Raw genomic sequence first — 57671 nt, 5'->3', positions numbered from 1 at the left:
GCCTGGCCGTGGATCGCGGCGCCCTGGCGAGCTGGCTGGCCGGCGACGGGCTGTACGCGTACCGGGCGGCCGGCAGCCAGCTGGGCACCGCCCTGCCCCCGCCGGCCGCGCTGCTGGTCGCGCCCGCAGCCGTCCTGCCACTCGCCGTCGCGGGCTGGGCACTGGCGTTGGCCGGCGTGGCGGCGCTCTCCCTGGCGCTCATCGTCCTGGCCGGCCCGGTCGCCCGCCGGTACGGCCGCCGCCGCTGGCCGGTCGTGCTCGCCGCGGGCGCCCTGGCCCTGACGGTCGAGCCGGTCCGCGCCGCGCTCGGCCTGGGCACGCTCGACCTGCTCGCCTTCGGGCTGGTCACCGCCGACATCGTGGGGCTGCGCCGGGGTGCCTGGGCGCTCCGGCGGGCCCGCTGGTGGCCGCGCCGCCAGGCGGCCGCCGCGCCGCCACCCCGGCTGCGGCGCATCTGGGCAGAGGGGCGCTGGGCGGGGGCCGGCATCGGCCTGGCGACGGCGCTCACGGTCAGTCCGGTGTTCTTCATCGCGTACCTGGCGGTGACCAAGCAGTGGCGGGCGGCGCTGACGGCCATCGGCACGACGCTCACGGTCGCGGCCGGTGCGCTCCTCCTCGCCCCGCACGAGACGGCGGCCTGGGTCGGCGAGGTGCTGTGGCGCATCGACCGCAGCGGGCCGATCGACGCCCCGGCCAACCAGTCGCTGGCCGGAGTTCTGGCGCGGCTGTACGACTCGGCCAGCACGCCCCTGCTCCTGTGGCTGTCCTTCGCGATGCTGCTCGTCGCGGTGGGCCTGATCCGGGCGCGATCCGCACACGCGGACGGCGACGAGGTCACGGCGTTCACCCTGGTGGGGTTGACCGCTGCCATCGTCGGCCCGGTGACCGGCACGCAGGAGCTGATGTGGATGCTCCCGGTGGTGCTGATCCTCGTCGACGCGGCAGCCCGGCGGCAGGCCTCGGCACGCCGTCCGCTGCCGGGACGCCCGCGGCACCCCGGAGCGGGTCTGGCTGCCGCCGCGGTGCTGACCTACCTGCTGGTGGTTCTCGCCCCGATGGGCAACCTCACCGACCCGCTGTCCGGCAATTCGTACGCGCTGGCCCTGATTGTGCTGGTCAACACCCTGCCCTGGCGGCCGGGCGCGGCGCCGGCCGTGCCGTCGGACCCGTGGGTCACCCGGCGCCCGGCGGCCATCCCGCCGCCCCGCGAACCCCTCGTCAGGGGCAGTTGACCCACTCCTCGGTGCCGTCGGTGAAGACCTGCCGCTTCCAGATCGGCAGCCGGGCCTTCGCCTCGTCGACCAGCCGGGCGCAGGCCGCGAACGCCGCCGCACGGTGCGCGGTGCTGACCGCGGCCACCAGCGCCACGTCCCCGATCTCCAGGGTGCCGACGCGATGCGAGACGGCGACCGCGTACACGTCGGGATCCGCGCCGATCTCCGCGGCGACCTCGCGGATCACCGTGGCGGCGCTCGGATGGCCCTCGTACTCCAGGAGCGTCACGCCCCGGCCGTGATCGTGGTCGCGGACGACGCCCTGGAAGGAGACGACGGCGCCGGCCCGCGGATCGGCGACCGCCTTCTCGTGCGCGGCGAGATCCAGCGGAGCCTCGCCCACCTCGGCGATCCGTACGGCGTCTGCGGTCATGCGATGCGCTCCCCGGGTGCCAGCGGAAGGGGCAGGAAGGACACGAGCTCGCCGGCGGCGGCCTGCCGGTCGGGACGGACCACGACGAAGCCGTGCGCGCGGGCGAGACCGCGCAGCATCGCGGAGCCGGCGTGGCCCAGCGGCGTCGCACGGCGGCCGTCGGCGTCGAGGGCGGCCAGCGCCAGGTGGGTGTACGCCCCCCGGCCCGGCACCGGCGCGGTCAACTCGACCCGGGGCAGAACGGGGAGCTCCCGGCCGTGCAGACCGGCCAGCAGCGGTGCCACCAGCGACACCAGCGCGATCACTGCCGACTGCGGATTGCCCGGCAACCCGGCGAGGAAGCGCGGGCGGCCGTCCGGGCCGGCGACCCGGGCGAGCAGCATCGGGAAGCCCGGCCGCACGGCGACGGTGTTCACGACGTACTCGGCGCCGAGGGAGGACAGGGCGGGGTGCAGGTGGTCGACGGGACCGTGCATCGTGCCGCCGGTCGTGCACACCACGTCGGCCACGGCCAGCCCCTGCCGGATCGCGTCGACGTGGGCTTCGAGCGTGTCGCGCACCGGCCCCTGCACGGCGGCGGGGTCCACGCTCGCCCCGTGGCGGCGCAGCCAGGCGGGAACCAGCGGGCTCAGCGAGTCGCGCACCCGCCCGCCGCCCGGCGGTCCGCTGGTCAGCAGCTCGTCACCGAAGACGAGGAGGGCGGCGCGGGGCTGGGGGCGTACGGAAATGGTGTCGTGGCCGCAGGTGGCCGCCATGCCGAGCACCGCGGGGTCGACCGGCGTGCCGGCCGGCAGCAGCTCCTCGCCGCGGCGCGCCTCCTCGCCCGGAAGCCGCCATTCCGGCTGCGGACGCGGCGTCCCGCTGACCCGGCCCTCGGCGTCGCGTGCCGACTCCTCGACCCGGACCAAGGCCTCGGCGCCGTCCGGGACCATGGCGCCGGTCGCGATCTCGACGCAGGTGCCGTCCTGCGTCAGCGGGGGCGGCGTGTTCCCGGCGAGGACCCGGCCGACCGGGCGCCAGGGTGCGCTGCCCCGCACGGCCCACCCGTCGATGCTGGCGGTGGGAAAGGCCGGCAGATCCGTGCGGGCCACCAGCGGCTCGGCGAGCGTACGGCCGTCCGCCTCGCGCAGCGCCACGGCCTGCCCGGGCCCAGCCGCGGCCCGGCCCGCCTCGTACGCGAGGGTGCGGGCCTTGTCCCAGTCGACGGGCATGCTGTCTGCGCTCACTCCTGCAGCCTATGGTCACCGCCGCGGACCTGCTCCACCGTGTGCGCCAGGATCGGGCCGAGCACCGCCAGCCCGTCGCGCGCCCCGCCGGTGGAACCGGGCAGATTCACGATCAGCGTGCGCCCCGCCACCCCGGCGAGCCCCCGGGACAGCGCGGCGGCCGGCACCTTGTCCCGGCTGTACGCCCGGATCGCCTCGGCGATGCCCGGCACCTCGAAATCGAGCAGCGGCCGGGTGGCCTCGGGCGTCCGGTCGGTCGGCGTGACCCCGGTGCCACCGCTGGTGAGCACGACGTCGATGCCGTCCGCGACGGCGACGCGCAGGGCCTCGGCGACCGGGGGGCCGTCGGGCACCACGACCGGCGTAACGTCCACGTCGCAGCCGAGATCGCGCAGGCCGGCGACGAGCAGCGGGCCGCTGGTGTCCTCGTACACCCCGGCCGCGGCCCGGTTGGAGGCGACGATGACGCGGGCGCGGATCACGGGCGGTCCTCCGGGCGTACCCAATCCCCGGTCTTGCCGCCCTCCTTGCGCAGGACGCGGACGGCCTCGATGCTCGCCGCCGGGTCGACGGCCTTGACCATGTCGATCAGCGCGAGCCCGGCGGTCGCCACCGCGGTCAGAGCCTCCATCTCGACACCCGTACGGTCCGCGGTCTTCGCCGTGGCGGCGATGTCCACGCCGGTGTCGGTGACGGTGAGGTCGACGACGACCCCGTGCAACCCGATCGGGTGACACAAGGGGATGAGGTCGGGTGTCCGCTTAGCGCCCATGATTCCGGCGAGCCGGGCGACGGCGAGAGCGTCCCCCTTGGGCAGTCCGTCGCCGCGCAGCAACGCCACAACCTCGGCGGTGGTGACCACCCGCCCAGCGGCCACGGCGCGGCGGACGGTCACGGTTTTCGCCGATACGTCGACCATACGGGCCGCCCCGTCGGCGTCGACATGCGTCATTTTCGCTGGCTTCGTCACGCCAGCAGACTATCCACCCGCGCGATGGTCTTGACATTCGGACGCGCCGGAGCAATGGCGCTTCGTCAGCGATCTCCCACTTTCCGTAGCCATTTCGGATCGCAATCCGTTCTACGCGGTGAATTGATCCATCGCACGCTTTGCAGTTTCCGCCAGGTCGCCTGCAACGTCGTACATTCATAGCTGCTCTCGGGATGCGGTGTCCCGGAAGTTGCGCTGTTTGCCCAGTCGAGGAGAGGGCACTCCGCCGCTGCGGAGCGTCATTGGATCGTCACTGAATCGGTACATAGCGCGCTATACTCGCATTTCGTGAAACGAGCGACAAAACATTCTTCCCCGCTAGCCGTTCCGTTCTTAACCTTCTGGTCGGAGAACAGGTCCGGTAGCGCGACGGGGGGATTTTTCGAAGGCCGGTCACCTAAACGGCGACCCCTATTCACGAAACGGGAGGTGCGAGATGCGTGAGTACGACTGGTCATGAGCCCTCGCCCGCAAGTTCGCTACGGAGCGGCAACAAGGCATTGACAGCCCGTACGGGCAGCGGGGGACCATGGAGACATGGGGCGTCCGCGGTGAACGACGCGAAGACCGACAAGCGGCTACGGCTGTATGTCGGTCTAGTCGCGTTTGCGGGGATCTGCTGCCTGGTGACGTCCGCGCTGACCGCTGAAGCGATGCCGCTGGCCAGGGTGCCGTTCTTCGCCGCACTCACCGTGATCATCGCCGCGGCCAGCGGCCGTCTCATCCTGCTGCGCATCCGCTCGGAGAAGCGGTCCTTCTCGGCTACGTCGGGTTCGATTCTGCTGATCGTCGCCACGGTGCCCCTGCCATGGGCGATCATCTGCACCGCCCTCGGCGTGTTCGCCTCCAAGATCTTTATCCGCCAGCCGATGAAGGTGATCTTCAACGTCGGGAAGGATACGGTCGGCGCAGCCGCCGCCGGCTCCGTCGCCTTCCTCGCCGGCATCCGGCCCGGCATGGAACTCGAAGCCGCCCCGTCGTTGCCGCGGCTCGTCCTCGCTCTGATCGCAGCCGCCCTCGCCTACGCGATTGTGGACGACCTTCTGGGCAGCACAGTGATGTCCCTTGCGACCCGTATGCCCTGGCGGCAGGCGATTCGCCACAACCGGGACGTCGTCATCAGGATCCGAGGCGTCAACATTGTGCTGGCGCTGCTGACCGTGCTGATCATCGGTCGGCAGGAGCTGCTCGTGCTCACCATGGTCCCGACCGTGCTGGCGCTGCAGCTCGCCACCAAGAACAAGATCCGGCAGCGCGCCGACCAGGAGGCCTGGCGGCGGCTCGCAGGGACCACCGATCAGCTCAACGTGACTGACCTGACCACAGTTCTGCACGCCGCGGTCACCCTCGCGCCGGAGCTCTTCTCCGCCGACGAGGCCGAGATCGAGCTACGCGACGTCGACCTGCCCCGGTTGATCCGTGGCTCGGCCGGGCGGCTGCGCTACGAGGGCACGGTGGCCGCGGCGCCCGCACGCAACGACTGGACGATCGGAGCCGACCTCGAAGGCCCGTCCGGGCCCATCGGGGCGCTGCGGCTGCGGTTCCGCAAGCCGGTCAAGCTCAACGAGTCCGAGCAGTACAAACTCCAGACCTTCGCTTCGTCGCTGTCCACGGCCATCGGCAACGCCCGTGCGTACGCGGAGCTCCAGCGGATCAACGCGGAGAACGCGTACGCCGCCACCCACGATCCGCTGACCGGGCTCGCGAACCGGCGTGAGCTGCTCGACCAGGCCGACAGGTTCTTCGGTAGGCGGGCACCGGACGGCATGTTCGCCATGCTGCTGATCGACCTCAACCACTTCAAGGAAGTCAACGACACCCTCGGGCACTCCGCAGGCGACGACGTCCTCCGCGAAGTGGCCCGCCGGCTGGAGAGCGCCGCTCGGCAAGGCGACCTCGTGGCGCGGCTGGGCGGGGACGAGTTCGCCGTACTGCTGACCGGTCTTCCGGCCCCCGCGGTCGCCACCCACCGCGCCTCGGATCTGCTTGCCACGCTGGAGCGGACCATCGAGGTCGACGGCATGCAGCTGACCATCGAGGCCGCCGGCGGGATCGCGCTCGCCCCCGGCAGCGGCGGGGTCCAGGAGTTGATGCGCCGCGCTGACGTCGCCATGTACGAGGCCAAGCGCGGCGGGCGCCGGACGGCGATCTACGCCCACGCCCGGGACACCGCGGACGTCGGCCGTCTGGTGCTGGGCGGCGAGCTCAGCCGGGCCGTCACCCGGCGCGAGTTCATGGTGGACTTCCAGCCGATCGTCGACCTGGCCAGCGGCGAGGTCGTCTCCGCGGAGGCGCTGGCCCGCTGGCACCATCCCGAGCACGGCGACCTCACGCCGATGCAGTTCCTGGAGACCGTCGAGCGCTCGGGGCAACTGCCCGCCTTCGCCGCCGCCGTCCTCGAGGAGTCGCTGACCGCGCTGAGTACGTGGCGGGAGGCCGGCTTCGACCTGCCCGTCGCCGTCAACGTGTCGCCGCGCAGCCTGCTCGACCCGACGTTCCCCGCCACGGTGCTCGACCGGCTGGGCGCTCACGGCGTGCCGGCCGACCGGCTCGTGCTCGAGCTCGCCGAGACGCTGACGCTCAGCCAGCTCGAGGTGGTCGACCGTACGCTGCACGAACTGCGCGACGCCGGCGTCAAACTGGCCCTCGACGACTTCGGCACCGGCGTCTCGTCGCTGTCCGTGCTGTCCCGCATGCCGGTGCACCAGCTGAAGATCGATCGGGAGTTCGTGGTGCAGGTGGAGACGTCGACGGAGGCCGCTGCGGTCGTACGCTCGACCGTCGACCTCGCCCGCAGCCTGCACCTGATCGTGGTGGCCGACGGTGTGGAGAGTGAACCGCAGCGGCACGCGCTGTGGGAGCTGGGTTGCCTCACCGGGCAGGGGCACCTGTTCGCGCGGCCTATGCGGGCCGGCCGGTTGCTGGCCACCCTGCAGCGCGGGTCGGGCGGACGGCCGGGGTTCCTCGCCGGTCCGCTGCACAAGTCCGGTTCCGTGGTGCGGATGGCGCACCGCCGGAACCCGAGATCATCTCTGCCACACTTGCCTGCGTGAGGGTGCTGGAGCGGATCGACCGGGCGGCCGGTGGCCTGGGTGCCGATCTTGCGCTCTACGGGCTCTCCGCGTCTTTCGCCCTGGTCACGGCCCTGACGTCGACGCTTCTGCCGCACCGCGCCTGGGGCGGCATCGCGGTCTGGGGATATCTCGCCGCCTTCCTCGCGGCGGCTTTGCAACTCCTCCTGCGGCGGCCCGCCTTCCGGATGTCACTGACGTGGGCGGTATGGGCCGGCGTAGCCCTGGTGCCGCTGGCCGTGCAGGCCGTCCAGCGCGCTGCCGGGCGCACCGATCGGGCCCAGGAGGAAGTCCTCGTTGTCGAGCACATGGGTGAGCGGCTGGCGCACACCGGCACGCCGTACCTCGGGCCGGACGCGATCGGCGCGTTGCCGCCCGGGGAGCAGCTGCTCGGCTATGCGCCGTACCAGCCCGGGATGGCCGTCTTCGGCCTGCCTCGCGCCGCCTTCGGCGACGTCTGGTGTACGGACGCGCGGATCTGGTTTGCGCTGGTCACGGCGGCCGCGCTGGTCACGGCCGTGCGCCTGCTGCGGTCCGCTCCGATACGCGCGGTGCAGTTCGCCACCGTCCTGCCCATCTGCGCCCTGACTCTGGCCACGGGCGGGGACGACCTGCCGGTGCTGGCCCTGTGCCTGCTCGCCCTGGCGTGCTGCGCAACCGACCGCTACCGAGCCGCCGGTGCCGCCGTCGGAGTCGCCGCGGCGCTGAAGCTCTTCGCGCTGCCGGTGGTGGCCGTGCTGCTGGTGCTGGCCTTCACCACCGGCAACCTGCGCCGCTTCCTGCCCGGCGCCCTGGGGCTGCCCGTCCTCGCGCTGGTTCCCGCGTTCCTGGTGGACGCGAACGCGTTCGTCGAGAACGTCGTCCGCTTCCCGTTGGGCCACGGCCTCGTCACGAGCCCGGCACAGTCACCCTTCCCCGGCTATCTGATCTCCCAGACGCTGCCGGGCGGGCGTTACGTCGCGGCCGCGTTGCTGGTCGCGGCTGCCCTCACCGTCGCGGTGCTGCTCGTTCGCCGCCCGCCGGTCACCGCGGCGTCGGCGGCGCTCTTCTGCGGGTACGGGCTGCTGGCCGCGATCCTCCTCATGCCGACCACGCGCTTCGGTTACCTGCTGTATCCGCTGGCGTTCCTGGTCTGGTCGCCGGCGCTGGCGTTCAGCAGACCCACAGCAACAACGGCACCGCGCGGTGACAGGGCCTTGTACCGTTTGTGAGATGCAGATGACCTGTCCCAAGTGTCACGGCGAGATGCGGGTCTACGAGCGCAGCGGCGTCACCGTCGACCAGTGCACCGAGTGCCGCGGAATCTTCCTCGACCGCGGTGAGCTGGAGAAGCTCTTCGAGGCCGAGGCCAACTGGAACAGCCGCCAGGCGCAGGCCGGCGCCCCGCCGCGCCCGGCCCAGGCCCCGCCGGGCCCGGGTGGGTACGCGCCCCCGCCGCCCCCGCCCGCCCACGGTGGTGGCTACGCAGCGCCCCCGCCGCCGCCTCCCGGCTACGGACAGCCCGGTTACCCGCCGGCCGCCCCCGCGTACGGCCACGGCCCGCAGTACGGCCACGGCGGTCACGGCGGGTACCACGGTCACTACCACGGTCACTACCGGCACGGCGGCCACCACGGCCACTACCGGCGCCGGAAGAGCTTCCTCAACGAGCTGTTCGACTGACGGTGCGGGTCGGCGGCCGGCGTGCCAGGCTGATCTTCCATGAAGCCTCCCGCGCCGGCCGCCGCGCTCGACGCCGCATATTCGGGCCTGACCGCCGTCGTCCGTGACCTCGCCGACGCGGATCTCCTGCTGCCGACGGCCTGCCGCGGCTGGACCGTGGCCGATCTGCTCCTGCACGTCACGCTGGACGCGCAACGGGCCCTCGTCGCGCTGCACACGCCCGCCGACGGGCCGCCCGACGTCGACTCCGTGACGTACTGGCGGAGTTTCCCCGGCAGCGGAAACGCCGAGGCCGCGGCCGCCCACGCGCAGTGGGTCCGCCGCGCGGCAGCGGCGTACGAACGGCCGTCGGGGGTCGTCGGCCGGTGGACGGAGACCGCGCCGGCGGCCGTCCACGCGGCCCGCACCGCGGATCCGGCCGGCTTCGTGAGCACTCAGGACCACGTCCTGGCCGTGCCCGACTTCGTGGCGACGCTGGTCACCGAGGCGGTCATCCACCACCTGGACCTGATCGCCTCCCTGCCCGGCGCCGCCGGACCCCCGCAGGACGCGGTCGCCGTAACGCTGTCCACCATGGAGGGCCTGGCCGGCCCGGGCGGGCTTCCGGCGGAATGGGCCCCGGCCGAAGCGTTGCGCAAGAGCTCGGGACGTGACGAGCTCACGGCGGCCGACCGGCAGGCGCTCGGCGCTCGCGCCGATCAGTTCCCGCTCATCGCCTGACCCGCGGCCTACCGTCGCCCGTCACCAAGAGCCGTCGTCGCGCACCCTTTCTGCGGGGCCGTCGCCGGTCAGCAGGCTGAGCAGCCCCTCGTCGAGGGTGTCGCCCAGGAACCACTCGCCGCCCTGATCCAGCGCGAACATCCGGCCGCGCTCGTCGATCGCGACGATCGCGTCGCCCTTCGCCTCGACGCCCAGCGGGAACAGCGGCGCACCGATCACCTCGGCGAACTCCCCGAGTAGGTCCGCGGTGTGCGCGGCCGCCGCCGGCTCGAGCGACAGCCAGCGGACCTGCCGCCGTACCCCCGGCATCCGCAGCCCGCAGAAGATCCCGGGAAAGTCCATGATCGCGGCACGGGCGGCCGGGAACGGCCGGTGCCGGTGCCGCCGGCCGGGAACCGCGACGACATCCTCGATGATCCCGTCGGCCAGCGCCTCCGCCACCATCCGATGCGTCGGCCGCCAGCCCGCATCGGCCAGCGCTCCCGCCACGACGTCCGGGAAGCGGCCCGGCTCCGCCACGTTCGGCGAGTACGGCCGGAACGGTTCCACGAACGCCAGGTGCGACCACGGCAGCAGCGCGAAGTCGACGAGCGTGACCAGGCACGACTCGCACGGCCGCGCCTGCGTACCGGCGAGCGAATCACCCTTCTCCCGGACCAGGTACGCCTCGAAGTCGGCGCCCCGCAGCCACGCCCGGGCCTCGTCGAGCGTCAACGGCTTCTCCCGTACGCGATCAGCCTCGTGCAGCGCGTCGGACAACACGATGAGCTCTGCGTGCCGCTCGGTGCCGCGTACCCGTGCACCGGTTTCCATCTCGGCCAGCTGCTCGGCGACCAGCGGGTGATGGTCGATCCGCTGATCGCCTTTCGCCCCGCGCGCGATGAACAGGCTTCCGTCCACGGTGAGATGAGCGGCGGTGGTGGGCGACGGCCGGCGGCGTGCGTTGCGCCGCAGCTCCACCTCGGGGTCGACGGTCCGCCGACGGGCTGCCAGCTCCGGCTGCTGCCGCCGGTACAGCTCGGCGACCACCGAGACCGGCACACCCGGGTACGTCGACAGCGCCCCGTTCTCGCGGTCGATCACCGTACGCACACCGTCACCGGGAACCGGCAGCACGGCCGGCGGCTGCTTCGTCCACACCACGTACCCGAGGTCGAACTCGCTCACCATCGGCGTGCACTCGTACCCGCGGCGCTCGGACTCCGTGCGCGCCCACCCGGCGGCGATCTCCTCGGCCTCGGCCAGCGTGATCATCCCGCCCCCTCGTGTGCCATCCGTGTGCGGGCTGAAGTTACCGGACCACACCGCGTCGCGTCGCCCGGTAGGGTCAATCCCCGTCGATGGAAGCGGAGAGGGGGAAACCGTGGCGGAGACGGCGGATCGCGACGCCAACCACGCCCTGCGGGCGCGCTTCGACGACGTCTACGGCCGCTACCAGCGCCTACGGTCCGATCTGGACGGCATCCAGCGCCGCCTCGCCGAGCTGCGGGTCAGTGCCGACTCCGAGGACGGCCTGGTCCGGGCCACCGTCGGCGCCCGGGGCCGGCTCCTCGACCTGCGCCTGGACCGCCGGATCTACCGCGACATGAACGCCGCCGAGCTGAGCCGCACCATCGTGGCGACCACCGCCCGCGCCGCGGCCCAGGCCGACGCGGAGGTGCAGCGGCTCATGGCGGACTACCTGCCGGCCGACTCCGGCCCGATGCGCTACCTCCGCGACGAGGACCTGGGCTCGCTGCTCCACCGACAGGACGAGATCATGCACGAGACGGACCCCGGCCGTGGGTGAGCTGTGGCTCGAGTCCGACCGGGCCGCGGCGGCCGGACGCGACCTCGCCGCCGCCGGCCGGCACCTCGGCGAACTACGCGACACCGCCGGAGCGGAGGCGGCAGCGCTGAGCGGCGCCCGCCCCTGGGGCAACGACGACATCGGTCAGGCCTTCGAGCGCAACTACCGCCCCATCGAGCACCAGGTGCTCCAAGCCTGGGAGAAGCTCGGCGGCTACGTGGAAGGCCTCGGCGACGCGGTGGTCCAGGCCGTCCGCGAAGCCGTGCAGACCGACCACACCGCATCGGTACGCGTGGAGCACACGTACAGGAAACGGTCGTGACGGTCCTCCCCAGCCCGATCCCGCACCCGCTGGACTACTGCCCGTTCGACGTGCCGGGCTGGGCGTACGAGGCCCTCGAGTGGGTGGTGGGCTTCGACTGGCCGGAAGGGAACGAGAAGGCCACCTGGGAAGTCGCCGACCGCTGGTACGCGATCGCCGGCCGCCTCACGATCCCCCGCGACGAGGCCTTCGACGCGGCGAGCGGGGTGATCGCCGGCTACGGCGGCGCAGGCGTGACCGCCCAGGCCTTCATCGGCGCCTGGGACCGGGTCGCGATCGAGGACCGCGCCCCGCTGACCGCCCTCCTCGAGATCGCCGACGAACTCGGCAAACTGGTCGAGGAATGCGGCCGGGACATCGAAGGAGCAAAGCTCGAGGCCTGGACCGAGATCGGCCTGTTCCTCATCGAACTGATCGGCATGGCGGTCGCGACAGCCCTCACCCTCGGCGCGGCGTCCCCGGCGACAGGCGGCCTGATCGCGGCAACCAGGTACGCGATCCAGCAGATCTTCAAACGCCTCGCGGAGCAGCTCGGCCGCAAGGCGATCAAGAAGACCCTGAAGGAGGCGGGCGAGCGCGCCGCGAAGCAGCTCACGACCCGGGAAGGGCTGAAGCACCTGGGCCGGGAGGCGGTCGAGGAAGGCCTCGACGAGCTGCGCGAAGAGGCCGCCACCAACGCCGGCATCCAGCTCTACCAGAATTCGTCGGGACGCGCGGACGGCATGGACCTCGCGGACCTGGGGTCGTCGGCGGCGGGCGGCTTCGCCGGTGGTTTCGCGGCGGCCGGGGCCGGTGTCGGGCGGGGTACGCACTCCGGGGTGGTCCGGGGAATGGGCGCCGAGGTGCTGGGGGAGTTCGGCGGGGCGGCGGCCGGCGGTGAGCTGCCGGATCTGGAAGGGGTCGCGAAGTCGGCCAGTTCGGGGGCTTCGGGGGCGGCGCTCGATGCGACGTCGTCCGGGGTCACGGAGTCGTTGTTGTCGAAGGCCTCTGATTTGGATGTTCCGGACCTTCCGGCGCATCCGCTCGACTTGGCTCAGCCCTTCGGTCCGGTCACACCAACGTCCGCGGTCGTCCCTCCCGGAGCCCCATCCGATCTCTCGTCGCCCGCCTCCCCGCCGGCTTCCTCTTCACCGTCTCCCTCCCCAGCGCCTTCCCCCGTCTCCGCTTCGCTGGCCTCGCCTTCACTTGCGCCGCCTTCACTTGACTCCCTTTCGCTTGTCTCCTCTTCGCTTGCGTCCCCGGGTTCTTTCTCGTCTCCGGTGTCCTCTCCGGAGGCCTTCTCGCCGACGGAGCCTTCCGCGGCCGCACACGCCGAAGCTCCGCCGGGCTCGAGCGATTCAGCGGGGGCTTCGTCACCTACCTCGTCGACCAGCTCGCCGTCCGTGCATGCGGAAGCTGCGCCACAGGTCGATGCGGAGTCTTCTTCGCCGACCCGTTCGCCATGGGAGGCTCCGCCCACGGCGACGCGGGATTCCATATCGGCCGGGTCGCCGGTGCTCGCACGGGACGGTGTTCTGTCGCCTGATCCGGGGCCATCGTTCAGTTTCCGGGACGAAGGCGGCGCTTCGCCGGTTACCTCCGGGGACACGGCGGCCTCCGGGCGGGACGGTGCGGTTGCCTCGTCACCACCTGCTGGCCGGGACGTTGGGGTTGGGACACCGGGGCGCGGTGTCGCCGCCGATGCCGGGCGTGACGTTGGGGTTTCCGCAGCCGATCGGAACGTTGCCGCATCGCCCGGGAGTGCCGGCCGGGGCGTTGCGATTCCTGCGCCGTCCGGAGCCGGACGCGACGCTCCCACCGCCTCACCCGCGCCGGCCGGGCGCGATGTCGGCGTTGCCTCGCCTTCGGGGGCCGGAAGGGACGTTGCCTCGTCTGGCGCCGGGCGGGACTTCGGCGGGGCGGTGGGCAGTGTGCCTGTTCGGCCGGTCGGGTCCGCGGGGTCGGTGGGCGCGGACGGGGTGGAGCGGCCGGGGGATCGGGACGGGGCTGCGGGCGTATCCGGGGATTCTGATTTTGTCGCCGCGACCTTCGTACCCGGGCCGGCCGATCCCGGGGTGGCTCCTGCGGTTTCGGCCGAGGCTGAGCGGTATTTCGAGTTCGCGTGGCGGCAGCGGGCCGCTTATGCGGAGTTCCGGCGGCAGGACACGATCGATGCGCTGACGCAGAAGGCCGAGAGCGCTCGGCGGCGGGCCCGGCTCGCGCGGCGTTCTGCCCGGGTCGCGAGGTATGTGAGGCTCGATCCCGGGCTGGGCCAGTTCTTCGAGGCCGACGTGGCCGCCGCGACCCGGGTTGCCGACCGAGCCGAGGCGCAGCTCAGCGACCTGCGGGACCCTGCCAAGGCGGGGAACGGCGCCCCGGTAACGGCGGTGGAGCCGCAGGACTGGCACCGGGCCAACCGGGACAGTGGGCAGCTCGCGCCGGGCGGTGTTGCGCTGGGTGACCGGTCCATGCTCACCGGCAGCGATCATCCGCCGCCCGTCGACCGGACGCGGCGCTACGGTCATCCGGCGGGGCTGCGGACGCCGCTCGCCCGGCATCAGCTCGACCTCGAGAACGCCGTGCCGCGGGACGCCGCCGGGAATCCGGTGCGGGGTGCGGATCCGCGTACGCCGTACTTCCGGCTGGTGAACGACGGCGGCCCGGCGGCCGACCCGACCCGCGCGATCAACTGCCAGGACTGCGTGCTGTCCTTTTTCGACACGTACGTGCATGGCCGGCCGCGGGTTTCGGCCCCGCGGACGTTCGACGCCTACCGGGACGGGGATCCGCAGCGACCCCAGTACGGCGAAGAGCTCGGCTCGGAACGCATCGAGCACGCCACGGGCGGCCGCCTGCAGTCCCTGTGCCCGCTGGTGGCCCCGGACGACCCGGTCGCCGCGCGTGGGCAGGTGGACCGGGCGCTCGACACGGTGTCGGCGCACCTGCGCGCGGGTGGGCACGGCTCCTTTGCCTTCCTGATCAACGCCTGGGAAGGCGGCGCGGCCCACGCCTGGGCGGCGGTCAACCAGAACGGGGAGATCCTCTTCGTCGATCCGCAGTCCGGCCTGGTCGCCCCGCCGGGCACGCCCCTGTACGGCCACCACGGCACCGCCCACCCCGGCAACGTGATCGCGATCGACGCGCTGGTGGTGAACGGCCGCGGCAACCCGATGCCCTTCCCCGACCATCCGGACGGCCTGTGGCGCCCGCAGCAGATCACACTGCCGCCCGAGCCGCGGCCGGCGCCGGTCTACTACTCGTCGGCGTACGCGGGTCCGGAGCCTCCGCCGCCTCCGCCGCCGCCATCACCGCAGGAGCCGGAACGAGGGCCTGCGCCGCCAACGCCGACCCCGCCGCAGCCCCGGGTGCCGGCACCTCGGCGCCCGATCGACCACATCGCCGAAGCGCTCGAGCCTCCCACGCCACGGGACCGAATCGCTGAGGCGTTCGATCCGTTTGCACCACGTCTGCCGCTCGACGACACCCCTACGACTTCGACTTCGACTTCCACCTCGACCTCGCCGGCCGACCGTGGTTCGACCTCGTCCCCGCCGGCCGACGCTCCCACCGACCGTGGTTCGACCTCGTTCGCGCCGGCCGATGCTGTCCCCGACCAGGACGGAACCCCCCACGCGACCGATCCCGTCCTTGACTACGACGCGACGTCGTTGACCGGACGCGGCCTCGATCGCGACATGCCGGTTCCCGAGCCCTCCGACGACGACGCCGAACGTCGCAATCACCGCGACTTCCTCGCGCACATCCGCGCCGCCCACGAACAGAACCGCCGCGACGAGCACGCCGGCTACCTGATCCGCCTCGCCGAAACCCACCGCGCCAAGATCCATGACCTGCACCAGCAAGCCGACGCCGCGGACCGTGCGGGTTCCACCGTGCGAGCCGACCAGCTCCGCACCGACGCCCGCCTCATCGCGCAGGACGTGGAAGAGCTGGAAAACCAAGCGGATTCGGTACGCGCGGGAGCAACGGCACCGCCCCGCACCGGCGTCGGCCCACCGGACTGGACCCGCCTCAACGACGACATCGGCACCCTGACCCACGCCGGCGTCGAGACGGGCGACGACTCGGTGCTCACCGGTGACGACGACCCGCCTCCGATCGACCGCACCCGCCCGTACGGGAAACGCGGTGGCCTCCGCCCGCCTCTGGCCGTACACCAGAAGGATCTGGAGCGAGCCATGCCGCGACAGGCGGACGGCCGGGTGCACCGCCTGGCCGACCCCCGAGAGGGCGACTGGTTCGCGCTGGCCAACGACGGCGGCCCGGCAGCCGACCCCACCCGCGCGATCAACTGCGTGGACGGCGTCCTGTCCCTGTTCGACACCTACATCCACGGACGCCCGCGGGTCGCGGCCCCGAGAACCTTCGACGCGTACGCAGAAGGAGACCCGACCCGCCCCATCGGCGCGGAGGAGGCCGGCCTTTCCCGCATCGAACAAACGGTCGGGGGTGAATTCCAAGGGCTCTGCCCGTACGTCGGCTCACTCCCTCCGGACCAGGCGAAATCCGCGGTCGACAAGGCGACGACCAACCTGCACAACCATCTGTACAACGCCGGCCACGGAGCATTCGCCTTCATAGTGACGGAGTCGGAACAAGGCACGGCGCACGCCTGGACGGCGGTCAACCAAAACGGCACGGTGCTGTTCCTGGACCCGCAGACAGCCCGCGTCGCGGAAAGTGCGCCGTTGTACGCGCACCGGGGGATTGCCGCCCCGGACAACATCGTCTCGATGGATGCACTGGTCGTGGACAACACGGGACGGCCTGCGCCGCTGCCGTACCACAAAGCCGGCCTATGGAGCCGATCGAGCCTCCAGCCAACCGGAACCGCCAGCGAACCGGCGGAGCCCGGATCCGCCGAAGACAATGTCCTCACGACCTTGACGACTTCTCAACAAGCGACGTTGGGGAAGGCGATCACAGCGGCCGACCTAGTGGCGACGACCGAACTGCCCCGAATGCAGGCTCTCGCCGAGACGCTGGGCGCCGAAGTGGTGGACGACGAGTACCGAGTCAAGTCCCTGGCCTCGCTGGCTCGGAAGTTCGCCGAGCGGGAAGCCCTCTACGGCACGAGCATCGAGGAATTCCTGGAGTCGAGCAACGACCGAGTGCGCTTCTCCGTGGCACTGCCCGAGGACGGTTACGCCGAGGCTCTCCGCGGAGCGCTCGGCCACCTGCGGTCGAACGGCTACGAGATTCTGGAGGTGGCGAGCTTCTGGGGAGACGGCAGAGGCCGCCACAACGGCCTCAACGTCACGATGAGGAATCCGTCCGGCTTCCGCATGGAACTGCAGTTCCCCACCGGCAAATCTCGCGAAGTCGGCAAGCTGACCCACCAGCTGTACGAGATCGTGCGCCTGACGTCCGACGACGTCACCGGGCTCGAGCGGGTCGAGGCATTCCTCGGCATCCTGGCCATCAACAAGATGCACGACATGCCCGCTCACCAACCGGCCGACGTGGACATGGCCGACTCGACCGTCGACACGTCGCTGACCGTCTGGGCGACCAGCAACAGCGGTAGGGACGCGTGGATCGCATACCGTACGACATTGGCCTCCGAAGGCATGTCGCTCCGCCAGGCCCTCGAACACTGGACCCTTGAGCCGGACGACGTACCCGGAATAGAAAGGCTGGATCCGCCGAATGAGCGAACCGACCTTCACCTACCGAGCGTTCCTGAGGACTCCGGGATCGAACGAGGTGACGAGCCTGATCGCTTACCAGGCGGAGGTGACAACCCCACTCCAAGCAGTGATGTGGCACGCAGCCCGCAAGCAATGGATCTACGCCCCCGCGCTGGCGGCGAGACCGCTGTTCGACGATTCATCCGCGAACGAGTCCGTGACAGTCGACCGACCGACAGCGGAACGCCTGGCACGGGAACAGCTACAGACGGAACTGCCGACGCCGCAGGCGCTGAAAGAGATGTGCGAGGAGGGGGCGAGGATGGGCTGGAGCTACGGTCCGCCCCGGGAGTAGCACCTCGGCCCACTGAGGACTTCGATCCTGGAGCAGAAGAGCGCCGACTACTCGCCTCTCTACGGGATGCCGACAGGGCAGCCATCGTTGCCTCTGTCTCAGACGCGGCCTCACAGGCTGCCCAGATATCCACCCGTCTGCACGAAGCCGTCGACGCCCTTCGTTCGGTACCGCTGTCTCACCCGCCCGAGATCGTCGGCGAGGAACATCGGGTTAAGACGGAGCATTCGCTCGCGCGCGCGTTCGCCATCGAGTCTGAGCTCGAGGACATGGACGTGCATGCATTTCTCGCGAACACCAAGGATCGCGTCCGATTCTCGATCCAGGTGTCCGAGGAGGACTACGTCGACTCGGTGGAGGCTTCACTCGCTGAGCTTCGGAAAGTCGGCATCACCGCCGGGAAGATGGTGAACTTCTGGGGTCCAGGAGGCCGCCACAACGGCCTCAACGTGACTATGACGGATCTCAGCGGCTTCACCTTCGAGCTACAGTTCCCGACTGCGCGGTCTCGCACGGCCTCGACTTCGACTCATAGGTCCTACGAGATCTTGCGGCTGAAACGAGCTCCGGCCGTCCCTCGCGCCCGGGCGCTGCTGAAGATGGTGCGAGACAACCGTGACGCCGGGATGGCGGAACACCAACCTGAAGGTATTAAACGACTGCCGATCACGAGGACCGTCGACACGACGATCCAAGCTTCGATGGCGCAGGAGCCGGCGATGTGGCGTGAGTACGCTCGCCATCTGGATCGGTTGGGCCGATCACTCGACCAAGAATTGGCTGACTACGGACTCACCCGGGCGGAAGTGCTCGGCACGACGAGATCGGATGGCGAAGATGACCGACAAGCCGTTCGACTACCAGACGGTCCTGAAGTCGGACATGTCAGGAGCGATCACGAGCCTGATCGCCTATCAGATCCTCCCGGAGAGCCCGTTCCAGGCCGTGATGTGGAGCGTCCCGAGGAAGGCATGGATTTACGCTCCGGGCCTGGCGGTGCCACTGCTGTACGACGACAAGTACCAAGGCAGGACTCAGACAGTCGATCGGCAGACGGCGGAGCAGATCGCTCGGGACGTGCTGGAGACGGAGCTGCCGAGCGAGGAGACGCTCCTCAAGATGTGCGAGGAGGGCGAGCGGATGGGCTGGGAATTCGGCCCACCCCGCGAGTAGAGAACGCCGATATCGCGCCTGGTCGAACCCCGGGTCCGCTCGGCCCCGCTTTCCAGCTGGGTGCCCACTATCCCGACAATTTCGAGTACGCCCACAAGCAACAACAAGCTGAACGCCTAGCCGCCTCCTACGACGTACGGGCTCTCGAACCGGGCAATCCCGACGTCATCCTTCGGTCCGATGAGACCGACCCCGGCTCGTACGCTGACTTGCAATGGCTCGATCCGAACGAGCCCGCCGATCGGGACTTTCCGCTCCGCGTACAGGAGAAGCTGCGGCAGCCGTTCGAGCGCGACCCTCGGATCGCCGTGGTCGTCGTCGACGGACAAGCGGCCGGCCTCACCATCGACGGCGCGGTACAAGGCATCCGGCAGCTTCTCGCGCTCTGGCGAGAACAGGAGCGTGAACCCGAACCGGAGCAGCGCATGATCCTCTTCACCGGCGACGGGGGTTCCGTGGTCTGGCGTGGTGACACCGGCGCGATCAATGTCAGCGCATAGGCAGCGGAGACGCGGCTAGACGATGGCCATGTCGACGAAGCGCGACAGATGCAGCTGCGCCGCCACCGTCACCGTGTCCGTCGGGCCGTTTCGGTGCTTCGCCACGATGAAGTCCGCCTCGCCTGCTCTCGGTGATTCCTTGTCGTAGTAGTCGTCGCGGTGCAGGAGCAGGACCACGTCCGCGTCCTGCTCGATCGAGCCGGATTCTCGGAGGTCGGAGAGCTGCGGGCGCTTGTCCGTACGTTGTTCCGGGCCTCGGTTCAGCTGACTGACCGCGATCACCGGGCATTCGATCTCCTTGGCCAGCAGCTTGAGGCCTCGGGACAGGTCGGCGACTTCCTGCTGGCGGCTTTCCGTTCGTTTCGGGGACGTCATCAGCTGGAGGTAGTCGATCACCAGGAGCTTCAGGTCGTGGCGCTGTTTGAGGCGGCGGGCCTTGGCGCGGATCTCCATCAGGTTCATGCTCGGGGTGTCGTCGACGAAGATCGGTGCCTCGCTGATCTCGCCCATGCGGCGGGCGAGTTTGGTCCAGTCGTCGTCGGAGAGCTGGCCCGAGCGCAGGGTGTGCAGCGGCACGCGGGCCTCCGCCGAGAGCAGGCGCATGACCATCTCGATCTTGCTCATTTCGAGAGAGAAGATGGCACTGGCGCAGTTGCTGCGGATAGCCGCGTTGCGGGCGAAGTCCATGCTCACGGTCGACTTGCCTAGACCGGGGCGGCCCGCCACGATGATCAGCTGGCCGGGGTGCAGGCCGTTGAGGAGCCGATCGAGGTCGGAGAACCCCGTGGGTACGCCGGTCATCACGCCGCCCTGGGCGCCGACCGCCTCGATCTCGTCCAGGGTCGGCTGGAGCATGTCGCCCAGCGCGGCGAAGTCCTCGCTGACCCGCTTCTCGGTGACGTCGTAGATCGCCTGCTGGGCCAGGTCGACGATGTCGTCGACGTCGCGGCCGCCGTTGCCGCCGGTGCCGTACCCCAGCTGCACGATCTTGGTGCCGGCCTCGACGAGGCGGCGCAGGACGGCTCGCTCGGAGACGATGCGCGCGTAGTACGAGGCGTTGGCCGCGGTGGGGACGCTCTCGATCAGGGTGTGCAGGTACGGCACGCCGCCGATGCGCTGCAGGTCGCCGGAGTCGGCCAGCGCCGCCGCCACCGTGACTCCGTCGGCGGGTTCGCCCCGGCCGTACAGGTCAAGGATGATGTCGAAGATCGTGGCGTGCACCGGGCGGTAGAAGTCCTGGGTCTTGAGGATCTCCACCACGTCGGCGATGGCGTCCTTGGACAGCAGCATGCCGCCGAGCACGCTCTGCTCGGCGGCGATGTCCTGGGGCGGCGTCTTGTCGAAACCGCCGTCGGCCGGAGGAGGGCCACCGCCGGAAGGTCGTCCGCCGCCCGGGCGTCCGCCCGGAGACTGCGGCCGGGACTCCGGCCGTGCGTCATCGGTGATCGACACTCCGACCTCCCCCTTCTCGCCTGCGTTGCCCTGTCCCGGCCCGGCCGGACCGACGTCTCGCACCGCCGCGCCGGCCGTCATTCCGCCGACCCCTGGAGACCGCCTGCCGAACCCCGAGTCGATCAAACAACCTGGGTACGACACTTTCGGGTGAGCGCGTCCACGGGCGGGTGACCCTGACCGCGAAGCCCCGAAATGCCGGAACCACCGGGCCGGATCGGCCCGAGGGCGTGATCCGGCGCGGGTAACCATACGAACCAGCACGTCATCGGCCCAAGCAGGCCGGTGGACGAGTCTCGGGACAACCTGTGGACAACGGCCTTCGTCCTGTGCGCCGCCTTGTGCACAGCCTGTGTATAACGCTGGGGGAGACGTCCCGTTGCGCCGCTTTGAGCTGCGATTTCACCGTCCCCACGGTGTGGAGAGAACAAAAAGGTGCTGCTCGTGACGAAGCCATCGCCCTGGGGCGTTGCAGATCGGCCGAACGCACGGCACGCTTTTCAGGTGGACCAACGGGAGTGGGACTACGGCGCCCGCCTGCCGCGGGAAAGGAGCGGCGCGGACCCTTGGCCACCCACGAAGAGCCCGGAAAGTCCCGATTCGTCCCAGGTGATCGAGCCCGGAGCCCCCGTCTGGGGCAGCGGATCCGTCACCGACACCGGCAGCATGCAGCCCATTCCCGAGGCTGTCGCGTGGTCGTTGCGCGCCGAGGCCTGGGCGAAGAACGAGGATCAAGCGGTCGAAAGATCCAATTCCGGCGCGGTGAGCCGCTGGTCCGACGTCGCGGCGACCGGCAGGCCGCCGATTCCCGCGGACGGCGTCGGATGGCGTACGTCCACCGCGGAGTGGCGCGCCACCAGCGACAGCGCGCACTGGCGCCAGACCACCGAATGGCGCTCCGCCTCGGGGCGGCACGGCTGGCGCACCACGACCGAGGCGTGGCAGGCGGGCGACGCCGAAGGCTTCACGCCCCCGGCGACCGAGCCACCGACCCGTCTGCCGGCCATCTCGGGCACCGCCTGGCCAACCCCGGAGACGATCGACCAGTCCTCCACACCGGCGACCCCGGCTTGGCAGCAGCCCGGGACCGAAACACCGTCCTGGCAGCAGCCGCCCTCCACCGACACACCCTCCTGGCAGCAACGCCCGGCGGACGCGACCCCGTCGTGGCAGCAACGCCCGGCCGACGCCGCCCCCTCGTGGCAGCAACGCCCGGCCGACGCCGCCCCCTCGTGGCAGCAACGCCCGGCCGACGCCGCCCCCTCGTGGCAGCAGCCCCCTGCCGACGCCGCCTCGCGGCAACAGGGCCCCGCCGACGCCGCCGCCTGGCAGCAGTATCCGGCCGACGCCGCGCCGTCCTGGCAACGCGCGGCTGACGGGCCGTTGCCTGCCGAGGGCCGCCGCCAGGCGGAATGGGAACGCCCGCCCGACGCGCAACGCCCCGCCGACGCGGCCCCGAGCTGGCACCGCGTCGAGGAGCGGCCGAGCTGGCAGCAGTTCACCGCGCCGCCGACCGCCCCGCCGACGCCGCCGTGGGAGACCCCCGCGGCTTCATGGCCGCAGCCGGCCGACGCACCCCGGTCGCGCCCGTCGTGGGACAGCCGCCCGAGCTGGCAGCAGTTCACCGACTCGACCCGCTCCGGAGCCCGGGAGATCGGTTCCGGCGCCCCGGAAAGCTCGCCCAGCTGGCAAAATCCGCAGCCCGGCCGCTTCGACGACGGCCGTCACCTCGTCCGCGAGGACGACCGCGCGCAATGGCGCCGCGAGTCGGCCGCCGGCCAGGCCGGTCTCGACGACGGGTCGCGCTCCGCGGGTCGGCGCCGGGCATCGGACCCCGGATCCCGTACGAGCGGAGGTACGGGCTGGACGGTCCGCTCGGACGCCGACAACTGGGCGGGGCACACCGACACGGGCAGCATCCCGGCGTTCCAGGACCCGGCGACCGACACCCCGACCTGGCGCCGCGACGCGCCCCCACCGGCCACGGACACCTGGCGGACCAGCTCGACCACGAACAGCTGGCAGAGCAGCGCCCCGGCCACCGACGGCCGGCGTACCCCGGAGCCCTGGCGCAGCGCCGAACCGATGGACGACCGCGGGACCCGCTCGGACGGCTGGCGCACGGCAGACGAAGCCCGCGGCGCCCGCTCGGACGGCTGGCGCACCGACGGGCCCGCCGACGACTGGCGCAATCCCGAGCCGGGACCGCCGTCCGACCCCTGGGCCCAGAGCGCCGCCGAGACCGGCGTGATCCCCCTGCCGCTGCAACCGCGCGAAGGGGACGGCTGGCAGAGCCGTACGGACACCGGCTCCTGGCAGCGCGACCCCGCCACCGACCGCAACCCCCGCGACGGCGGCCGGCGCAGCCGCGCCGACCGCGCGGACACCGGCTCCTGGCAACGCGACCCCGACCGCCGCGAAACCACCGGCTCATTCCCCCGCGACCCCGACCGCCGCGACGGCACCGGCTCTTTCACACGTGACGACCGCCGCGACAGCACGGGCTCATTCGCGCGCGACGACCGGCGCGACAGCACCGGCTCATTCCCGCGCGACGACCGGCGCGAGAACACCGGCTCCCTGCAGCGTGACCCCGACCGGGGCGAAGGCACCGGCTCCTGGCAGCGCGAAGACCCTCGGGACGACACCGGTTCCTGGCGCCAGGACCCCGAATCCGGAGCACGCCAGGGCCGCGCCGACACCGGCTCCTGGCAGCGTGACCCCGAAGCAACCCGCGGCCGGCGCCCCGCCCGCCCGCGCGGCCCGGAAACCCAACGCGAACCCCGTCGCGGCCTCGACGCCCAGCGCGGCGCGGGCATGTCCCGCCGCGACGGCGCCGCCGCGTACGCCCGCAGGCGCGAACCCGACACCAGCTGGCAGCGCGAGCTGGAGTCCGGCAGCTGGCACCGCGACCCCGAGTCGGACGTCTGGCTCCGTGACGCCGACACCGGGCAGTGGCACCGTGCCGAGGTCGACGACGACGAAGACGACGAGGACGACCGGGACGACGAACCCCGCCCTCGCCGCCGCCGGGCACGCCCCGACGACAACGTCCCCGGCGGCCCGCTCGCGATCGAGAGCGGCGATGACGAGACCGCCCCCTGGCGCAGCACCCAGGGCGACACGGGCTCCGGCGGCAGACGCCGCGCCCCGGACGGACCGCTGCAGATCGGGGCGCGGGCGGAGACCCCGCTCGACCCCGAGGTGTACCGCCGCGGCGACGAACCGCCGGCCCGCTGGACGGACGACCTCGACGACGCTCGGACCCGGCCCATCACCGGCCGGGCGCGCGAGCTCGAGGCCGGCCCGGCATCGGGAGCGCCGGCCGCCCGGAACACCGCCCCGGCAGAAAGCTCGCCCTGGCCTGGTCGGGAGGACGCCGCACGCTCCGGGCCCGCCAGCCGCCCGGTCTCCTCACGCCCCTACGGCTCTGCCCGGCCGGACGCCCCGGAGCCCGACGACACCGCCCGATCGCAGCCGGACGGCACGACACGATCGCAGCCCGGCGGCACCGCCCGGCCCGTGTCCTCGCAGCCCGGAGGCACCGCGCGGCCGGTCTCCTCGCCATATGGCGGCACCGCTCGGCCCGTCTCGTCGCAGCCCGGTGGAGGCGCGGCCCGCCCGGCCTCCGCCCAGCCCGGTGGCGGCGCAGCCCGGCCGACATCCGCCCAGCCCGGTGGCGGCGCAGCCCGGCCGACCTCCGCCCAGCCCGGCGCCTGGCGGCCTGAGGCGCAGGCGGAGGCCCGCACCGAAGCCTGGCGGAGCCAGCTGCGCGCCGAGGCCGGCGAGGCACCCCCGACAGGCGGCGCCCCGGAGATCCCCGCGTGGCAGCAGGCCGACCGCGAGCAGGCGGCCGGCGGCGCGGCCTACCGCGGGGGCCGCACCGGCGACTGGCGCCGTGAGCTCAAGGCGGAGAGCAACCTCGCGGACGGCGAGTCCCGGCGCTTCGGCACCAGCGACTTCGTCCCGTTCCGGCCGCCGTCGAAGAACGGGGCGTCGGCGTCGGTCAAGGTTCCGGCCGCCAATTCCGCGTCCGAGGGCCTCACGGAGGTCATTCAGCGTACGGGCACCAGCTGGCAGGACCCCCCGGACACCGTGTGGCCGCCGAAGGGCGCGGTCATGGCCTCGTCCGCGGGGGCGTACGAACGCCGCCCGGTAAGCACCTTCACGTCCACGACGGCACGGCAGAACGATCTGCTGGAGCCGGAGGAGGAGCTGGAAGAGGACACCGGCGGTCCGCTGGCGGCGGTCGGCTACACCGTCGTCTGGTACGGCGTGCCGGTAGTGCTCTTCGTGCTCTACATGCTGGTGCTGAACGGCGCCCAGCAGGCACACGCGCTGAGCACGCTGGCGGGCGCTGCACCGCAGTTCGGCCTGTCGCTGGTGCTGAGCATGCTGGTGGCGGTCGGCCTGCGCCGGGCGAGCGGTTCCTGGAAGGCGGCCAGCGTCGGCCTCGCGGCGGCGGTGATGGGCGGCGGCCTCGCCACGGTGCTGACCTCGGCGATCACCGGCCAATCCCTCAGCTGACGAGCAAATTCCGGCCCACTGCGCGGCGCCGGCCCGTGAGCGGATGAGCCTGCCCGACTAGCACGGGGAAGGGCCGTCGTTGACCCGAGCACCGACCTGGGCGGACCGGGATCGCCAGCCGGAAAGTCCGGGAAGCCCGCCACCGGCGCCGGATGAGGCCACACGGAGCCTGCCACCAGCACACGCCAAGACCGCCTCAGAACCCGCCACCAGCACACGCAAGACCGCCCCAGAACCCGCCACCAGCACACGCCAACGCCGCCGGCGACCCGGCGCCGGCAAACCCGCCCGGCCCGGCTCCCGCGAGCACCTCCGCCAGGCGACGCTCGTCCGCCGCGGTCCGCTCACCCAGCCGTCGCGCCCGCTCCGTCAGCGCATCCACCGCACCGTCCCGCCCGGCCCGGCGAACCGTCCTGGCCCGGCCCCAGCAAACCCGCCAGGCCCAAGCGAACCCGCCAGGCCCAAGCGAACCGGCCCGCGCCCAAGCGAGCCCGGCCCCAGCGAACCCGCCCGGCCCAAGCGAGCCGGCCCAGCGAACCCGCACGGCCCAAGCGAGCCCGGCCCAAGCGAGCCCGGCCCAACCGAACCCGCACGGCCCGGCGGACACGCTTGGCCCGGCAGCCCGCCCCGGCGCAGGATGAGCCCGCCCGGAGGACCTGGCGCCCGCTGCCGAGCTCCGCTTCCCAGACATCCAGCCCTGGCCGGCAGCGGTTGCTGGCCGGGAGAGCCCCCCAACGGGGAACCAGCGTGGCGCGAGCACCACCCTGAACCAACGACACATCACCCACAGCCGGCAGAGGCGAGCAGCACAGCAGCACTCTGCCCGGAGCCGGTGGAGGGGAGCAAAGCGCGAAGCCGACCGCGGCGAGCGACACCAGAGCCGGCGCTACCCCTGACGCATCCGGCCACGGTGCGGAAGGCTTTCCGGGTGGCGCCGTACATGGAAAAAGCGCGCCACCCGCGAGGGTGACGCGCCTTCTCTCAGAGCTGCTGTTACTTGGCGGCGACGACGTTCACCGGGAACGTCGCGGTCACCTCGGGGTGCAGCTTGACCTTGACCGGGTACGAGCCCGTGGTCTTGATGTGACCCGGCAGCTCGAGGCGGCGACGGTCCAGCGACGGGCCGCCGGCGGCCTTGACCGCGTCGACGATCTCGGCCGGGGTGATCGAGCCGAACAGGCGGCCGCCGTTGCCGGAGCGCGCCGTCAGCGTGACCTTGAGGCCTTCGATCTGGCCCTTGACCTCGGTGGCCTGGCCCAGGTCGCGGATCTCGCGGGCGTCGCGGGCCCGCTTGATGACCGTGACCTGCTTCTCGGCGCCCTTGGTCCACTGGATCGCGAAGCCCTGCGGGAGCAGGTAGTTACGGCCGTAGCCGTTCTTGACCTCGACGATGTCGCCGGGGGTGCCGAGGCCCGACACCTCCTGGGTGAGGATGATCTTCATCTTGGTGCCTCCCCTCAGCGCGCCGTCGCCGTGTACGGCAGGAGCGCCATCTCGCGGGCGTTCTTGACCGCGCGGGCGATCTGCCGCTGCTGCTGGGAGGTCACACCGGTGACGCGGCGGGCACGGATCTTGCCGCGGTCGGAGATGAACTTCCGCAGCAGGGCGGTGTCCTTGTAGTCGATGTAGGTGATCCCGTCCTTGTCGAGCGGGTTCACCTTCTTCTTCGGCTTGCGCAGTGCCGCAGCCTTGGCCATTGCTCTAACTCCTGAACTCAAGAAAGCCCGGATGAGGGCTTAGAAGGGAGGCTCGTCGTCGAAAGAGGAGCTGCCGCCGCCGGAGCGGTTGCCGGAGGCCGGGGCCGCCGTCGCCCAGGGGTCGTCGAAGGAGGAGTTCCCGCCTCCACCGCCGCCGCTGGACTGCCGGTTGCCACCACCGCCGCCGCCGAAGCCGCCGCCGCCGCCACCGGACCGGTTCATCTTCTGCACCTTCGCCGTGGCGTAGCGCAGGGACGGGCCGATCTCGTCGACCTCGAGCTCGTAGACGGTGCGCTTCTCGCCCTCGCGGGTCTCGTAGGACCGCTGGCGCAGCCGACCCTGCACGATCACCCGAGCGCCACGCTGCAGCGACTCGGCGACGTGCTCGGCGGCGTCACGCCAGATGTTGCATGCGAGGAAGAGTGGCTCGCCGTCTTTCCACTCGCCCGATTGCCGATCCAAGGTCCGCGGCGTCGAGGCGATGCGGAACTTGGCGACCGCCGCACCCGAAGGGGTGAAGCGCAGCTCAGGGTCGTCGGTCAGGTTGCCGACGACCGTGATGGTGGTTTCTCCTGCCATGATCTTCTCCTCGCCGCTTCTCTCGTTCGCGCACAGGCTCTCAGAGCCCTACGACAAAAACGAGGGTCAGCGGGTCTCCGGCCGGATGACCTTGGTACGCAGGATGGACTCGTTGAGCCGCAGCTGACGGTCCAGCTCCGCCACGGCCTCGGGCGTCGCCTGCAGGTCCACGACGGCGTAGATGCCCTCGGACTTCTTGTTGATCTCGAACGAGAGCCGGCGCCGGCCCCACACGTCGAGCTTCTCTACCGAGCCGCCCGCGGTCCTGATCACGTTCAGGTACTGGTCGAGCGACGGGGCGACGGTGCGCTCCTCGAGCGAAGGGTCGAGGATCACCATGAGTTCGTAATGACGCAAGACGTTCTCACCTCCTGTGGGCTGAACGGCCACGGTCTCTCCGTGGCAGGAGGTCTTGTGTCTGTCCGCAGAAGAAAACCGTGGGCGGTTGTCCCACGGCGATGCTGCGAACCGAGCCAGCATACCCGCGGCGAGCTGGGCAACCAAAAAGAGAGCCCCGTCGGTGGACGGGGCTCTCTTTCGTGGAGCCGCGGGGCGCCCGGTCCGCATTCAGCTGGGTGGGACCTGGGGAGGAACGACCACACCGATGAGGTTGGAACGGCCGCCCCGCGGAGCTTCTGGGGGACAGTCTACGCGACAGTTGCCCGAGATGCACGTTGCGACACGATTGCCCGAATTGCCCCAGCGGAAACACCGAGCGCACACACCGCTGCCACGATCGCGAGCAGGCTGACCGGCCGCGAATCCTCCATCGGCCGCATCGCCGCGACCGGCTCCGCCGCGGCCATCTCCGGCGATGCACCGGCCTGCTGCGCGGGTGCGGCCTCGGTCGTCGTCAGATCCACCGCGGGTACGCCGTCAAGCAGCGTCTTCTGGTCACCCGGCGGCATTCCGGAGAACGCCGGTACGCCGGCTCCCGCCGTACCCCTCATGACTTTGGTCCTGACCCGCGGAGCGGCACCGCCCTGCGGCATCGACCCGGCACCTCCGGCCGCGGCCCGGTCGACGATGACCGTGGGGCGCGACCAGGGCGGAGCGGTGACCGGATTGCCGGCACCCGACGTCTGTGGCACCTCCGTGGCCGAGGGCGAACCCGAACCCGGCTGCGAGGAGCCACTGCCGGTGGTGGGCGGAGAACCGGGCTGAGACGATCCCGAGCTGCCTCCGCCGACGGCCCCGCCGGTGGGCGAGGGGACCGGATTGCCGGGCGTCCCGGTGGCCGACGGCGTGGCCGTGACCAGTACGGGCGTCGCCTGATCTGTCACCGCACAGGTGGGATCGAGCGTGACGGCGGTCGTCCCCCGCCGGAAGACCACCTCGGTCGCGCCGTCGTCCGGGATGGAACCCTTCGAGTCGCCGTTGAGCAGGAGCTTGGCGCCGTGGCCGGTACGGTTGACGACCCGTACGGTGCTCTCCGCGGGAACGGTCATCGACCCGACCGAGGGCGTCGACCGGCAGGACAGGCCCAGCATCCCCCCGCCCGCGAAGACGACCTGGCGGCCCGTCTCGTCGAGCTGCTCGGCGTTCGCCGTACCCGTCGTGACGATCGCCGCGCCCAGCAGGAACCCGCCCAGCACGATCGCCGTCACCCGGTGTCGGACTTGCCGTGACATGCCACCATCTCCCCGGTCTCGGTGCAATACCCTCGATTAACGACATCTTGTTCCGGCCGGTGACGCGTACGGTGTCCGTCCCGCGACAACGGGTGAGCGTCGTACCCACGTCGTAGGCTCGGTCCATGCGCATCGGAGCCCATGTCGATCCCGCCGATCCCCTCGACGCAGCCGCCGCCCGCGGCGCCGACGCCGTCCAGTTCTTCCTGGCCGATCCGCAGGGCTGGAAGTCCCCGGCCGAACGGCCCGACGCCGACGCGTTGCGAGCGTCCGACGTGGACATCTACGTCCACGCGCCGTACGTGATCAACGTGGCCACATTGAACAACCGCATCCGCATCCCCAGCCGGAAACTCCTGCTCACCCACGCCCGCGCGGCGGCCGCCATCGGCGCCCGCGCGCTGATCGTCCACGGCGGTCACGTCAACGCCGGCGACGACATCGGCGTCGGATTCGACAACTGGCGCAAGACCTTTGCGTACGCGGAGAAAGAAGGCGGCCTCCCGCTCCCGATCCTGATCGAGAACACGGCCGGCGGCGACAACGCGATGGCCCGCCGCTTCGACAACCTCGCCCGCCTGTGGGACGCGATCGGCGAGTTCGGCGCGGGATTCTGCCTCGACACCTGCCACGCCCACGCGGGCGGCGAGGAGCTACTGGGCATCGTGGACAGAGTCAAGGCGATCACCGGCCGCATCGACCTGATCCACGCCAATGACTCCAAAGACAGCTTCGACTCGGGTCGTGACCGGCACGACAACCTCGGCAATGGCAAGATCGACCCAGACCTGGTCGTCGCGGCCATCCGTGCCGCGGGAGCGCCGGCGATCGTCGAAACCCCCGGCGGGGTGGAGGGCCAGGCGGCGGACATCGCTCTGTTGCGGGAGCGGGCAGGCAGCTGAACCGGCGGCACGAGGGAGCGGGATGACGACCGAGCAACCGCAGGTCGGCGCCCCAGAGGGTGCGACCGGGTCCGCCGGTGCCCAGCCGGCCGGTGTCCGAGCTGGATCGGGGGAGATCGATCGGTCCCGAGTCCGGCGGTGGGCCGGGCTGCGCCGAGGGCGCGGCGGTAAGGCGGCCGGCGCGGCGGGCACCCCGCCGAGTTTGCGCCCGGCGGTCCCTCCGCATTCCGCCGGGACGGTCGAGCATCCATCGGCACCGGGGTCCGCGGCCGCAGCGCAGGAACGGCGCGAGCCGGCCCCGGCCGGCACAAGCGAGGCCACGACCGCCACCGCTGCCACCACGGTCGACCCCGGCAGCTCCAGGACCACCACGGCCACCCCCGCCGCCACTAGGGCCGACGCAGGCGACCCCCCAACCACCACGATCAGCGCCGAAGCCGTCCCCGCCGGTGCCGCGCCCGACGGCACGGACGCCAAGCCGGACGAGGCAGACGCCAAGCCCGCCGGGGCTGACGCCGAGGCCGGCGCAGCAGCCGCCCCCACCACCGGCCGCTTCCGGCGCCGGAAAGCCGCCCTGCCCTCCACCCGCCCACCCGGCGCACCGCCCGACCCCTGGACCGCCTTCGCTCAAACCACCGACCGCCAGCCCGGCCGCACCCGCCGGATCCTCCGGGCGACCGGCCGCGGCCTCATCCACGAGTACGCCCTGGTCATCTACGGCTCCCTCCTGCTCGCCGTCGCGCTGACCTGGCCCGCCCTGCGCTACCCGGTGCACACCGTTCCGCAGGACATCTGGGATCCCGCCCGGCAGGCGTGGCAGGTCTCCTGGGCCGGCCACGTGTTGATCACCGAGCCCGCCCGCCTCTGGCAGGCCAACGCCTTCTACCCCGAGCGCTACAGCTTCGCCTTCGGAAACAGTCTGCTGGGGTACGCGCCGGCCGGGATGATCGGTGGCGGCCCGCTCGCCGCCGTGCTGCGGTACAACGTCCTCTTCGTGCTTGCCCACGCTCTGCTGGCCGTCGGGGGATACGCGCTGGTGCGTCAGCTCGGCGCCGGGCGGACCGGTGCGATCGTCGGGGCGGTCGCTTTCGCGTACGCGCCGTGGCGGCTCGCCCAGGAGGGGCACCTCGACATCATCTCGGCCGGGGGGATCCCGCTGGCACTGGCGATGCTGGCGCGGGGGCACGGCTGGTCACTTCGGTACGGGTTCCGCCCCGGCCGTCGCCACGCCGGGTGGGCCGCGGGCGGATGGGTCGTCGCCACGTGGCAGCTCAGCCTGGGGTTCTCGCTCGGCTTGCCGTTCGCATACGTGCTGGCCGCCCTCATCGTGGTCGTCGGGTGCGCCGTGCTGCTGCGCCGGTTGCGCCGGAGGTCGGTGGTGCTGGGCTGGCGGCTGCTCGTCACCGACCTGCTCGGGGTGTTGATCGTCGCGGGGGTGGGCGCGCTCGTCGCGGTGCCCTATCTGAGGGTGGGTGACACCGGGCCCGCGGGCACGGAGATCGCGTTCTTCTCGCCGCCGGTACGCAGCCTGCTCATCGGCCCGGCCGAGTCGCGCATCTGGGGCGCTCCCCACGCCGTGGCGCGGCAGTCGCTGACGTGGCCCGCGGAGATGACGCTACTGCCGGGCTTCGTTCTGTACGCGCTGGCACTCGTCGGACTCGTCTTCTCGGTCTGGCGCATGTGGCACCGCCTGATCCTGCTGGTGGCCGTACTGGTCAGCGCCGTGTTCACGCTCGGCACCACGGTCCTCGACGGACGCTGGACGTATCTGCCGCTGTTCGGCCACCTGCCCGCCTCCTTCGGCGTCCGCATCCCGGGGCGGCTCATGCTCTGGGTGACGCTGTTCCTGGCGATACTCGCCGCCGGGGCGGTGGCCGAGTTCGTCCGCCGCGCCGAGCACCTTGCCGCCTCGCGGACGCCGCCTCAGCCCGGGCCCGGACCGTGGCTGCGGCTGGCCACGTTCGTACCGTTGCTACTGATCCTCGGCGAGACCTGGAACGCCACCGCGCACCCGGTGGTTCCGGCCCAGCCGGCGGCGATGCGTACGGTGACCGGCCCGATGCTCGTCCTGCCCACCGCCGCGTTGAGCGACCAGACGGTGATGCTCTGGTCGACGAGCCGCTTCCAGGAACTGGCCAACGGCGGCGGCGGTTTCGCGCCGCACCGGCAGTCGGAGCTGCGCCGTGCGGTGACAGCCTTCCCGGACGCGACGAGCGTCCAATATCTGCGCACGCTCGGCGTCGGCACGGTGCTCCTGTTGAGGTCCGAAGCCGTCGGTACGCCGTGGGAACGCGCGGGGGACCTCCCGGTGGACGCACTGGGCATCACCCGGGAGGACCTCGACAACGACTCGGTGCTGTTCCGCCTCAGCTGACCAGGGGTCAGCTTCCGCCGACCGCCGTCACCACCGGCACCGGCGGCGGCCCGTCTCCTGCGTCCTTGGTTTCCAGGTGGAACGTGCGCCGCAGCGACGTCACCCAGCTCGCGTCAGCCGCGTGGTCCATGACTCCGCCGTCCGGGTCGTCCGCATACGTACGCCGCACCACGTCCAGCTCCGGCCGCCAGATCTCCCGGACCACCAGCCCGCACAACACCGCCACCGTGACCAGCCGCAGGCCTGCCGCCAGGACGAACGTGCCCTCCGGGATGACCGGCTTCCCGCCCGCGCCCAGCAGCTCCGCGTAGAAGGCCGCGAAGTAGCCGATCTCCGCGACCGTCCAGGCGATGATCGCGCCCCAGCGCGGGCGGGCGAGGACGACCAGGGGGAGGAGCCAGAGGACGTACTGCTGGGACCACACCTTGCTGAAGATCAGGAAGGCCGCCACCACCAGGAACGCCAACTGGGCCAGGCGCGGACGGCGGGGCGCTAGCAGGCACAGGACGCCGATCGCGGCGCAGGCGAGGATCGTCAGGGCGTACGTGAGGATGTTGAGCGTGGGCACGTGGTCGCTGAGCCATTGGAACGGGCCCTGGTCGCCGGGGGTGCCGCTGTTCCATTTGGTGTCGAGGTAGCGGCCGATGTACCAGAGGGTGCCCCAGTCGATCGGGCGGGTGTCGTTGAGCTCGAAGAAGCGGTTCCAGCTCGCCCGGTAGAGGACAGCGACGGGGACGTTGGTCGCGAGCCAGGCGAATAGCGCGCCGGCGAGGGCGATCAGGAAGGCCATCAGGCGTTTCGAGCGTAGAGCGAGGACGAACAGCGGCCCGAGGATGAACAGCGGCCACAGTTTGGCCGCGCCGCCGAGGCCGAGCAGGAGGCCGGCGACCACCGGGTTGCGCCGGGCCCAGGCGTAGAGGCCGAGCATGGCCAGGCCGATGGCGAGGAAGTCCCAGTTGACCGTGGCAGTGACCAGCAGAATCGGCGAGAGCGCGAAAATGGCGGCGTCCCAGGGCCGGCGGCGGCGCAGCGCGAGGATGACCGCCGCCGACGCGACCGCCAGGATCGACAGGACCAGCGCGTTGGCGTTGTAGAACCACTTGCCCTGGTTGATCTCCGGGTACTTCTCGCCGAGCGCGTGCACCGGCAGGCCGAGAGCGCCCATGAAGTAGCCGGTGACCACGGGGTATTCCACCGGGTGGTCGCGGTACGGGACCTTGCCCTCGTTCAGCCCCTCGGCGTAGTACAGCGCCAGCACGTCGGTGTAGCAGAACCGGGTGTACTGGATGTTCTTCTGCCAGTCGCCGTCCTGGCAGGGTGACTTCTGCACCCAGCTGAAGGCGAGCGTGAGGCAGACCAGGGCGAGCACGATGCGCTGCGCCGTCCAGAAGCGGCTGCGCCGGGCCGCCGGTGCGACGGCGTGCTCGCCGACCGGTCCGCCGATCGCCTGCGACAGGCCGCGGACGAACCCGTCGGACTCGGCAGGCAGGTCGGTCCGGTCGGTGTCCGGCGAAGGCGCGCTCATGCTCCGCATCATGCCGCATTCCACCGTTCCGTGGTCGTTCAGCACCGGCCGGTCGGGCCGCGTGCCGCGTACCCCGGAACACGGAAGAGCCCGTCGCCTGGGGCGACGGGCTCTTCCTCACATCATCGGGCGGTCAGCCGCCGTCATCGGCGTTGTTGCCGTCGGTTTGGCCGCCACCGGTGCCGGTGTCGTTACCGCCGCCTCCCGGTACGCCCGGGAAGGTGATGGTGCCGCCGTCCTGGCCGCCGTTGTCGCCGCCCCCGTTGTCGCCGCCGTTGTTGCCACCACCGTTGTTGTTGCCGCCGCCATTGTTGTTACCGCCGTTGTTGCCACCGTTGTTCTGGCACAGCTGCGGCAGGAACTGGCAGGTCGGGTTCTGGTCCGGCTGCTGGACCGGCGGCGGGGGCGGTTCCACACCGTTCGCGTACTGGCTGTGGGGGTCACCGGTGTGGACGCGCTCGGGGAAGCTCTCCTGCTTCATGTCCAGCGCCTTGGTCACGCTGTCGATGAACTGTTCCCAGATGTCGGCCGGCGTGCCGGAACCGAACATGTCGCCGCCGTTGTCCTTGAGCTCGACCTTGTTGTCGCGGCCGCCGACCCACACCGTTGCGGCCAGCTGCGGGATGCCGCCGACGAACCAGGTGTCACCGCTACCGGTGTGGTTGTCCTTGCCGTCGTCGAACTCCCAGGTGCCGGACTTGGCGATCGCCGGCCGGCCGTTGCGCAGGGTGTTGCCGGCGTGTGCCGGGATCTTCGCCATGACGCCCGAGAGGTCGGACATCTGGTCCTTGTCGAAGACCCGCTTCGGCGTCAGCTTCTCCTGCTTCTTGATCTGCTTCTTGCCGGTGTCCGGGTCCACCGAGGTGACGGTCTTGATGAAGTGCGCCTTGTTGTGAACACCCTGGTTGACGATGGTGGCCACGCCCTCGGCGTGCTCCAGCGGGACCACGTGGTACTGGCCGAAGGCGACCTCGTTGTCGAAGTTCCTCTCCCAGGTCCGCTTGTCGGGCTTGCTCAGGTCGACCACCGGGCCGTTGTCCGGCCACAGGTGCTGGATGCCGGCGTCGCGCATGGCCTCGATGACCTTCGTCCGGCCGATGCCGTCGGCGATCCAGTAGAACGGGAAGTTGTACGACTTGACGGTTGCTGTCTCGAGGTCACAGTTCCTGATCTTGCCGCCACAGATCGTGCCCGGGTCCGCCCCGGCGTTATTGATCTTCCGGCCGTTGGCGCGCGTCTTCGTGCTGTCCCAGATCGTGTCGAACGAGATGCCCTCGCGCAGGGCGGCGGCGAGCGTATAGATCTTGTTGGTCGATCCGTCGGACTGACCGCGACCGCTGAACCCGGTGCCCTCACCGTTCATGTAGCTGCCGTAGTCCGTGCCGTCAGGATTGTCGCCGCCGTAGTAGCCGAGCACCCGGCCGGTGGTCGGGTCGATGCCGATCACCGCCGCCTGGTAGCTCGACGGCTTGTCGTGCATCGGCGAGTCCTTGCTCTTGCGCGAGCCGGCCTCCTCTGCCGCCTTCTGCACCTCAGGGTCGATCGTCGTCGTGACGGTCAGCCCACCGCGCTGGAAGTCGGCCTCGGAGATGCCCATCTCGCGGAGCTCGGCGTTGACGTGCCGCATGATCATGCCGACCGGCTTGTCGGCCGCACAGGTCTTGCAGCTGTTCTTGGTCGGCTTCTTGACGGTGGGGTACTTGCGCGCCGCGTACACCTCGGGAGTGATCCACTTCTCCTCGAGCATGTTCTTGAGCGTGTACTCCCAGCGTCCCTTGGCGTCCACGAGGTTGTAGTTGGGGTCGTAGCCCTTGTGCGTGGCGGTGGGCTCCGGCTGCTTGATGATCGAGGCCAGCACCGCCGCCTCGTACGGCGTGATCGCGTTCTTGTCGCCCGCGGGGGTCAGCACCGACTTGCCGAAGTAGCCCTGTGCCGCCGCCTCGATGCCGTACCTGCCCTCACCGAGGTAGATGTAGTTCAGGTACATGCCCATGATCTCGTCCTTGGTGTACCGGGACTCGAGCTTGCGGGCGATGACGGCTTCGCGGAGCTTGCGGTTGTAGCTGATGTCCTTGAGGTCGGCGGCGTGCCGGGCGTACTGCTGGGTGATCGTCGACGCACCCTGGGTGTCGCCGCCGGTGAAGTTGTTCCACGCGGCGCGGACGATGCCCTTCATGTCGATGCCGTTGTGCCGGTAGAAGTTCTTGTCCTCGGCGGCGGCGACGGCGTACTGCACGACCTTGTTGATCTTCGGCTGCGGCACGACCGTACGGTTCTGGTCGCCGAGCTTCGCCAGCACCGTCCCCTTGGAGTCGAGAATGACGTTGGTCTGCGCCTCTTCCTTCTGCGGCGGCAGCTCGACGTCGTCGAAGAAGTAGGTGCCGCCCACGACGCCCACACCGAGCAGGATGACCACCACGGCGGCCGCGGCGGTCAGGATGTTGGTACGGCGGCGCCGCTTGGCGGCCTTCGTCAGGATCTTCTGCGCGTCGCCCCGGCGGCCGTGCATGTCGGGACCGTCCGGGCCCAAGCCACCGACGGCGGGGGACACCGGCCGCACCGCGGCGCGGGCGACGGAGGCCCGTCCCGGCGCGGCGGCGACGGGCGCGGCGGCCGAAGCGCGGCCACCCACCCGGGCGGAGCCGACCGAGCCGGTCCCGGCCCCCACGGACGCACGGCCGGCGCCCACGGAGGCGCGGCCACCCACCGAGGCGGAGCCGACCGTCGCGGCGCCACGTGGCGCGGCACCACCGACGGAGGCGCGGCCACCCGCCGGGCGCCGGTACGCGTCCGGCCCGGGGCGTTCGTCGTAGCCGGACGGGTCGTCGTCAGGCGCGGAAGCAGCGGACGGCCCGGGCACTCGGGCCCGGGCACGCGCAGACTGCGGATCGCCGTACGAGTTCATTCGGTTACACCTGCCGGTCGCGGTGGCGTGCCCGGGAAGCCCTGGAGGGACTCCGGCCGGCACTGCCACAAGCGGACATTCTGGGCTGCATCCCCGCAGCCGCCCTGTCGGATGTCAAGAATGACCGATTGCGGCGCTGGATGCCCGTATCGGTCGGGGTCGCGTCAACGTTAGCGACGTTGAGGGCGATCACTGTCTGCCCTCCCGGCGATGTGACGACGACCCTGTCTCGCGGTGGCGGCCCGAGGCGGACGAGGCGGCAGCCGCCGCGCCCCTTGGCGGTTCGTCGGTGCTCAGCGCGTCCCTGCCGAGCAGGAACTGCTCGATCAGATGGTTCCACGCGCAGGTCTGGCACACCTCGACCACGAAGACTTGGAACTCACGCAGTGTCATTGCCAGGACCGGCAACTCGGCGAGCTTGCGGGCCTGGCCGGCGGACTGCTTCAGCTCGTCGCCGTAGATGTAGTGCACCAAGGTGAGGTTGTCGCGGCGGCAGACCGGGCAGCGCTCCTCCGTCGGCTCGCCATGGAACCGAGCTGCGTTTTTCAGGTATGGCGAGGCGTCACAGACCTCGAGCGTCCCGATCTTGCCGTTGTGCAGGTCACGCAGCAGCGCTCGCTTCTGTAGCGAGTAGTCGACGACCTGCCGCTGCGTGCGCATGGCGAAGAGAGTACGCGGTCGGCCCCCGAACGGCGACCGCCATCACGCAGCGTGGCGTGGCGACAGCTCACCATCACCGACGCGCCGCAGCTAAGCGGGCGGAGGCGGGCATCCCGGGCAACCAGCGTCACAACGCCTTGCCATCGCCACCCCCGCCGTTCTACGGTGACGATGTATCGGCCCGATACATCGAATGCTTCGATGCTCCACAACCAGGGAGGAGGTGGCCCTGAATGCTGGAACTGGCGATCCTCGGCCTCCTCCAGGAAACCCCGATGCACGGCTACGAGCTGCGCAAGGAGCTTGCCACCAAGCTCGGCACCATTCGCGCCGCCATCAGCTACGGCACCCTGTATCCGACCCTGAAGCGGCTGCACACCGCCGGCTGGATCAGCGAACAGGCCACCGAGACCGACATCGTGCCGCCGATGACCAGCAAACGGGGCCGGGTTGTCTACAAGATCACTGCCGAGGGCAAGGAACGGTTCGCCGATCTGCTCGCCCAGGCCGGGCCCGAGACGTACGACGACGCCGGCTTCGGCGTGCACTTCACCTTCTTCTCCCGCACCGACCGCGCCACGCGCCTGCGCATCCTCGAGGGGCGCCGGCGCCGGATCGAGGAGCGGCGGGAGGGCCTGCGGGACATGCTGTCGCGCGCCGGGGACCGGCTCGACGCGTACACGCTCGAACTGCAGCGACACGGACTGGACGCCTGCGAGCGCGAGGTCCGCTGGCTCGAGGAGCTCATCACCAACGAGCGCTCCGGCCGTACCCCTACCACCACCTCCACCGCCGATCAGGCGGCAGGAGCACCCCCCGAAGTACCGGCTCCGCACCAGGACCGGCCGTGATGAACAAGGAGGCAAACGCGATGGGCTCCGTCCGCGTCGCCATCGTCGGTGTGGGTAACTGCGCCTCATCCCTCGTGCAGGGTGTGGAGTACTACCGCAACGCCGACCCCAACGACCGCGTTCCGGGTCTCATGCACGTGACCTTCGGCGACTACCACGTCTCGGACGTGAAGTTCGTCGCGGCGTTCGATGTGGACGCCAAGAAGGTCGGCATGGACCTGGCCGAGGCGATCGTCGCCAGCGAGAACAACACGATCAAGCTGACTGACGTGCCGCCGACCGGTGTCACCGTCCAGCGTGGACCGACCTTCGACGGCCTCGGCACGTACTACCGGGAGATCATCGAGGAGTCCTCGGCCGAGCCGGTCGACGTCGTGCAGGCGCTCAAGGACGCCGAGGTCGACGTCGTGGTGTCGTACCTGCCGGTGGGCTCCGAGGAGGCCGACAAGTTCTACGCGCAGGCCGCGATCGACGCCGGCTGCGCGTTCGTCAACGCCCTGCCGGTCTTCATCGCGTCGGACCCGGTCTGGGCGAAGAAGTTCGAGGACGCGGGCCTGCCGATCGTCGGTGACGACATCAAGAGCCAGGTCGGTGCCACGATCGTGCACCGCGCGCTCGCCAAGCTGTTCGAGGACCGCGGCGTCGAGCTGCTGCGCACGTACCAGCTCAACTTCGGCGGCAACATGGACTTCATGAACATGCTGGAGCGCAACCGCCTGGTCTCCAAGAAGATCTCGAAGACCCAGTCGGTCACCAGCCAGATCCCGCACGAGATGGTCAAGAGCGACGTGCACATCGGCCCGTCGGACCACGTGCCGTGGCTCGACGACCGCAAGTGGGCGTACATCCGGCTCGAGGGCCGCAGCTTCGGCGACACCCCGCTGAACGCGGAGCTGAAGCTCGAGGTCTGGGACTCCCCGAACTCGGCCGGCGTGATCATCGACGCGGTCCGCGCGGCGAAGATCGCCAAGGACCGCGGCATCGGCGGCCCGATCCTCTCCGCCAGCTCCTACTTCATGAAGAGCCCGCCGGTGCAGTACAACGACCACGACGCGCACGCCGCCGTCGAGGCGTTCATCAAGGGCGAGATCGAGCGCTGATCTCTCACGAAGGCCGGACCGCTCGCCGGTCCGGCCTTCGGCGTTTGCCGATATCCTGCGGGCATGGCCCGATTCCCGGCAGCGCTCGTCGCGCTGGGCCTGGTCGCATCCGTCGCGGCCTGCGCCCGGTCCGGCGATCCCACGGGTACGCCCACAGCCGGCGCAAAGCTGGAGGCGAGCATCGAGGTGCCCACGCCGTACCACTCGCGGATCGCCGTGGCGCCGGGCACCGAAGTTGCGCACTGCGGCGACCAGCCCATCAGCCGTTCCGCCGCTCCGAGGCCGGCGACGTCTCTCAGCGAGGCACAGAAGCGTGCGGAGGAGGCCCTCCGGGCCGCCGATCGCCCGACGCCCCAGCGCGCGCCCGTTCCGGCCCGGGCCCTGCCCGCCGCGGAGGCCTGTGTGCGGCTGCTGCGCCCCCAGCTCAACCTCCTGGCCGCGAACGGCGACCTCGATCAGCAGCGGCTGCGCGACCATCTCGCTCAGGAGGGACTGAAAGCGGTCGTCCGCCCGGATCTCTCCTTCACCGGGATGGTGGGAGCGGCCTGCGTCTACGGCACGCTGCCCAGCACCGGACCCACGTTCGAACTGGGACCTAGGAACACCGACGGCTCCTGCTGACGGTCAACTCCAGGCACGTTCCAGCGCCACCCGCGCCTCCAGCTCGAGCAGCTGCCGTTTGCGGGGCAAGCCGCCGCCGAAGCCGACCAGCTTGCCGCCGGCGCCGACCACCCGATGGCACGGCACGATCACGGGCACCGGGTTGTGGTTGCACGCCGTGCCGACCGCCCGCGCCGCCCCCGGGTCGCCCAAGGCCGTCGCGATCGCGCCGTACGTGCGCATCTCGCCGTACGGAATGCGGGCGATCTCGCCCCACACCGCCCGCTCGAAGTCCGACCCTCCGCGCATCTCCACCGGCACGACGAAGTCGGTCACCGTGCCGGCGAAGTAGCCCGCGAGCTCGTCGAGCACCGGATGAACCGTCTGCTCTCCGCCGGCCCAGCCGGGCGGGGCGCCGAAGCGGACGCCGATCACCGTCCCGTTGTCGAGCGCGATGCCGAGCGGGCCGATCGGGGAGTCCATGAGGAGCCGCACGAGCCGATTGTGCTCCCGGGGTACGACAACTACGAGATGTGGCCGTGCTCCCGGGCCCAGCGCAGCAGCTCGGCCTCCGCCTCGTCCCGGTCCAGCGGCCCGCGGTCGAGCCGCAGCTCCTTGAGGTGGCGCCAGGCCTGACCGACGACCGGGCCGGGCGGCACACCGAGGAGCTCCATGATCGCGTTGCCGTCGAGGTCGGGGCGGACCCGGGCCAGGTCCTCCTCGGCCTGGATGCGGGCGATCCGCTCCTCCAGCGCGTCGTAGTCGGCGGCCAGGGCCGCGGCCTTGCGGCGGTTCCGGGTCGTGCAGTCGGAACGCGTCAGCTTGTGCAGCCGGGGGAGGAGCTCGCCGGCGTCGGTGACGTAGCGGCGGACGGCCGAGTCGGTCCACTCGCCGCGGCCGTACCCGTAGAAGCGCAGGTGCAGTGCGACCAGCTCGACCACCGCGGACGTGACGTCCTTGGGGTAGCGCATCGCCTTCATCCGTTGCTTGGTCAGGCGGGCGCCGACCACCTCGTGATGGTGGAAGCTGACCCGGCCGTCACGGCCGACCGCCTTGGTGGCCGGCTTGCCGACGTCGTGCATCAGCGCCGCCATGCGCAGGATGAAGTCGGGCCCGGAGTCGCCCTCGAGGCGTACGGCGTTGGAGACCACGATCAGCGTGTGCTCGTAGACGTCCTTGTGCTGCGCGTGCTCGTCGATCTCCAGCTTGAGCCCCGAGATCTCCGGGATGAAGCGGTCGGCGAGCCCGGTGTCCACGAGCAGCCGCAGGCCGGCCAGGGGATCCTGCCCGCACAGCAGCTTGGTGAACTCGTCGCGGATCCGCTCGGCGGTGATCCGGTCGAGGTCGGCGGCCATGGTCCGCATGGCGGCGAGCACCGCCGGGTCCACAGTGAACTTCAGCTTCGCCGCGAACCGGGCGGCGCGCAGCATCCGAAGTGGATCATCGCCGAACGACTCCTCGGGCCGCGACGGCGTCCTGATCAAGCCCGCCGCCAGGTCCTCGAGGCCGCCGTACGGATCGGTGAAGACGTGCCCCGGCAGGCTGACCGCCATGGCGTTGATCGTGAAGTCGCGGCGGCGCAGATCGTCGAGGAGGTTGTCGCCGTACTCCACGATCGGATTGCGGGTGACACCGTCGTAAGCCTCGGCCCGGTACGTGGTGATCTCGAGCCGGAGGCCGTCCTTCTGGATCCCGATCGTGCCGAACTCGCGGCCGGTCTCCCAGATCGCGTCCGCCCAGCCCTTCACCAGGTCGAGCGTCTGCTCGGGCCGGGCGTCGGTGCAGAAGTCGAGGTCGTCGCCGAGCTTGCCGAGCAGCGCGTCCCGCACCGAGCCGCCGACGAGGTGCAGCTCATGGCCGGCGGCGCCGAAGCGGCGCCCCAGCTCGTCGGCAACGGGGGAGACCCGCAACAGCTCCTGAACGGCGTTGCGCTGGGCCGTACTCAACACAGACATGGGACGACCAGCCTATCGAGCCTTCAGTCCGCTTGTGGGTGGTGGGTGGGGTGGTCGGACGGGAGCCTTCAGTCCGCTTGCGGGTGGTGGGTGGGGTGGTCGGACGGGAGCCTTCAGTCCGCTTGCGGGTGGTGGGTGGGGTGGTCGGACGGGAGCCTTCAGTCCGCTTATGGGTGGTGGGTGGGGTCGTCGGACGGGAGCCTCCAGTCCGCTTATGGGTGTGGGTAGGGCCGGATCGTGGCGGTCACGCATCGCAACGGGCAGGATGGGGGCGTGCCCGTACCCGAGGCGCTGCGCCGCCTCAGTGAGGATCCTGCTTTCTGGTCCCGCCTGCGGGCGGACGGCAGCGCGACCGACGACGCCGAGCCCGCCGAGCTGCGCATCAACCTGCCGGTGACCGGCGGGTACGGCCTCGTCCTCGACCTGGACCTGCTCACCGGCGAGCAGACGCTCGGCCTGCGCGAGCCCGCGACCAGCGAGCCGGTGCAGCTGGGCTGGTCGGCCCCCGGGAGGCCCTATCCCGCCGCGCTGCGCTGGCACGAGCTCGACCTCTGCGCCCGGGTGATCGCCCTGGAGGATCCGACGCTGCCGCATCCCGGGCTGGTCGTAGCGCTGCTCGGCCCGTTCGCGCCGGCCACCGCAGACGACGACGCGAATGCGGTCGCGGCGGTGCGGGAAGCCGCATATCGGTCGTTGCGCCGCGATGTGCCGCAGCCCACGCCGGTCACGCCGGAACAGACGCCGCTTCCGTTGTTCGCGGGCGACGACTGGTGGCCGCAGCCGCCGTCGCCGTCGCCGCAAGTCCTCGACGAGGCCGCGATCGCGGCCTACACCGCGCCGGCTCCGGCGCACCTCCAGGTCCGGGCCGGCTCACGCTTTCCGCACGAAGGGCTTGCCGAGCTGGTACGCCGGGCCGCACGCCGGCTGTCCCGCCTGCCGGAGGAGCAGTGGTACGCCGACGTCCGCCCGCTCGCCCGCCACATGGCCGACACCGGCGACCTGGGTCCGGTCCGTGCGCTGCTCGGGGTGCTGACCGAGGCCGGCTGCGATCACCCGACGGTGCTCGACGCGCTCAGCGAGCCGCTCGTACCGCTCGAGGCCTGCTGGATGGTGGAGACGCTCGCCGGCGCGCCGCCCGGGACCCTGGTCCGGCATCACACCTGAGCACGGCCTGGCTAGGGTGGCCTCTGTGTCCGTACCCCTGGGGAGGTCTTGGTGAGCGGCGGCCTGTACCGCAGCGCGCACGCCGCGCCCGACGGTGAGCCGGAGCCGTCCGACGGCGCCATGCTGATCTCCGTCGACAGCACGGGCACCTTGCCCACCGCGGCCGCCGACCAGGCCCTCCCGCCCGAGGTCATCCCGCCGGCGGTCGTCGAGTCCTCCGGCGGCGGCACGGTCTACGGCAGCACGGCCACGCAGGAGGAGCCGGCCGAGGAAGGGCCCGCCGAAGAAAGCCGCAGCACGGCCGGCAACAGCGCCATCATGGCCGCCGGCAGCCTGGTCAGCCGGCTGATCGGTTTCGTCCGCAACATGCTGATCGGCATGACGCTCGGTGCGGGCGTCGGCGACGCCTACACCAGCGCCCAGTTCCTGCCGAACCAGATCTACGAGCTGCTGCTCGGCGGCATCCTCTCCAGCGTCCTGATCCCGCTGCTCGTCCGGCGGCGCAAGGCGGACCCGGACGCCGGGGAGCTCTTCACCCAACGCCTGCTGACCTTCGCCGTGGTCTCGCTGGGCCTCGCCACGGTGCTGGTCACCGCGGGTGCCGGGGTGATCACCTGGATCCAGTCCGGCAGCGGCACCACTCCGGGTTACCGCGATCTGGTCACGGCACTGGCGTACCTGATCCTGCCGATCATCTTCTTCACCGGTCTGTCCGCGCTCATCGCGGCCGTGCTCAACGTCCGCGGGCATTTCGCAGCGCCGATGTGGGCGCCGATTCTCAACAACCTCGTCGTCATCGCGACGTGCGGCGTCTTCATCACGGTCTTCGGTACGGCCGGACCCAAGCCGGAGAACATGAGCACCGGCGAGATCCTGCTCATCGGCGGCGGCACGCTGCTGGGCATGGTGGTGCAGGCGCTCGGCCTGCTCCCGGCGCTGCGCAAGGTCGGCTTCTCGTGGCGGTGGCGGTGGGCGCCGCGCGCGCTCGGCCTGGGCGAGATCGGCCGGCTCGCCGGCTGGATGCTCTGCTACGTCGGCGCCAACCAGCTGGCCGTGTTCCTCGTGGTCCGGGTCCTCGGCGGGGTGTCCGACGGCAGCAAGGCCAGCACCCTGGCGTTCAACAACGTCTTCCTGCTCACGATGATGGCGCACGGCATCGTCGGCGTCTCGGTCATGACCGCTCTGCTGCCCAAGATGAGTTCGGCCGCCGCCGAGGGCCGGTACGCCGACGTCAGCGCCGACCTAAGCCGCGGCATCCGGCTCACCACCACGGCCCTGGCACCGATCGCCGTCGCGTACGGCGTACTCGGCGTACCGATCGCGGTCACGCTCTTCCAGGGCGGGGCGCTCAACTACGACCAGGCGTTCGCCACCGGCCGCGTCCTGGTCGTCGCCGCGTTCGCGGTGATCCCGCTGTCCGTGAGCTACCTCTGTACCTACGCCTTCTACTCGCTGCAGGGCAACAAGACGGTCGCGCTGATCAATCTGCCGGTGGTGGCCGTACGGATCATCGGGTATCTCGTGCTCTCGGAGGTGTTGTCGCAGTCGCTGGCCGCGGCCGGCATGACCGCGGCGAACGCCGTCTCGTACCTCGTCTCGGCGCTCATCTCCCTGGCGGTGCTGCGCCGCCGGATCGGCCGGCTGAACCTCGGGTCGGTGGCCGGCGCCCTGGTGAAGGTGGTCGCCGCCGCGGCCGTCGCCACCGCCGCCGGCCTGCTGGTCGTGCACTTCCTCCCCGGCGGCGACACGCCCGGGCGTCTTACCGCCGCGTTGCAGGTCGTGATCGGCGGTGGGGCGATCATGCTGGCGTACCTCGTGGCGGCTACCCTGTTCAAGGTCCACGAGGTGAATCAGGTCGTCGGGATGGTGCGCCGCAAACTCGGGCGCTAGTGGTTGTGGACAGCCCTGTGGATAACCCTCTGAACAGCTTTTTTATCGCCGCCGAGCGGCTCGAACAGCCTCGGCGTACGGCCTCGGACGGGTGCCGCGCCCGGGGATGACCTGTGGGACCTTGGCCATGGGCGGGTAAGGTCGGGGGCGACACGTGCGGACTCACCGAGGGAGGACGGGTGACCCAGGTCGGCGAAGGCCACGAGACCGCGGCCGACGAGGCCGGACCGGTCATGACCTTCGGTGCGCCCACCGTCGGTGAGATCCTGGCCGAGCGTTACCAGCTCGAGGAGCACGTCAACAACGACAGTGCTGGCCGGCAGGTCTGGCGGGGCATCGATGTCATTCTCCGGCGGCCCGTCGCGGTCGTGCTGCGGTACCCCGGCGGCGAGTCCGCGACCGAGATGCTGCAGGCGGCGGTCGATGCGAGCCGCGTGATCCACCCCAATCTGGTCGGCGTCTACGACGCGATCGACGAGGGCCAGCGCGCCTACGTCGTCCGTGAGTGGGTCGACGGCGAGGCGCTGCGCGAGATGGTCGCCCAGGAGGGCCCGCTCGACCCCGCCCGCGCCACCGCGATCGCCCACTCCATCGCCGATGCGCTCGCCGCCGTGCACGCCACCGGCATGGTGCACGGCAACGTGCACCCCGGCACGACGCTGATCGGCGACGACGGCCGCGTGGTTCTCGCCGACGCCCGGGCCGACTCGGCGGACAGCACCGAGTCCGACGTCCGCGCGGTCGGCGGCATCCTCTACTTCGCCCTGACCGGGCACTGGCCGCAAGCCGAGATCGGTCGCACGTCCGCCCTGCCCGACGCCATGCGCGACGGCAACGGCGCCCTCTCGGCGCCGCGCCAGATCCGCGCGGGTGTCCCGGCATACCTCGACGACCTCACGATGGATCTTCTCGACAAGCGGGTGGCGACCCCGGAGGCGGACGCGCTCGCCGCTGAGCTGGCCCGCCTCGACGCCGCCGAGGAGGAGTACGAGGACGTCGGTCCGCTGCGCTTCACCCAGGGCACCTCGGCCGAGCCGGTCCGCAGCACCCGCAAGATCGTGCTGGGCATCGCGGCACTGGTCGTCATCGCGATCGTCGGCCTCATCTTCGGCATCCGGGCGATCAGCAACTCCGGCCACGAGCAGGGCGGCGGCACCACCCAGGCGGGCGCCGGACCGCAGGGCGGCAACCAGGGCAATGCGACGACCCCCGGCAAGCCGGGTGGGGATCCGCAGGGAGCGCCGAAGAAGATCCCGCTCACGGCCAAGATGGTCCGCATCGTCGACCCGCCGAAGGGCGAGCGCAACGACACCGGCGAAGCCGCGCTGACCGTCGACGACAGCACGGAGACCGGCTGGGAGACGCAGCGCTTCCAGAACCGCTCCAACTTCGGCAACCTGAAGCCGGGCATGGGCGTCCTCATCAACCTCGGCTCGCCGCGCCACGTGAGCGAGATCCGGGTCGAGGCCTCCGCGCCGGGTATCGCCATGGACATCCGCTCGGGCGACTCCGACCCGGGCGACACCTCGTCGGGTGACGAGCAGATCGTCAAGAAGTACAAGAAGGTCGGCGACGGCGACACCGAGAAGACCAAGGGTACGAACACCATCTTCCCGGCCGACGACTCGCAGACCTATCAGTACCTCCTGGTCTTCCTGAGCGACCTGCCGCCCGCGGACGACGGCGCCGGCGGCTACAAGGTCAAGGTGACCAACATCGAGGTCTACGCCACCGACTGAGGCGGACTCCCAGCGTGCGGTGCCGCTCGGCTACATTGCTGACGTGACTATTGGCCGTACGCGCGGCGGTACGGATTCGGACGCCACCGACGCCGAGCTGCTGCACGCCCATGTCACAGGCGATCCCGCGGCGTTCGGCGAGTTGGTACGACGGCATCGCGACCGGCTGTGGGCCGTGGCCCTGCGCACGATCGGTGACCGCGAGGAAGCCGCCGACGCCGTGCAGGACGCGCTGCTGTCGGCCCACCGGGGCGCGGCCCGTTTCCGGGGTGACTCGGCGGTCACGACCTGGCTGCACCGGATCGTGGTGAACGCCTGCCTCGACCGCATCCGCCGCCGGCAGGCCCACCCCACGGTGCCCCTCCCGGACGGTACGCACACCGACGACGGCGGAGCCGGCACCCGGCCCGAGCCGGCCGCCCCGGTCCACGACCATGACACCGCCCTGGTCGTACGCGCCGCGCTGGCCGCCCTGCCGCCGGAGCAGCGGGCCGCACTGGTGCTCGTGGACGTGCAGGGCTATCCGGTGGTCGAGGCGGCCGAGATCCTCGGGGTTGCGGAGGGCACGATCAAGAGCAGGTGTGCGCGAGGGCGGGCCCGGATGGCGCAATCGCTCGGGCATCTCCGGATCGGATCGGGGCCCGCCGGACCGGGTGGCGCCGCCACGGGGAAAGACGATGGACACGGTGGGAACCCCGCAGGCGCGGGGCGCGTCCCATCGGGGTCGGGTGCGACCGTGCCGCTTCCGGCGTCGGGGCCGCTTCCGGCTTCGGGTGACAGAGGGGAGCAGGCGTGACCGGGGCAGAGTTCAGCGAGGTCGACTTCGACCTGCTGGCCGACTACGTCGGCGGCGCGCTGGACGGCACCCCGGACGAGGCGGTGGTGGCCGCCCTGATCGTCGGTCACCCGGGCTGGCGGCGGGCGCACGCGGATCTCGTCGAGGCCACCGGCGCCATGACGGCCGCGTTGCAGGCCTGGGGCGAGGAGCCCGAGCCGATGCCGGCCGACGTGTTCTCCCGGCTCGACGCCGCCTTCTCAAGCACTGCCGTCGGCGATGCGCGAGACGGCGCTGCTTCCGCCGGCGACACGAGCGACCGCGTGACGACGTTCGCCGTCGACACGAGCGACGGCCGGACTGTCGCCGCGGTCCGCGGTGACTCCGGGCCGGTCACCGTCGATGCGAACGCCGGCGGTGCGGCTGCCGGGCCTGCTCGTGCCCTGACGACGGACGATGGTGTTGCTTCTGGGCGGCATCTGGTCGCCGTACCGAATGATGATGCTCAGCCCACGACGGCCCGGAAGCGGGCCCGGCGGTTGAGGTGGGCTGCGCCGGTCGGGATCGCGGCCGGTCTCGTGGCGTTCCTCGGGTTCGGGATTCAGCAGTTCGGGACTGGGGAGTCGCAGGAGTCCGCGACGTCGGCCGGGGGGCAGGCGGCGCCCGAGGCGGGGCGCGCGCTCGCTCTGCCGGCCGGTCCCGGGCAGGTGTCGGCGAGCGGCACCGACTACGACCAGCAGACTCTCCCTCAGGCCGCCATGCGGGCGATGGCCGCGCCGGGGGTGGGCGACCAGTCGGGGAGCACGGCGCCGGAGCCGCTGACCGCGTTGCCGCAGCCCCGGGAGTCGGGGGCGCAGGGCAAGGCGGCGAAGCCGAGCGCCGGCGCGATGGCCGACGTGAACGACCCGCTCAACCGCCTGAAGGTGCAGGAGGCGCTGCTCGCCTGCCTCGACGCGATCTCCGGTGCGAACGGCGCCGGTCCGATCACCGCGCAGAGCGTCGACTACGCCAAGTACGACGGCACGCCGGCGCTCATCGTGCAGTTCACCGCGGGCAACGGCCAGTGGGTCTGGGCCACCGGCGCGGACTGTGGCGCGCCCGGTTCCGGCGCTCACGAGCTGGGTACGGCGAAGGTAGGCTGAGCGGACTCCCGCCCCTGGTGAGGACCCCCACTATGCCGGGGCCCACATGCCCATGACGCGGGGGAATGTTGCTCTCCTACCATGACGTTCTAGCGTGCGACGTCGCCGGTGCCCCGGCGAACCCAGACTGAGGAGTCGGCAGTGGACGAGGTCCGAAACCTGATCATCATCGGCTCGGGACCGTCCGGTTACACCGCGGCGCTCTACGCGGCCCGGGCCAACCTGCAGCCGCTGGTCATCGAGGGCGTGCAGTCGGGTGGCGCCCTGATGACCACCACCGAGGTCGAGAACTTCCCCGGTCACCCCGAGGGCATCATGGGCCCCGAGCTCATGGACAACATGCGCAAGCAGGCGGAGCGGTTCGGCGCCGAGTTCATCACCGACGACGCCACCCGGGTCGAGCTGGGTGACAAGCCGACCGCGGCCGGCACCGAGGGACTGAAGACGGTGTGGGTCGGCGACAAGCAGTACTTCGCCCGTGCCGTCATCCTCTCCACCGGTTCGGCGTGGCGGCCGCTGGGCGTGCCCGGCGAGCAGGAGCTGCTCGGCCACGGTGTCTCGTCGTGTGCCACCTGTGACGGGTTCTTCTTCCGCGGCCAGCACATCATCGTGGTCGGCGGCGGCGACTCCGCGATGGAGGAGGCCACCTTCCTCACCCGCTTCGCCGAGAGTGTGACGATCGTGCACCGCCGGGATTCGTTCCGGGCGAGCAAGGTCATGCAGAAGCGCGCGCTCGACAACCCGAAGATCAAGGTCGAGTGGAACTCGGTGGTCGAGGAGGTCCTCGGCGAGGACGGCAAGGTCGTCGGCGCCCGACTGCGCGACACGCAGACGGGGGAGACCAAGGTCCTCGACGTCACCGGCGTGTTCGTCGCCATCGGCCACGACCCGCGCAGCGAGCTCTTCAAGGGCCAGATCGAGCTGGACGACGAGGGCTACGTCAAGGTCGACCACCCGAGCACCCGGACCAACATCCCCGGCGTGTTCGCCGCCGGCGACCTGGTCGACCACACCTACCGTCAGGCCATCACGGCCTCCGGCACCGGCTGCGCCGCCGCGCTGGACGCCGAGCGCTTCATCGCATCATTCGTAGAGCTGTAGACCAGGAGGTCCTAGTGGGAGCAACCAAGGCCGTCACCGACGCCACTTTTGCCAGTGACGTGCTGCAGTCCGACAAGGTGGTACTTGTCGACTTCTGGGCCGAATGGTGTGCACCGTGCAAGAAGGTCGACCCGCTGCTGGCCGAGATCGCCACTGAGATGGGCGACAAGGTGGAGATCGTCAAGGTCAACATCGACGAGAACCCCGAGACGGCCCGCGCCTACCGGGTGATGTCGGTGCCGACGCTGACGCTCTTCAAGGGCGGCGAGCCGGTCAACTCGGTGGCCGGGGCCAAGCCCAAGGGCGCCCTGGTGAACTTCATCGAGTCCGCGCTCTGAGCAGGCTCTTCGCAACGCCCCGCATCCCGCCGGATGCGGGGCGTTGTTTCTTCGTGATGCGACGCACGGAGCGCACTTCGACGCCGGGCCACCCGCGACGACGAGGAGTACGCTCCGGAAGTTGTCCCCTGCACCTCCCCCTCAGTTCCTAGGAGCCGCGCGTGCGCTCGATCCGACGTGGAGACACCGGACCGGCCGTCGAGGAGATCCGGTCGATCCTGGTGGGCCTCGACCTCCTGGAAACCGGCGGCACCGTGTTCGACCCGGCCACCGAAACCGCCGTACGGGCCTTCCAGCAGAGCCGCGGACTCGGCGTCGACGGGCTGGTCGGCCCCGAGACCTGGTCGGCGCTGGACGGCGCCCGGTGGAAGCTGGGGGCGCGGACGCTGTTCCACTCGGTGCCGACGTCGCTGGTGGGCGAGGACGTCCGCGCCCTACAGGAGCGGTTGCTCGAGATGGGCTTCGACACCGGCCGCGCGGACGCCATCTACGGCCCGCGTACGGCCCGGGCGGTCGCCCAGTTCCAGCGCGAGGTCGGCCTCACGCCGGACGGTTCCTGCGGCCCCCAGACGATGAAGGCGCTGCGCCGGCTCGGCCGCAAGGTCGTCGGCGGCCGCCCCAACTGGCTGCGCGAGGCCGAGGCGTTCCGGCAGTCCGGCTCCAGCCTGGTCGGCAAGACCATCGTCATCGACCCGGGCCACGGCGGCGCGGACGACCTGGGCGTGGTCGTACCGGACGGGCAGCTGCGCTGGACCGAGGCGGACCTGGTGTTCGACATCGCCACCCGCCTCGAAGGCCGGCTCGCCGCGGCGGGCATGCGGGTGCACCTGACCCGTGGTCCCGCACCGACCCAGGCCATGACCGGCCAGGAGCGCGCGGCCCTCGCCAACAGCCTCGGCGCCGACCTCCTGATCTCCCTGCACCTGGACGGGCAGGAGACGCCGACCGCCGACGGGGTGGCCAGCTACCACTACGGCACCGGCAACGGCGCGACCTCGACGGTGGGGGAGCGGCTGGCCAACCTGGTCCAGCGCGAGGTCGTGGTCCGCACCGGCATGCGCGACTGCCGGATCCACGCGAAGACGTGGGAGCTGCTGCGCCTGACGCAGATGCCGGCGGTACGGGTGGACCTCGGCTACCTGACCTCGCCGGTGGACCGGGAGCGCCTCGTCGACCCGCTGTTCCGGGAGCAGATCGTCGAGGCGATCCTCGCGGCTGTGCAGCGGATGTACTTCCCGGTGGAGGCGGACGTGCCGACCGGCTCGATCGACGTGCGGCAGCTGCGACTGGCGCTCGCCTCGCGCAACACCTAGGGGCCCGTGGCGGTTCGGGCCCGTCGCAGCCTCAGCTGTCCGACGTGCTCGTGGCGGTCACCGGCCGGACCGGGCGGAGCAGCGTCTCCGGGCTCATCGAGCCGAGCAGCTTCTCCAGCGCGTACTCGACGTCGGACTTCCAGGACAGCGCCGTGCGCAGCTCGAGACGCAGCCGCGGATAGCGGGGGTGCGGGCGTACAGTCTTGAAGCCCACCGACAGGAAGAAGTCGACGGGCGCGACGCAGCCCTCACCCTCTTCGCCGAACTTGGCGTCGCCGAAGGCCTCGATCGCCTTGATCCCCCGCTTGGTCAGGTCACGCGCGACGCCCTGCACCAGCATCCGTCCCAGCCCACCCCCGGCGAAGGCGGGCACCACGTGCGCGGTCATCAGCAGGGCCGCGTCGGCGCTCACCGGCGAGGTGGGGAAGGCCATGGACCGGGGCACGTACGCCGGCGGGGCGAACATGACGAACCCGGCGGGCATGCCGTCGACGTACGCGAGCTTGCCGCAGGAACCCCACTCGAGCAGCGTCTGGGAAACCCACGCCTCCTTCTCGAGCCCGGGATCGCCGGTCGCGCAGGCCCGCTCGGCGGACACCGGATCCAGCTCCCAGAAGACGCAGCCGCGGCACGGCCGGGGCAGGTCTTCCAGCGTGTCGAGGGTCAGGTTGACCAGGCGTCGCGACATGCGGGACCCCTCGAGAAGTCGGTGAGATTCCGGACTTGCGGCACGGTCCTGTTCACGTGCTCGTCCGCGCCCCCGGACGGATCCTACGCCGCATTCGCCTTGAACGGGAGCGGATCGGACTCCAACGGGTGTTCCGGCACGTCTGGCCGTGATCGGCGGCGGTTCGCTGAGCCTCCTGCGGCTGAGGCGGCTTCCGCTGCGACCGCCGGGCAGCGGCCGAGCCGGCGCAGGTGGCCGGGCGGCTGTCCCGCTGGCTGGGTTCGGAGAGGTACCCCTATGCGTCCGCTGTTTAGCATGGACGCCGATGTGTCCAGCTTACGGATGAGGTGAAGCCGCATGACCGGCACGACTCAAGACGACTACACGGATCGCTATGCGCGCCGCGTACGGGGGATGACCACCTCCGAGATCCGCGCCCTGTTCGCCGTCGCCAGCCGTCCCGAGGTGGTGTCGCTGGCCGGCGGGTCGCCGTACATCGCCGCCCTGCCGCTCGACGCGGTCGGCGACATGATGGGCCGGCTCGCCTCCCAACTTGGCACGACCAGTCTCCAGTACGGCATCGGCCAGGGCACGGTCGAGCTCCGCGAACGCATCTGCGAAGTCATGACCCTGTCCGGGATCGACGCCTCCAACGGCGCGTCCCCCGACGACGTCGTGGTCACGGTCGGCGGACAGCAGGCGCTGGACCTGGTGGCACGGCTGTTCCTGGACCCGGGCGACGTGGTGCTCGCCGAAGGCCCGACGTACGTCGGCGCACTCGGCGTGTTCCAGGCCGCCCAGGCACAGGTGCGCCACGTCGCCATGGACGCCGACGGGCTGGTCCCCGCGGCCCTCGAGGCGGCGATAGCAGAGGCAGGTGGGAGGGCCAAGTTCCTCTACACGATCCCGACCTATCAGAACCCGGCCGGGGTCACGCTCACCGAGGAACGCCGCGAGGAGATCCTCGACATCTGCGAGCGGCACCGGCTGCTGGTGATCGAGGACGACCCGTACGGAACGCTCAGCTTCGAGGGTGAGGCGCCGCGACCGCTGCGCGCCCGCCGCCGCGACGGCGTCTTCTACCTGAGCACGTTCTCGAAGACCTTCGCGCCGGGCCTGCGGGTGGGCTGGATCCTGGCTCCCCATGCCGTACGCGAAAAGCTGGTCATGGCCAGCGAGGCGAACATCCTGTGCCCGAGCGCCTTCGCCCAGGGCGCGGTGACCCAGTACCTGTCCACGATGCCCTGGCGCGAGCAGATCAAGTCCTACCGCGAGATCTACCGCGAACGCCGCGACGCCCTGCTCGACGCCCTCGAGGACCTGATGCCGGCGGGCACCACCTGGACCCGCCCCTCGGGCGGCCTCTTCGTCTGGGCCACCCTCCCCGACGGCCTCGACTCCAAGGCGATGATGCCGCGCGCCATCGCCGCTCGCGTCGCGTACGTCCCGGGCACCGGCTTCTACGCGGACGGTACCGGCACCGGCAACATGCGCCTCAACTTCTCGTTCCCGCCACCCGCCCGCATCCGCGAAGGCGTACGCCGCCTGGCGGGCGTCATGGAACAGGAGCTCGCCATGCGCGAGGTCTTCGGCCCGACAACCCCCCACCGCCGTCGTGGCCCGGCCGCCGCGGACGCTCCCGGTCCCGACTTGGCATGATCACCCCCATGGGTACGTCCACAGAACCGCACGTCCTCGTCCTCGCCGGCGGCCTGTCCTACGAGCGAGACGTATCCCTGCGCTCGGGCCGCCGAGTCCTGGACGCCCTGCGCTCCGCAGGCCTGTCGGCGGAGATGCGCGACGCGGACGTATCACTGCTGCCACTGCTCCAGGAGGACCCCCCGGACGCGGTGGTGATCGCGCTCCACGGGGCGACCGGTGAGGACGGGTCGCTCCGCGGAGTCCTCGACCTGTGCGGAGTCCCGTACGTCGGCTGCACGGCGGCAGCATCCCGCCTCGCCTGGGACAAACCCTCGGCGAAGTCGATGCTTCGCGAGAAGGGCATCCGTACCCCCGACTGGGTTGCCCTTCCACACGACCGCTTCTCGGAGCTGGGCGCGGTCGCGGTCCTCGACCGGATCGCCGACCGACTCGGCCTGCCGCTGATGGTGAAGCCGGCCCAAGGCGGATCGGGCCTGGGAGCAGCAGTGGTCCGCGAAGCAAGAGCATTGCCCGCGGCCATGGTGGGCTGCTTCGCGTACGACTCGACCGCACTCGTCGAACGGTACGTCGCCGGGATGGACGTGGCGGTATCGGTGATCGACCTGGGGGAGGGACCGGTCCCACTGCCGGCGGTGGAGATCGTGCCCCGGAACGGCGTGTACGACTACGCAGCCCGATACACGGCCGGCCTGACGACGTGGCACACCCCGGCACGGTTGTCGCCGGCGGTGTCGGAGTCGGTGGCGGCCACGGCGGTGGCGGCGCATGAGGCGTTGGGGCTGCGGGACCTTTCCCGGGTCGACCTCATCGTGGATGCGGACGGGGTGGCGCACGTGCTGGAGGTCAATGTGTCACCGGGGATGACGGAGACTTCTTTGCTGCCTTTGGCCGCTCAGGCCGGGGGGTTGGACTTCGGGAAGATGTTGGAGCGGTTGGTCGGGCGGGCTGTCGCTCGGGGGTGAGTCCCGACCGGCCCTGCGTGGCCGCTGTCGTTCTTTTCGGTGGCCGGTCCTCGGGCCCATGTCGTTGCAGATTGCTCAGGCGCATCCGGGCGGCGGCTTGAGCCGACATCGGGTCTGGGCACAATGCTCGGCTGGATATGTCGGCCCGGCCGGCCATCCCGGTACCTGATCTCCTTCGAGCCGGACCGTTCCCTCCAGCGACCCGTTCTTCGGCTGGTGGAGCCGGTCCACGCCCCGGACCTTTTCAGGCGCTGCGGCGCCCCGCACTTCGAGCTCGCTGCCCGCTTTCGACGGGGCTCGCTTCCGCCAGCCCTAACACTTCGGCCGGCGTATCCGCTTCAGCCAGCCTCCCCAGGCCGACATCGCACCGACCTCAGCCCGCAGACAGATCCTGCGACCGACTCGAGTCGGCGGCGGGATCGGCGGTTCGCTGAGCCGGACAGCGAGGCTTGTATCGCTACCCGCCGTGCGGTCGTGGTCGTGGTCGTGGTCGCGGCCGTGGTCGTGGTCGTGGGAGGAGCCGTGATCGTCCGGAGCGAATCCACCGGCGTCTGTCACGTCCTGGCAGGGGGGCTGGAGTCAGGAGCAGCACCACCATTGGCGGTCGCGTCGCGCGCAGCTTCACCATTGGCCGCCGCTTCGCGCGCAGCATCGCTCTCACCGCTGGTGTCCCCGGCGGAGTCCTCGCCAGCGATGAATTCATGAGCGGCGTCGCCGTCGATGCGGTCGCCACCGCCACTGTCGGCGCTCCCTGAAACTTCTACTCGCGTGGCGGGGGACAGTGTCGAATCCGCTTCATCGTCTCCAGCCGAGACAAGCCTTCTCGCGTATGCAGACAGGTCCCGTGTCTCACCGTCGTCAAAGGTCCGTACTCGCTTCTCCTCGAACTTCGCGACGTCAGCGCCCGCGCCCCTGCTATCGACCACCCCTCCACCTGTGGCGCCGCCCACCGCCTCATCGCCCCCGACCGCATCCGCGGCGTCGACCATCTCGTCATCCGTGGCGGCCTTCTCGTCCACTACCACTCGTTCCGACGCGCCGCCGCCTTCGTCGTCGAGAGCCGCAAGCTCTTCGCCGACATGCTCGCCTCCGCGTGCCTCGGCGGCTTGGCCGGCGCGGTCGGCATTGAGTACCGCGTCCGCCTCAGCGATTCCCCCGCCGCCATGCACTGCCTCTACTTCGCCGACTGCCGCGCTGTGCGCGTCGGCCGCCGTCGCGTCGCCGAACGCCGACTCTGAAGGCGCGCCTGCAGGGCCATCACCTTCGACGGTTTCGTCGCCGGCGATAGCGCCCCCAGACACAGCGCTCGCGCCGGATGCGATCGGCCCGCCAGACGCAGTGAGTGAGACGCGGTTAGCAAGGTCCGCCGTCGGCTCGGCGTCCTCCTCCAACGTGGTGTCGGTACCCTCATCCGCGGCGAAGTCCTTCCCTGGCGCGGCGGCGCGCGCTTCGGCCGCGGCACCGTCTGTGGATGCAACAGCGCCGTTCCCGGCGGCCGTGGCACATTCCTCGTTTCCGGCTGCGCCTTCCTCCAACGCAGCACTGCCGTTCGCGGACTCGGCTGCCCCGTGCCCGGACCCGGCTGCCCCTTCCCCGAACCCAGCACTGCCGTCCGTGGACTCCGCTGCCCCGTGCCCGGACCCGGCAGCCCCTTCCCCGAACCCAGCACTACCGTCCGCGGACTCCGCTGCCCCTTCCCCGAACCCAGCACCGCCGTCCGCGGACTCGGCTGCCCCGTGCCCGGAGCCAGCACTACCGTCCGACAACTCCGGAGCCCCTTGCCCGGATCCGGCTGCCCCGTGCACGGACTCGGCAGTCCCTTCGTCGGAAGCGGCCGCCTCTTCTCCCGGCAACTTGGCGGCGCCCTCCGCAGACGGGTTGGTGCCCTCGTCGGACGCGACGGCGGCTTTCTCGGACGAGGCGGTGTCGGCGGGTACCTGATCGCTGAAGGTGGCCGGGGTCTCCCAATGGATGTGAGGCGGTTCAGCGATGGCACGTCCCCCGAACTCAGCCAGCCATGCGGCGACAAGCGCGAGATTCCCGCGCCACTGCTCCTCGGGAATCACCGGGAGAATGTCGTCCCACAGGGAGAGGAAGGTGCCGCGCAGCTGAAGCCGGCCGTACGGGCGCGCGAGGAACCACATGTGCAGGTGAGCCGAACCGTCACCCCACCGATTCACGTGAACCCGAGCCACACCGTCGAGCGAGCGAACGGCGCGCTCGAGGCGGACTGTCATCACCCCGAGCTCCGCCGCCAGGAGGTTCGGGAGGTCACCAAGGTCGAGGTGGGAACGGCACTCCAAGATGAGAACCATGGGCAGCCCGGTCGGCCGATCCATGGCTCGAACCCGCCACCGCTCACTCACCCAGATGTACGCATCGTCAGGCGTATTGCAGGCAACGCAGTCGGCGGCGTCTTCACCGCTGCGAGGAGGCTCGACCTCGACCGGGGGAGCGAGGTGCTTGACTCGCAGATCGCCCTCGAACGGGAACGAAGGCCAACGCGTGAAGTCGGGAAGCGAGGAGCTGCTCTCGGGCACGAGGCTGACCCTAGTGCAGGCGACACGGCACTGTCCCGGGTCAATTTCTCACCGGACCCGGCAGCCGAACCTCCACCGTTCAGACGGGCCCTGACGCGTAGAAGTCGATCACCGCCTCCAACGGCTACGCCGCCGGCAAAGTTATCCACAGAAGTTATCCACAGCCCGCCCCGTTTCACGTGAAACACCATGTCGCAGCGTTGCCGACCCTGTGGATACTGCCGTGGACAGCGGCCGCCACATCGGTGTTGTTTCACGTGAAACTCCGCACACGCCGCCCGTCAACAGCGGTTGCGCACACCATGTGGATACTCCTTCCCGCCGATCTCTAGCTCTCGCTCAATGGCGCGACCTCTGACCCGCGCGGACCACCGCCCACCCTCCATCGGGCCAGCCGAACTTGCCGACGGCGGCTCCGTTTCACGTGAAACCGGCACCCGGCACCCGGCACCCGGCACCCGGCACCCGGCACCCGGCACCCGGCACCCGGCACCCGGCACCCGGCACCCGGCACCCGGCACCCGGCACCCGGCA

The 57671-nt window shown here is 71.0% G+C and carries 41 protein-coding genes and 1 pseudogene (1 of these 42 cut by a window edge); 24 read left to right on the top strand and 18 right to left on the bottom strand.

Going from position 1 to position 57671, the window contains the following annotated elements; translation table 11 throughout:
• Nucleotides 1-1232, top strand: partial view of a glycosyltransferase 87 family protein gene (locus ACIBO8_RS01165; RefSeq protein ID WP_396113063.1) — the 3' portion only. It extends 118 nt beyond the left edge of the window; 1232 of the gene's 1350 nt are visible here — the last part of the coding sequence; its start codon lies off the left edge, out of view; it ends in the stop codon at nt 1230-1232.
• Here the strand turns inward: ACIBO8_RS01165 and ACIBO8_RS01160 are convergent.
• The 4 genes from ACIBO8_RS01160 to moaC are packed head-to-tail and all read right to left on the bottom strand — an operon-like array spanning nt 1219 to nt 3825.
• Entirely contained in the window at nt 1219-1647 is a 429-nt protein-coding gene (locus tag ACIBO8_RS01160; RefSeq protein ID WP_396113062.1) for a molybdenum cofactor biosynthesis protein MoaE, read from the bottom strand. The genes ACIBO8_RS01165 and ACIBO8_RS01160 overlap by 14 nt on opposite strands.
• Nucleotides 1644-2858 (bottom strand): molybdopterin molybdotransferase MoeA, encoded by a 1215-nt coding sequence (locus ACIBO8_RS01155; RefSeq protein WP_396113851.1) that lies wholly within the window; start codon nt 2856-2858, stop codon nt 1644-1646. Before ACIBO8_RS01155 ends, ACIBO8_RS01160 begins: the two co-directional genes overlap by 4 nt.
• A gap of 11 nt (nt 2859-2869) precedes the next feature.
• The gene (locus ACIBO8_RS01150; protein WP_396113061.1) at nt 2870-3355 is read right to left on the bottom strand and encodes a molybdenum cofactor biosynthesis protein B; all 486 of its coding nucleotides are present in this window, start codon (nt 3353-3355) and stop codon (nt 2870-2872) included.
• Nucleotides 3352-3825, bottom strand: a complete 474-nt coding sequence (gene moaC, locus ACIBO8_RS01145; RefSeq protein WP_396113850.1) for a cyclic pyranopterin monophosphate synthase MoaC — start codon at nt 3823-3825, stop codon at nt 3352-3354. Before moaC ends, ACIBO8_RS01150 begins: the two co-directional genes overlap by 4 nt.
• 665 nt (nt 3826-4490) lie before the next feature.
• Between moaC and ACIBO8_RS01140 the strand changes: the two genes are divergently transcribed.
• From ACIBO8_RS01140 to ACIBO8_RS01125, 4 genes are read left to right on the top strand one after another with little or no spacing between them, the layout of a single operon-like run.
• On the top strand, nt 4491-6917 hold the full coding sequence (locus tag ACIBO8_RS01140; RefSeq protein ID WP_396113060.1) for a putative bifunctional diguanylate cyclase/phosphodiesterase: 2427 nt from the start codon (nt 4491-4493) through the stop codon (nt 6915-6917).
• Entirely contained in the window at nt 6890-8146 is a 1257-nt protein-coding gene (locus ACIBO8_RS01135; protein ID WP_396113849.1) for a glycosyltransferase 87 family protein, read from the top strand. The genes ACIBO8_RS01140 and ACIBO8_RS01135 overlap by 28 nt, the downstream gene beginning before the upstream one ends.
• 1 nt (nt 8147) lies before the next feature.
• Nucleotides 8148-8597, top strand: a complete 450-nt coding sequence (locus ACIBO8_RS01130; RefSeq protein WP_396113059.1) for a zf-TFIIB domain-containing protein — start codon at nt 8148-8150, stop codon at nt 8595-8597.
• A 39-nt stretch (nt 8598-8636) separates the two neighbouring features.
• Nucleotides 8637-9317, top strand: coding sequence for a maleylpyruvate isomerase N-terminal domain-containing protein (locus ACIBO8_RS01125; protein WP_396113058.1), 681 nt, complete (start codon nt 8637-8639; stop codon nt 9315-9317).
• 21 nt (nt 9318-9338) lie between these two features.
• Here the strand turns inward: ACIBO8_RS01125 and ACIBO8_RS01120 are convergent, their stop codons facing one another.
• Entirely contained in the window at nt 9339-10571 is a 1233-nt protein-coding gene (locus ACIBO8_RS01120) for an SUKH-3 domain-containing protein (RefSeq protein WP_396113057.1), read from the bottom strand.
• 109 nt (nt 10572-10680) lie between these two features.
• Here ACIBO8_RS01120 and ACIBO8_RS01115 point away from each other — a divergent pair, with 109 nt between their 5' ends.
• From ACIBO8_RS01115 to ACIBO8_RS01105, 3 genes are read left to right on the top strand one after another with little or no spacing between them, the layout of a single operon-like run.
• Nucleotides 10681-11106 (top strand): YbaB/EbfC family nucleoid-associated protein, encoded by a 426-nt coding sequence (locus ACIBO8_RS01115; RefSeq protein ID WP_396113056.1) that lies wholly within the window; start codon nt 10681-10683, stop codon nt 11104-11106.
• The gene (locus ACIBO8_RS01110; protein ID WP_396113055.1) at nt 11099-11428 is read left to right on the top strand and encodes a hypothetical protein; all 330 of its coding nucleotides are present in this window, start codon (nt 11099-11101) and stop codon (nt 11426-11428) included. Before ACIBO8_RS01115 ends, ACIBO8_RS01110 begins: the two co-directional genes overlap by 8 nt.
• Nucleotides 11425-19086, top strand: a complete 7662-nt coding sequence (locus tag ACIBO8_RS01105; protein WP_396113054.1) for a toxin glutamine deamidase domain-containing protein — start codon at nt 11425-11427, stop codon at nt 19084-19086. The genes ACIBO8_RS01110 and ACIBO8_RS01105 overlap by 4 nt, the downstream gene beginning before the upstream one ends.
• Before the next feature lie 15 nt (nt 19087-19101).
• Here ACIBO8_RS01105 and dnaB read toward each other — a convergent pair whose 3' ends face one another.
• A complete protein-coding gene (gene dnaB, locus ACIBO8_RS01100; RefSeq protein WP_396113053.1) occupies nt 19102-20538 on the bottom strand; it encodes a replicative DNA helicase in 1437 nt (478 codons plus the stop codon).
• Between the two features lie 504 nt (nt 20539-21042).
• On the opposite strand from dnaB, the gene ACIBO8_RS01095 reads away from it, so the two are divergent.
• Nucleotides 21043-25065 carry a hypothetical protein gene (locus ACIBO8_RS01095; RefSeq protein ID WP_396113052.1) on the top strand — a complete coding sequence of 1341 codons (4023 nt, stop codon included), beginning with the start codon at nt 21043-21045 and terminating at the stop codon, nt 25063-25065.
• Between the two features lie 993 nt (nt 25066-26058).
• On the opposite strand, the gene rplI is transcribed toward ACIBO8_RS01095, so the two are convergent.
• From rplI to ACIBO8_RS01070, 5 genes are all read right to left on the bottom strand, one after another.
• Nucleotides 26059-26508 (bottom strand): 50S ribosomal protein L9, encoded by a 450-nt coding sequence (gene rplI / locus ACIBO8_RS01090; protein ID WP_396113051.1) that lies wholly within the window; start codon nt 26506-26508, stop codon nt 26059-26061.
• Between the two features lie 14 nt (nt 26509-26522).
• A complete protein-coding gene (gene rpsR / locus ACIBO8_RS01085) occupies nt 26523-26762 on the bottom strand; it encodes a 30S ribosomal protein S18 (RefSeq protein WP_007073789.1) in 240 nt (79 codons plus the stop codon).
• A gap of 39 nt (nt 26763-26801) precedes the next feature.
• Complete coding sequence (locus ACIBO8_RS01080; protein WP_396113050.1) at nt 26802-27341, bottom strand: single-stranded DNA-binding protein; 540 nt, start codon at nt 27339-27341, stop codon at nt 26802-26804.
• A 66-nt stretch (nt 27342-27407) separates the two neighbouring features.
• On the bottom strand, nt 27408-27698 hold the full coding sequence (gene rpsF, locus ACIBO8_RS01075; RefSeq protein WP_067509699.1) for a 30S ribosomal protein S6: 291 nt from the start codon (nt 27696-27698) through the stop codon (nt 27408-27410).
• 290 nt (nt 27699-27988) lie between these two features.
• On the bottom strand, nt 27989-28972 hold the full coding sequence (locus ACIBO8_RS01070) for a hypothetical protein (RefSeq protein ID WP_396113049.1): 984 nt from the start codon (nt 28970-28972) through the stop codon (nt 27989-27991).
• Between the two features lie 125 nt (nt 28973-29097).
• On the opposite strand from ACIBO8_RS01070, the gene ACIBO8_RS01065 reads away from it, so the two are divergent.
• Nucleotides 29098-29874, top strand: coding sequence for a deoxyribonuclease IV (locus ACIBO8_RS01065; protein WP_396113048.1), 777 nt, complete (start codon nt 29098-29100; stop codon nt 29872-29874).
• A gap of 202 nt (nt 29875-30076) precedes the next feature.
• The gene (locus tag ACIBO8_RS01060; protein ID WP_396113047.1) at nt 30077-32248 is read left to right on the top strand and encodes a hypothetical protein; all 2172 of its coding nucleotides are present in this window, start codon (nt 30077-30079) and stop codon (nt 32246-32248) included.
• A gap of 7 nt (nt 32249-32255) precedes the next feature.
• On the opposite strand, the gene ACIBO8_RS01055 is transcribed toward ACIBO8_RS01060, so the two are convergent.
• The 3 genes from ACIBO8_RS01055 to ACIBO8_RS01045 form a co-directional block, all read right to left on the bottom strand.
• Nucleotides 32256-33773: a glycosyltransferase family 87 protein gene (locus tag ACIBO8_RS01055; RefSeq protein ID WP_396113046.1), complete on the bottom strand. Its 1518-nt coding sequence runs from the start codon at nt 33771-33773 to the stop codon at nt 32256-32258.
• Between the two features lie 133 nt (nt 33774-33906).
• Entirely contained in the window at nt 33907-36678 is a 2772-nt protein-coding gene (locus tag ACIBO8_RS01050; protein ID WP_396113045.1) for a transglycosylase domain-containing protein, read from the bottom strand.
• Nucleotides 36679-36867: 189 nt separating this feature from the next.
• Nucleotides 36868-37338 carry a DUF5318 domain-containing protein gene (locus ACIBO8_RS01045; RefSeq protein ID WP_396113044.1) on the bottom strand — a complete coding sequence of 157 codons (471 nt, stop codon included), beginning with the start codon at nt 37336-37338 and terminating at the stop codon, nt 36868-36870.
• Nucleotides 37339-37571: 233 nt separating this feature from the next.
• Here ACIBO8_RS01045 and ACIBO8_RS01040 point away from each other — a divergent pair, with 233 nt between their 5' ends.
• From ACIBO8_RS01040 to ACIBO8_RS01030, 3 genes are all read left to right on the top strand, one after another.
• Nucleotides 37572-38189, top strand: a complete 618-nt coding sequence (locus tag ACIBO8_RS01040) for a PadR family transcriptional regulator (protein ID WP_396113043.1) — start codon at nt 37572-37574, stop codon at nt 38187-38189.
• A 20-nt stretch (nt 38190-38209) separates the two neighbouring features.
• On the top strand, nt 38210-39289 hold the full coding sequence (locus tag ACIBO8_RS01035; RefSeq protein ID WP_396113848.1) for an inositol-3-phosphate synthase: 1080 nt from the start codon (nt 38210-38212) through the stop codon (nt 39287-39289).
• Between the two features lie 63 nt (nt 39290-39352).
• Nucleotides 39353-39910, top strand: coding sequence for a hypothetical protein (locus ACIBO8_RS01030; protein WP_396113042.1), 558 nt, complete (start codon nt 39353-39355; stop codon nt 39908-39910).
• Between the two features lie 3 nt (nt 39911-39913).
• Here ACIBO8_RS01030 and ACIBO8_RS01025 read toward each other — a convergent pair whose 3' ends face one another.
• Together ACIBO8_RS01025 and ACIBO8_RS01020 are read right to left on the bottom strand one after the other, a co-directional pair.
• Nucleotides 39914-40372: a methylated-DNA--[protein]-cysteine S-methyltransferase gene (locus ACIBO8_RS01025; RefSeq protein WP_396113847.1), complete on the bottom strand. Its 459-nt coding sequence runs from the start codon at nt 40370-40372 to the stop codon at nt 39914-39916.
• 41 nt (nt 40373-40413) lie between these two features.
• Nucleotides 40414-41844: a CCA tRNA nucleotidyltransferase gene (locus ACIBO8_RS01020; protein WP_396113041.1), complete on the bottom strand. Its 1431-nt coding sequence runs from the start codon at nt 41842-41844 to the stop codon at nt 40414-40416.
• Between the two features lie 273 nt (nt 41845-42117).
• Between ACIBO8_RS01020 and ACIBO8_RS01015 the strand changes: the two genes are divergently transcribed.
• From ACIBO8_RS01015 to ACIBO8_RS00980, 8 genes are all read left to right on the top strand, one after another.
• Entirely contained in the window at nt 42118-43008 is an 891-nt protein-coding gene (locus tag ACIBO8_RS01015) for a hypothetical protein (protein WP_396113040.1), read from the top strand.
• Between the two features lie 51 nt (nt 43009-43059).
• The gene (gene murJ / locus ACIBO8_RS01010) at nt 43060-44898 is read left to right on the top strand and encodes a murein biosynthesis integral membrane protein MurJ (RefSeq protein WP_396113039.1); all 1839 of its coding nucleotides are present in this window, start codon (nt 43060-43062) and stop codon (nt 44896-44898) included.
• A gap of 179 nt (nt 44899-45077) precedes the next feature.
• Entirely contained in the window at nt 45078-46637 is a 1560-nt protein-coding gene (locus tag ACIBO8_RS01005) for a protein kinase family protein (protein ID WP_396113038.1), read from the top strand.
• Between the two features lie 43 nt (nt 46638-46680).
• Nucleotides 46681-47433 carry an RNA polymerase sigma factor SigM gene (gene sigM / locus ACIBO8_RS01000; protein WP_396113037.1) on the top strand — a complete coding sequence of 251 codons (753 nt, stop codon included), beginning with the start codon at nt 46681-46683 and terminating at the stop codon, nt 47431-47433.
• On the top strand, nt 47430-48554 hold the full coding sequence (locus ACIBO8_RS00995; protein WP_396113036.1) for a hypothetical protein: 1125 nt from the start codon (nt 47430-47432) through the stop codon (nt 48552-48554). Before sigM ends, ACIBO8_RS00995 begins: the two co-directional genes overlap by 4 nt.
• A 141-nt stretch (nt 48555-48695) precedes the next feature.
• Nucleotides 48696-49655 (top strand): thioredoxin-disulfide reductase, encoded by a 960-nt coding sequence (trxB, locus tag ACIBO8_RS00990; protein ID WP_396113035.1) that lies wholly within the window; start codon nt 48696-48698, stop codon nt 49653-49655.
• 14 nt (nt 49656-49669) lie between these two features.
• On the top strand, nt 49670-49993 hold the full coding sequence (trxA, locus tag ACIBO8_RS00985) for a thioredoxin (protein WP_199513240.1): 324 nt from the start codon (nt 49670-49672) through the stop codon (nt 49991-49993).
• Nucleotides 49994-50154: 161 nt separating this feature from the next.
• Nucleotides 50155-51306: an N-acetylmuramoyl-L-alanine amidase gene (locus ACIBO8_RS00980; protein ID WP_396113034.1), complete on the top strand. Its 1152-nt coding sequence runs from the start codon at nt 50155-50157 to the stop codon at nt 51304-51306.
• 31 nt (nt 51307-51337) lie between these two features.
• Here the strand turns inward: ACIBO8_RS00980 and ACIBO8_RS00975 are convergent, their stop codons facing one another.
• Nucleotides 51338-51994 carry a GNAT family N-acetyltransferase gene (locus ACIBO8_RS00975; RefSeq protein WP_396113033.1) on the bottom strand — a complete coding sequence of 219 codons (657 nt, stop codon included), beginning with the start codon at nt 51992-51994 and terminating at the stop codon, nt 51338-51340.
• Nucleotides 51995-52330: 336 nt separating this feature from the next.
• On the opposite strand from ACIBO8_RS00975, the gene ACIBO8_RS00970 reads away from it, so the two are divergent.
• A complete protein-coding gene (locus tag ACIBO8_RS00970) occupies nt 52331-53632 on the top strand; it encodes a PLP-dependent aminotransferase family protein (RefSeq protein WP_396113032.1) in 1302 nt (433 codons plus the stop codon).
• Nucleotides 53629-54597, top strand: coding sequence for a D-alanine--D-alanine ligase (locus ACIBO8_RS00965; RefSeq protein ID WP_396113031.1), 969 nt, complete (start codon nt 53629-53631; stop codon nt 54595-54597). The genes ACIBO8_RS00970 and ACIBO8_RS00965 overlap by 4 nt, the downstream gene beginning before the upstream one ends.
• 1945 nt (nt 54598-56542) lie before the next feature.
• Here the strand turns inward: ACIBO8_RS00965 and ACIBO8_RS00960 are convergent.
• A pseudogene (locus tag ACIBO8_RS00960) lies at nt 56543-57137 on the bottom strand (hypothetical protein); the annotation flags it as partial.
• Nucleotides 57138-57671: the final 534 nt, after the last annotated feature.

The sequence above is a fragment of the Actinoplanes sp. NPDC049681 genome, assembly GCF_044465265.1.
Classification (GTDB): domain Bacteria; phylum Actinomycetota; class Actinomycetes; order Mycobacteriales; family Micromonosporaceae; genus Actinoplanes.
Note: the sequence above shows the minus strand (reverse complement) of the source record. Positions and strands in the feature narration are given on the sequence as shown.

Bases quoted from the DNA above. Each gene is read 5' to 3' on its own strand.
- ACIBO8_RS01160 (WP_396113062.1), bottom strand. From the start codon at position 1,647: ATGACCGCAGACGCCGTACGGATCGCCGAGGTGGGCGAGGCTCCGCTG.
- ACIBO8_RS01155 (WP_396113851.1), bottom strand. From the start codon at position 2,858: ATGCCCGTCGACTGGGACAAGGCCCGCACCCTCGCGTACGAGGCGGGC.
- moaC (WP_396113850.1), bottom strand. From the start codon at position 3,825: ATGACGCATGTCGACGCCGACGGGGCGGCCCGTATGGTCGACGTATCG.
- ACIBO8_RS01130 (WP_396113059.1), top strand. From the start codon at position 8,148: ATGCAGATGACCTGTCCCAAGTGTCACGGCGAGATGCGGGTCTACGAG.
- ACIBO8_RS01125 (WP_396113058.1), top strand. From the start codon at position 8,637: ATGAAGCCTCCCGCGCCGGCCGCCGCGCTCGACGCCGCATATTCGGGC.
- ACIBO8_RS01120 (WP_396113057.1), bottom strand. From the start codon at position 10,571: ATGATCACGCTGGCCGAGGCCGAGGAGATCGCCGCCGGGTGGGCGCGC.
- rplI (WP_396113051.1), bottom strand. From the start codon at position 26,508: ATGAAGATCATCCTCACCCAGGAGGTGTCGGGCCTCGGCACCCCCGGC.
- rpsR (WP_007073789.1), bottom strand. From the start codon at position 26,762: ATGGCCAAGGCTGCGGCACTGCGCAAGCCGAAGAAGAAGGTGAACCCG.
- ACIBO8_RS01080 (WP_396113050.1), bottom strand. From the start codon at position 27,341: ATGGCAGGAGAAACCACCATCACGGTCGTCGGCAACCTGACCGACGAC.
- ACIBO8_RS01070 (WP_396113049.1), bottom strand. From the start codon at position 28,972: ATGTCACGGCAAGTCCGACACCGGGTGACGGCGATCGTGCTGGGCGGG.
- ACIBO8_RS01065 (WP_396113048.1), top strand. From the start codon at position 29,098: ATGCGCATCGGAGCCCATGTCGATCCCGCCGATCCCCTCGACGCAGCC.
- ACIBO8_RS01055 (WP_396113046.1), bottom strand. From the start codon at position 33,773: ATGAGCGCGCCTTCGCCGGACACCGACCGGACCGACCTGCCTGCCGAG.
- ACIBO8_RS01050 (WP_396113045.1), bottom strand. From the start codon at position 36,678: ATGAACTCGTACGGCGATCCGCAGTCTGCGCGTGCCCGGGCCCGAGTG.
- ACIBO8_RS01045 (WP_396113044.1), bottom strand. From the start codon at position 37,338: ATGCGCACGCAGCGGCAGGTCGTCGACTACTCGCTACAGAAGCGAGCG.
- ACIBO8_RS01040 (WP_396113043.1), top strand. From the start codon at position 37,572: ATGCTGGAACTGGCGATCCTCGGCCTCCTCCAGGAAACCCCGATGCAC.
- ACIBO8_RS01035 (WP_396113848.1), top strand. From the start codon at position 38,210: ATGGGCTCCGTCCGCGTCGCCATCGTCGGTGTGGGTAACTGCGCCTCA.
- ACIBO8_RS01030 (WP_396113042.1), top strand. From the start codon at position 39,353: ATGGCCCGATTCCCGGCAGCGCTCGTCGCGCTGGGCCTGGTCGCATCC.
- ACIBO8_RS01025 (WP_396113847.1), bottom strand. From the start codon at position 40,372: ATGGACTCCCCGATCGGCCCGCTCGGCATCGCGCTCGACAACGGGACG.
- ACIBO8_RS01020 (WP_396113041.1), bottom strand. From the start codon at position 41,844: ATGTCTGTGTTGAGTACGGCCCAGCGCAACGCCGTTCAGGAGCTGTTG.
- ACIBO8_RS00975 (WP_396113033.1), bottom strand. From the start codon at position 51,994: ATGTCGCGACGCCTGGTCAACCTGACCCTCGACACGCTGGAAGACCTG.
- ACIBO8_RS00970 (WP_396113032.1), top strand. From the start codon at position 52,331: ATGACCGGCACGACTCAAGACGACTACACGGATCGCTATGCGCGCCGC.
- ACIBO8_RS00965 (WP_396113031.1), top strand. From the start codon at position 53,629: ATGATCACCCCCATGGGTACGTCCACAGAACCGCACGTCCTCGTCCTC.